Source organism: Methylomonas koyamae, from assembly GCF_001644025.1.
Taxonomy (GTDB): domain Bacteria; phylum Pseudomonadota; class Gammaproteobacteria; order Methylococcales; family Methylomonadaceae; genus Methylomonas; species Methylomonas koyamae_A.
The window spans coordinates 1-54,531 of the sequence record NZ_LUUK01000230.1; the positions used below are offsets into that span (position 1 = coordinate 1).

General features: G+C 53.1%; 49 protein-coding genes and 1 tRNA gene. 24 read left to right on the forward strand and 26 right to left on the reverse strand.

What is annotated here, in order from left to right; translation table 11 throughout:
- Window positions 1–29: 29 nt before the first annotated feature.
- From A1355_RS23415 to A1355_RS23430, 4 genes are all read right to left on the reverse strand, one after another.
- Window positions 30–326, reverse strand: coding sequence for a type II toxin-antitoxin system RelE/ParE family toxin (locus tag A1355_RS23415; RefSeq protein ID WP_064031696.1), 297 nt, complete (start codon window positions 324–326; stop codon window positions 30–32).
- A complete protein-coding gene (locus A1355_RS23420) occupies window positions 326–583 on the reverse strand; it encodes an addiction module protein (protein WP_231883775.1) in 258 nt (85 codons plus the stop codon). The genes A1355_RS23415 and A1355_RS23420 overlap by 1 nt, the downstream gene beginning before the upstream one ends.
- An 11-nt stretch (window positions 584–594) precedes the next feature.
- Window positions 595–1,098: a hypothetical protein gene (locus tag A1355_RS25465; protein WP_157198009.1), complete on the reverse strand. Its 504-nt coding sequence runs from the start codon at window positions 1,096–1,098 to the stop codon at window positions 595–597.
- Window positions 1,099–1,348: 250 nt separating this feature from the next.
- The gene (locus A1355_RS23430; protein ID WP_064031698.1) at window positions 1,349–1,945 is read right to left on the reverse strand and encodes a TetR/AcrR family transcriptional regulator; all 597 of its coding nucleotides are present in this window, start codon (window positions 1,943–1,945) and stop codon (window positions 1,349–1,351) included.
- Between the two features lie 169 nt (window positions 1,946–2,114).
- Between A1355_RS23430 and dcd the strand changes: the two genes are divergently transcribed.
- The 4 genes from dcd to A1355_RS23450 all read left to right on the forward strand — a co-directional run bounded on the left by dcd (window position 2,115) and on the right by A1355_RS23450 (window position 9,637).
- Window positions 2,115–2,681 (forward strand): dCTP deaminase, encoded by a 567-nt coding sequence (gene dcd, locus A1355_RS23435; protein WP_064031738.1) that lies wholly within the window; start codon window positions 2,115–2,117, stop codon window positions 2,679–2,681.
- 36 nt (window positions 2,682–2,717) lie between these two features.
- On the forward strand, window positions 2,718–5,915 hold the full coding sequence (locus tag A1355_RS23440; protein WP_064031699.1) for a glycoside hydrolase family 15 protein: 3,198 nt from the start codon (window positions 2,718–2,720) through the stop codon (window positions 5,913–5,915).
- An 8-nt stretch (window positions 5,916–5,923) separates the two neighbouring features.
- A complete protein-coding gene (gene glk, locus A1355_RS23445) occupies window positions 5,924–6,919 on the forward strand; it encodes a glucokinase (protein WP_064031700.1) in 996 nt (331 codons plus the stop codon).
- Window positions 6,920–7,225: 306 nt separating this feature from the next.
- On the forward strand, window positions 7,226–9,637 hold the full coding sequence (locus A1355_RS23450; RefSeq protein WP_064031701.1) for an EAL and GGDEF domain-containing protein: 2,412 nt from the start codon (window positions 7,226–7,228) through the stop codon (window positions 9,635–9,637).
- A 67-nt stretch (window positions 9,638–9,704) separates the two neighbouring features.
- On the opposite strand, the gene A1355_RS23455 is transcribed toward A1355_RS23450, so the two are convergent.
- Both A1355_RS23455 and A1355_RS23465 read right to left on the reverse strand, forming a co-directional pair.
- Entirely contained in the window at window positions 9,705–10,085 is a 381-nt protein-coding gene (locus A1355_RS23455; protein WP_064031702.1) for a hypothetical protein, read from the reverse strand.
- Window positions 10,086–10,638: 553 nt separating this feature from the next.
- Window positions 10,639–11,460 carry a lytic transglycosylase domain-containing protein gene (locus tag A1355_RS23465; protein ID WP_231883776.1) on the reverse strand — a complete coding sequence of 274 codons (822 nt, stop codon included), beginning with the start codon at window positions 11,458–11,460 and terminating at the stop codon, window positions 10,639–10,641.
- 690 nt (window positions 11,461–12,150) lie between these two features.
- Between A1355_RS23465 and A1355_RS25470 the strand changes: the two genes are divergently transcribed.
- Entirely contained in the window at window positions 12,151–12,369 is a 219-nt protein-coding gene (locus A1355_RS25470; protein WP_139306125.1) for a hypothetical protein, read from the forward strand.
- A gap of 22 nt (window positions 12,370–12,391) precedes the next feature.
- On the opposite strand, the gene A1355_RS23475 is transcribed toward A1355_RS25470, so the two are convergent.
- The 4 genes from A1355_RS23475 to A1355_RS23490 form a co-directional block, all read right to left on the reverse strand.
- Window positions 12,392–12,700 (reverse strand): hypothetical protein, encoded by a 309-nt coding sequence (locus A1355_RS23475; protein ID WP_064031740.1) that lies wholly within the window; start codon window positions 12,698–12,700, stop codon window positions 12,392–12,394.
- A 76-nt stretch (window positions 12,701–12,776) separates the two neighbouring features.
- Window positions 12,777–13,670 carry a CPBP family intramembrane glutamic endopeptidase gene (locus A1355_RS23480; RefSeq protein WP_064031705.1) on the reverse strand — a complete coding sequence of 298 codons (894 nt, stop codon included), beginning with the start codon at window positions 13,668–13,670 and terminating at the stop codon, window positions 12,777–12,779.
- On the reverse strand, window positions 13,670–14,398 hold the full coding sequence (locus tag A1355_RS23485) for a 16S rRNA (uracil(1498)-N(3))-methyltransferase (RefSeq protein ID WP_064031706.1): 729 nt from the start codon (window positions 14,396–14,398) through the stop codon (window positions 13,670–13,672). Before A1355_RS23485 ends, A1355_RS23480 begins: the two co-directional genes overlap by 1 nt.
- On the reverse strand, window positions 14,398–15,702 hold the full coding sequence (locus A1355_RS23490; protein ID WP_396642683.1) for an adenosylmethionine--8-amino-7-oxononanoate transaminase: 1,305 nt from the start codon (window positions 15,700–15,702) through the stop codon (window positions 14,398–14,400). Before A1355_RS23490 ends, A1355_RS23485 begins: the two co-directional genes overlap by 1 nt.
- A gap of 344 nt (window positions 15,703–16,046) precedes the next feature.
- Here A1355_RS23490 and A1355_RS23495 point away from each other — a divergent pair, with 344 nt between their 5' ends.
- Window positions 16,047–18,062: a TonB-dependent receptor plug domain-containing protein gene (locus A1355_RS23495; RefSeq protein ID WP_231883777.1), complete on the forward strand. Its 2,016-nt coding sequence runs from the start codon at window positions 16,047–16,049 to the stop codon at window positions 18,060–18,062.
- An 80-nt stretch (window positions 18,063–18,142) separates the two neighbouring features.
- On the opposite strand, the gene ahcY is transcribed toward A1355_RS23495, so the two are convergent.
- The 7 genes from ahcY to rpsU all read right to left on the reverse strand — a co-directional run bounded on the left by ahcY (window position 18,143) and on the right by rpsU (window position 25,146).
- Window positions 18,143–19,435, reverse strand: a complete 1,293-nt coding sequence (gene ahcY / locus A1355_RS23500; protein ID WP_064031708.1) for an adenosylhomocysteinase — start codon at window positions 19,433–19,435, stop codon at window positions 18,143–18,145.
- Between the two features lie 14 nt (window positions 19,436–19,449).
- Window positions 19,450–20,610, reverse strand: coding sequence for a methionine adenosyltransferase (metK, locus tag A1355_RS23505; RefSeq protein WP_064031742.1), 1,161 nt, complete (start codon window positions 20,608–20,610; stop codon window positions 19,450–19,452).
- Between the two features lie 66 nt (window positions 20,611–20,676).
- Window positions 20,677–20,753, reverse strand: a tRNA-Ile gene (locus tag A1355_RS23510).
- Between the two features lie 5 nt (window positions 20,754–20,758).
- Window positions 20,759–22,570, reverse strand: a complete 1,812-nt coding sequence (gene rpoD / locus A1355_RS23515) for an RNA polymerase sigma factor RpoD (RefSeq protein ID WP_064031709.1) — start codon at window positions 22,568–22,570, stop codon at window positions 20,759–20,761.
- Window positions 22,571–22,718: 148 nt separating this feature from the next.
- Complete coding sequence (dnaG, locus tag A1355_RS23520) at window positions 22,719–24,437, reverse strand: DNA primase (RefSeq protein WP_064031710.1); 1,719 nt, start codon at window positions 24,435–24,437, stop codon at window positions 22,719–22,721.
- Between the two features lie 17 nt (window positions 24,438–24,454).
- Entirely contained in the window at window positions 24,455–24,904 is a 450-nt protein-coding gene (locus tag A1355_RS23525) for a GatB/YqeY domain-containing protein (protein ID WP_064031711.1), read from the reverse strand.
- Between the two features lie 8 nt (window positions 24,905–24,912).
- Window positions 24,913–25,146, reverse strand: a complete 234-nt coding sequence (gene rpsU, locus A1355_RS23530) for a 30S ribosomal protein S21 (protein WP_020483611.1) — start codon at window positions 25,144–25,146, stop codon at window positions 24,913–24,915.
- A 102-nt stretch (window positions 25,147–25,248) separates the two neighbouring features.
- Between rpsU and tsaD the strand changes: the two genes are divergently transcribed.
- Window positions 25,249–26,259: a tRNA (adenosine(37)-N6)-threonylcarbamoyltransferase complex transferase subunit TsaD gene (gene tsaD, locus A1355_RS23535; protein WP_064031712.1), complete on the forward strand. Its 1,011-nt coding sequence runs from the start codon at window positions 25,249–25,251 to the stop codon at window positions 26,257–26,259.
- A gap of 10 nt (window positions 26,260–26,269) precedes the next feature.
- Here tsaD and plsY read toward each other — a convergent pair whose 3' ends face one another.
- Window positions 26,270–26,842 (reverse strand): glycerol-3-phosphate 1-O-acyltransferase PlsY, encoded by a 573-nt coding sequence (gene plsY, locus A1355_RS23540; RefSeq protein WP_064031713.1) that lies wholly within the window; start codon window positions 26,840–26,842, stop codon window positions 26,270–26,272.
- 89 nt (window positions 26,843–26,931) lie between these two features.
- On the opposite strand from plsY, the gene folB reads away from it, so the two are divergent.
- The gene (gene folB, locus A1355_RS23545) at window positions 26,932–27,285 is read left to right on the forward strand and encodes a dihydroneopterin aldolase (protein WP_064031714.1); all 354 of its coding nucleotides are present in this window, start codon (window positions 26,932–26,934) and stop codon (window positions 27,283–27,285) included.
- A gap of 3 nt (window positions 27,286–27,288) precedes the next feature.
- Window positions 27,289–27,780 carry a 2-amino-4-hydroxy-6-hydroxymethyldihydropteridine diphosphokinase gene (gene folK / locus A1355_RS23550; protein ID WP_064031715.1) on the forward strand — a complete coding sequence of 164 codons (492 nt, stop codon included), beginning with the start codon at window positions 27,289–27,291 and terminating at the stop codon, window positions 27,778–27,780.
- A gap of 2 nt (window positions 27,781–27,782) precedes the next feature.
- On the opposite strand, the gene A1355_RS23555 is transcribed toward folK, so the two are convergent.
- Together A1355_RS23555 and A1355_RS23560 are read right to left on the reverse strand one after the other, a co-directional pair.
- Complete coding sequence (locus A1355_RS23555) at window positions 27,783–28,508, reverse strand: pteridine reductase (protein ID WP_064031716.1); 726 nt, start codon at window positions 28,506–28,508, stop codon at window positions 27,783–27,785.
- Between the two features lie 8 nt (window positions 28,509–28,516).
- Window positions 28,517–28,804, reverse strand: coding sequence for a hypothetical protein (locus A1355_RS23560; RefSeq protein ID WP_064031717.1), 288 nt, complete (start codon window positions 28,802–28,804; stop codon window positions 28,517–28,519).
- A gap of 178 nt (window positions 28,805–28,982) precedes the next feature.
- Between A1355_RS23560 and A1355_RS23565 the strand changes: the two genes are divergently transcribed.
- Entirely contained in the window at window positions 28,983–29,399 is a 417-nt protein-coding gene (locus A1355_RS23565) for a hypothetical protein (protein WP_064031718.1), read from the forward strand.
- A gap of 59 nt (window positions 29,400–29,458) precedes the next feature.
- On the opposite strand, the gene A1355_RS23570 is transcribed toward A1355_RS23565, so the two are convergent.
- Window positions 29,459–29,803 carry a DUF2782 domain-containing protein gene (locus tag A1355_RS23570; RefSeq protein WP_064031719.1) on the reverse strand — a complete coding sequence of 115 codons (345 nt, stop codon included), beginning with the start codon at window positions 29,801–29,803 and terminating at the stop codon, window positions 29,459–29,461.
- 484 nt (window positions 29,804–30,287) lie between these two features.
- Between A1355_RS23570 and A1355_RS23575 the strand changes: the two genes are divergently transcribed.
- The 14 genes from A1355_RS23575 to A1355_RS23640 all read left to right on the forward strand — a co-directional run bounded on the left by A1355_RS23575 (window position 30,288) and on the right by A1355_RS23640 (window position 47,938).
- Window positions 30,288–31,406, forward strand: coding sequence for a calcium-binding protein (locus tag A1355_RS23575; RefSeq protein ID WP_064031720.1), 1,119 nt, complete (start codon window positions 30,288–30,290; stop codon window positions 31,404–31,406).
- Window positions 31,407–31,543: 137 nt separating this feature from the next.
- Window positions 31,544–34,213: a glycosyltransferase family 2 protein gene (locus A1355_RS23580; RefSeq protein ID WP_064031721.1), complete on the forward strand. Its 2,670-nt coding sequence runs from the start codon at window positions 31,544–31,546 to the stop codon at window positions 34,211–34,213.
- Window positions 34,214–34,223: 10 nt separating this feature from the next.
- Complete coding sequence (locus tag A1355_RS23585; protein ID WP_064031722.1) at window positions 34,224–36,533, forward strand: glycosyltransferase family 2 protein; 2,310 nt, start codon at window positions 34,224–34,226, stop codon at window positions 36,531–36,533.
- Window positions 36,534–36,551: 18 nt separating this feature from the next.
- Window positions 36,552–37,772, forward strand: a complete 1,221-nt coding sequence (locus tag A1355_RS23590) for a glycosyltransferase (RefSeq protein WP_064031723.1) — start codon at window positions 36,552–36,554, stop codon at window positions 37,770–37,772.
- Window positions 37,773–37,924: 152 nt separating this feature from the next.
- Window positions 37,925–38,734 carry a phytanoyl-CoA dioxygenase family protein gene (locus A1355_RS23595; protein ID WP_197471896.1) on the forward strand — a complete coding sequence of 270 codons (810 nt, stop codon included), beginning with the start codon at window positions 37,925–37,927 and terminating at the stop codon, window positions 38,732–38,734.
- A 37-nt stretch (window positions 38,735–38,771) separates the two neighbouring features.
- Window positions 38,772–40,631, forward strand: coding sequence for a glycosyltransferase family 61 protein (locus tag A1355_RS23600; protein WP_064031725.1), 1,860 nt, complete (start codon window positions 38,772–38,774; stop codon window positions 40,629–40,631).
- 60 nt (window positions 40,632–40,691) lie between these two features.
- Window positions 40,692–41,618 (forward strand): sulfotransferase family protein, encoded by a 927-nt coding sequence (locus A1355_RS23605; protein ID WP_064031726.1) that lies wholly within the window; start codon window positions 40,692–40,694, stop codon window positions 41,616–41,618.
- Between the two features lie 421 nt (window positions 41,619–42,039).
- Complete coding sequence (locus tag A1355_RS23610) at window positions 42,040–43,044, forward strand: glycosyltransferase family 4 protein (protein ID WP_157198011.1); 1,005 nt, start codon at window positions 42,040–42,042, stop codon at window positions 43,042–43,044.
- A gap of 36 nt (window positions 43,045–43,080) precedes the next feature.
- Window positions 43,081–43,830, forward strand: a complete 750-nt coding sequence (locus A1355_RS23615) for a hypothetical protein (protein WP_064031728.1) — start codon at window positions 43,081–43,083, stop codon at window positions 43,828–43,830.
- Between the two features lie 21 nt (window positions 43,831–43,851).
- Window positions 43,852–44,526, forward strand: coding sequence for an acetyltransferase (locus A1355_RS23620; protein ID WP_064031743.1), 675 nt, complete (start codon window positions 43,852–43,854; stop codon window positions 44,524–44,526).
- Window positions 44,523–45,455 carry a hypothetical protein gene (locus A1355_RS23625; RefSeq protein WP_197471897.1) on the forward strand — a complete coding sequence of 311 codons (933 nt, stop codon included), beginning with the start codon at window positions 44,523–44,525 and terminating at the stop codon, window positions 45,453–45,455. Before A1355_RS23620 ends, A1355_RS23625 begins: the two co-directional genes overlap by 4 nt.
- On the forward strand, window positions 45,452–46,429 hold the full coding sequence (locus A1355_RS23630) for a GNAT family N-acetyltransferase (protein WP_064031730.1): 978 nt from the start codon (window positions 45,452–45,454) through the stop codon (window positions 46,427–46,429). Before A1355_RS23625 ends, A1355_RS23630 begins: the two co-directional genes overlap by 4 nt.
- A complete protein-coding gene (locus tag A1355_RS23635; RefSeq protein ID WP_064031731.1) occupies window positions 46,419–46,835 on the forward strand; it encodes a sugar 3,4-ketoisomerase in 417 nt (138 codons plus the stop codon). Before A1355_RS23630 ends, A1355_RS23635 begins: the two co-directional genes overlap by 11 nt.
- Window positions 46,832–47,938: a DegT/DnrJ/EryC1/StrS family aminotransferase gene (locus A1355_RS23640; RefSeq protein WP_064031732.1), complete on the forward strand. Its 1,107-nt coding sequence runs from the start codon at window positions 46,832–46,834 to the stop codon at window positions 47,936–47,938. The genes A1355_RS23635 and A1355_RS23640 overlap by 4 nt, the downstream gene beginning before the upstream one ends.
- A gap of 97 nt (window positions 47,939–48,035) precedes the next feature.
- On the opposite strand, the gene A1355_RS23645 is transcribed toward A1355_RS23640, so the two are convergent.
- The 5 genes from A1355_RS23645 to A1355_RS23665 form a co-directional block, all read right to left on the reverse strand.
- Window positions 48,036–49,373, reverse strand: coding sequence for a TolC family outer membrane protein (locus tag A1355_RS23645; protein WP_064031733.1), 1,338 nt, complete (start codon window positions 49,371–49,373; stop codon window positions 48,036–48,038).
- A gap of 3 nt (window positions 49,374–49,376) precedes the next feature.
- Window positions 49,377–50,666 carry an HlyD family type I secretion periplasmic adaptor subunit gene (locus tag A1355_RS23650; RefSeq protein WP_157198012.1) on the reverse strand — a complete coding sequence of 430 codons (1,290 nt, stop codon included), beginning with the start codon at window positions 50,664–50,666 and terminating at the stop codon, window positions 49,377–49,379.
- Window positions 50,667–50,736: 70 nt separating this feature from the next.
- Window positions 50,737–52,434 (reverse strand): type I secretion system permease/ATPase, encoded by a 1,698-nt coding sequence (locus tag A1355_RS23655; RefSeq protein ID WP_064031734.1) that lies wholly within the window; start codon window positions 52,432–52,434, stop codon window positions 50,737–50,739.
- A 195-nt stretch (window positions 52,435–52,629) separates the two neighbouring features.
- Complete coding sequence (locus A1355_RS23660) at window positions 52,630–53,967, reverse strand: hypothetical protein (RefSeq protein WP_064031735.1); 1,338 nt, start codon at window positions 53,965–53,967, stop codon at window positions 52,630–52,632.
- Between the two features lie 111 nt (window positions 53,968–54,078).
- A complete protein-coding gene (locus A1355_RS23665) occupies window positions 54,079–54,357 on the reverse strand; it encodes a hypothetical protein (protein WP_064031736.1) in 279 nt (92 codons plus the stop codon).
- Between the last annotated feature and the right edge of the window lie 174 nt (window positions 54,358–54,531).

Sequence of the window (54,531 nt, forward strand, 5' to 3'; positions counted from 1 at the left end):
ACCCAGCCTACGCAATTGTCGCGTCAGAATTACGATTTAATCCGGTGCTTCCAATAACCCGGTTCTTGCCGCACATGCATCACGGCGATGATGTATATCGCCTCCTCTCGAACGCTGTAAACAATGCCGAAAGGGAAGTGAGGTAATTTGCATTTGCGAACATCGCCCGCTAATTTGCGATATAGCAATGGTCGGTGAGCGATTTTTGCTGCCGCGTCCTCGATAGCATCGACAAAACGCTGCCCCAACTCCGTTTGTTTCTCCCGATAGTAAAGGGTAGCGGCATTCGCTTCGATCAATGCCTCATCATTCCAAATAACCTGCATTAGGCAAGGCTTGCGCGCAATTTAGCCATCGCTGATTCGTGATCGACGAGTCTAGCCGTTCCGTTATCAATGGCGGCACAACGCCGCTGAATTTCTTCCTGCCATGCAGCTGATACTGGAAAGTCTTCCTCAAAGTCCAGCGATTCCAACAGCGTTTCAGCAATGAAGGCGCGAATAGCGGGTTCTAATTGCATCGCATCGTCGATGATGCGTTTAGGATCAGTGTTCCAAATTCGTTGCTCAGGTGTAATGTCCACAGTTGTTACCTCTATACAGGTTGCGCTTCCAGATCGCCAAACGCCCAATGTTCAGTATCCGTTGCAGGGGAGACAGGATTAAAGTATTCAAAATACATACGATACACCAACCAAAAGATTTTCCGTATTTCAACGCCATCAACTAAGAAGTGAGTAACACCCAATGAATCACCGCACGTCATCAGTCCAGCCCTAGCTCCTTTATAAACTTTGGTTCGTATCGAAAGATCGTTATCGTCAAAGTGCTTTGCGTTATTGCAAATATTTCGAATTACACGGTATTCGGGCATGTAATGTAAAGCTGAATGCAAACTCTCTTCCCGTGTAAACGACCCCGGCGTCTTATCCTTATAAGACTGATGTCCGGAAGGATGTATCCACTCGCGAAGATGATAGAGAGGAAACACCACATCAAAAATGCCGTCCTCACTAGGCGATTTATTGAAAACAGTGAAGCGTTCCGTAAGTCTTTCAAACAAACGATTTGGAGAATTGATTGAATAAAACCCGCTCATGACAAATATGCTCGTCGATACAAAAACTGCATCAAAAATAGTTACAAAACAAATCTAACAGGTTGTTGAAAAATGAAACTCGGTGGAAAAAATCTTCCAAAATCCTCCAATTTGTCACTAAAAGTCATTTGGCTGCAACAAACAATCAATGACTTACAAAATTTTATTTTGTGGGATATGCGTTTTTGGGGACAAAAGTGGAGCAGATTTTTAAATTTCAACAGCCTGCTAAAGCAAAGTAAGCACTCTGTCAGACCTTGAAATAATCATCCAATAAATCCCGACAAACAGCCTGCAAGGGCTCCACCGACTGCTCGACTTTCATTCGCAACAACGCCCCCTGCCAGCCGTTTAACATCAAATCCGCCATACTTTTCGCGGTCTTGTCGGTGCGTACTGTACCGTCTTTCTGGCCGCGCTCCAGCGCGGTTTTCTGCAAATCGGCGTAGCGACCGACCGCGTCCAGCAGGGCGTCGCGGCATAGCGGACTGGTATCGCCGATTTCCCCCATCAAATTGCCCAGCAGACAACCGCCCTTGAAACCGGTTTTGGCCACTTCCGCTATCAATTCCGCGTAATACGCTTTCAATGCGCCCAGTCCGTCCAATTCCGGGTTTTGCAAATGCCCGGCCAAGCGGACGATAAAAGGCTCGATGTAATGATGGATCGCTTCGGCGGCGAAGCGTTCCTTGCTTTCGAAATAGGCGTAAAACGAGCCCTTGGGAATTTGCACGGTGTCCAAGATCTCTTTCAGGCCGGTGGCGTGATAGCCTTTTTCCAGCAGCAAACTGACGCCCTGCTCGAGCAATCGATCTTTTTTGACTTGTTTCGGCTTTAGCGATGACATGGATTAATTATGCGACCGGTCGTCTAATTTGTAAATCAGTTTTTCCTAATATTTTTAAGCGCGACCCACGGGCTGATAAAACCGGCCGAACGCGGCCGGAGTAGCGATTTTTCAGCCTTGATATGCTATGTTGGCAGCCTGTTCCTTTTTTAATGGTAAGCCCTGCAACATGAGCATCAAATCAGACCAGTGGATACGCAAAATGTCCGAGCAACACGGCATGATAGAGCCGTTTCAGGCCGGCCAAGTTCGCGAATCCGCTCAAGGCCGGATCATCTCTTACGGGACGTCGAGCTATGGTTACGACGTGCGCTGTTCCAACGAATTCAAAATTTTCACCAACATCAACTCGACTATCGTCGATCCAAAAGATTTCGACGAGGCCAGCTTTGTCGATGTCAAGTCCGACGTCTGCATCATTCCGCCCAACTCGTTCGCGTTGGCCCGTACCGTTGAGTATTTCCGAATTCCGCGTGACGTGCTGGTGGTCTGCCTGGGCAAATCGACTTACGCCCGCTGCGGCATCATCGTCAACGTCACGCCGCTGGAACCGGAATGGGAAGGCCACGTGACCTTGGAATTCTCGAATACCACGCCGCTGCCGGCCAAAATCTACGCCAACGAAGGCGTTGCCCAAATGCTATTTTTCGGCGGCGACGAAGTCTGCGAAACCTCCTACAGGGACAGAGGCGGCAAATACCAGGGACAAACCGGCGTCACTTTACCCAAGGCCTGAACCCGACCATTCCGTCCCACCCAGCCCGGCACCGATATGACCCAACCCAGTAGCGACGCGTTAGACCAATATTACCGCCAAGTCCACGACATCATTCTCAGCCGGCAAAACTGGATTAGTGGCCTGCTGCCGGCCAGCACCGCCGTCACCGTACACGGCAACTATACCGACGCCTGGGTTAGAGATAACGTTTACAGTATTTTGGCGGCTTGGGGGCTAGCGTTGGCTTACCGGAAGAACGGCGAAAACCCGGAACGCGCTTATTTGCTGGAGCAAAGCGTCGTCAGGCTAATGCGCGGCCTGCTGACCGCAATGATGCGCCAAGCGCCTAAAGTCGAGAAATTCAAGCACAGTCAGGACCCGCTCGACGCGCTGCACGCCAAATACAACACCCAGACCGGCGAAATCGTGGTTGCCGACAACGAATGGGGCCATTTGCAACTGGACGCCACCTCGTTGTTTTTGTTGATGTTGGCGCAAATGATCGCATCGGGTCTCCGCATCGTGTTCAGCGTGGACGAAGTCAATTTCGTGCAGAATCTGGTGCACTATGTCAGCCGCGCCTACCGCACGCCGGATTACGGTATTTGGGAACGCGGCAACAAGATGAACCACGGCATCGCCGAATTGAACGCCAGCTCGATCGGTATGGCTAAGGCGGCGCTGGAAGCGATGTCCGGCTTCAACCTGTTCGGAAAGGGCGGCGGCCAGACCTCGATCATTCATGTCGTAGCCGACGACATCGCCCGCACCCGGATTACGTTGGAATCGCTGCTGCCGCGCGAATCGATTTCCAAGGAAGTCGATTCGGCGGTACTCAGCATCACCGGCTTTCCGGCGTTCGCGGTCGATAATGCCGCGCTCCGCGAAAAAACCGAGGCGCTGATCGTCGAGAAACTGCAAGGCCGATACGGTTGCAAGCGCTTTCTGTTGGACGGCCACCAAACCGTCATCGAAGACCACCAGCGCCTGCATTACGAACCCAGCGAGCTCAAGCAATTCATGGACATCGAGTGCGAATGGCCGCTGTTTTTCTCCTACCTGCTACTCAATCGCTTGTTTACCGGCGACGCCGACGGCGTGCGCGATTACCGGCGCCGTTTGGAACACTTATTGGTGGAGCGCAACGGTCAATGGCTGTTGCCCGAGCTTTATTTGGTACCGGAACCGGCGATCGCGGCCGAGAAGCGCCACCCCCACAGCCAAGAACGGCTACCCAACGAAAACGTACCGTTGGTCTGGGCCCAAAGTCTGTTTATCCTGGGCTGTTTGCTGCAGGACGACTTGATCACGCTGGACGACATCGATCCGCTGGGCCGTTACAAATCCACCCGCCTGTATAACCGAACACCTTTGCAGGTCGCCCTGTTGGCAGACAGCGAAGCGGTGCAAACCGACTTTAGCGCGGCCGGCATTGCCTCGCAAACGCTCGGCGAAATCGCGCCGATACAGGTACGCGAAGCCAGCGAACTCGCGGCGGCCTACACCCAAGTGGGACGCAACGATCGAATCGGCCTGACCGGACGACCGCTGCGCCAAATTCGCAGCTTGGCGACCTCCCGGCTGTATCTGCTGGCCGGCGAACCGCTACTATTCCTACCGCAATTCATGAACCAACAAGGTTTCTATATTGCGATGGACAATCGCTTGTTGATTCAACGCCTGCGCATGGAATTGACGTATCTGGCCCACCACTGGGACAGCCCTAAGCCGCCGATCTTCGTCATCAACGTCAAGGACAACATGCTGCACGGCGCCGATCGCGAAATGCTGCTGGATTTCATCCAGCAAATCGGTTCCGGCAAATTAGCCGACATCGAGGTTAGGCTCGGCCTGTTAACCGAATTCGCGACCGACTCCTGTCGTGAGAAAATCGGTTATCTGCACGATTTTCGCTTTTCGGAGCCGCGGCGTGACGACGCCGAGCGCCCCTGCGCGCACGCCATGCCGCACGAGGCCGTCACCCCACAACCTTTGGACAGCTATACGCTGACCGCCTGGGAAATCGGCGACGATGCGTTGTTACTAGAGCAATTGCGCGGCAACGGCAATCTGTATGCGCAACTGGAAGCCTTAAGTCTGCTCGGCGGCCGCCACGGCTTGGACCATCCTGTGCGCTTGGCCGGCCAGGAGTATTCGGTGCGCGACCTGCTGGAAGAGGTTTACGCCCGCGCCGGCGACCGCCACGTCTGGTACATCGTGCGTCGCGCGGCCGGCATTCTGGGCAAGTACGATATCAATCTGGAACAGGCGGCGACCGACATCCTGGTCCGCCAACACGGCTTGACCGTCGGCCGCGCCTACAGCGGCAAAGCCACGTTACGGCGGCCGACCGACTCCTGGGAAATACTGCAAACCATCCGTAGCTTTAACAATCAGGATAGCAATCAGCACATTGTCATCCAGGAATTGATCATTTATTTGGGCATGCTGATCAAACTCAAGCCCGAGTTGTTTGCCGACATGCATACGATACGGGTCGGCCATATTCTGCAGCTGATCGTGGCCCGGCAAAAACGCGCCAGCCAAGTTTCGCTGGACCAAGCGTTTACCGAGGTATTAGGTCTGCCGCCGCACCGACTGGTGGAACTGCTCAGAGAAACTTTAGAGGATTACGGCAATAGCCAAACCCAACTAGGCTTGGTGGAAACCCTGCATTACGACGGCGCGCAACGCGACTTGAGTTCGGCTCGCTTCCCGGCAACGATGAACCCGAATCGCGGCGACTCCGAGGACTGGTACGACTGGCGCGAACGCCAAGGCAGCGTCGGCCGTGAAAACGACGCTTTTTTCACCGGCGTTTGGACGGTACTGGAGCGTTGCCAGGGCCTGATGATAGGCGAAAAAATCAACGGTATGCGCCGGCTCGACAGCGAGACCACGCTGTCGCAGATGACGCCAGGCGAGCAAACCTTTAAATTGCACGTCAATCACGTACTCAATAAAATTCAGGCGCCGGTCTACCGGCAATTGACCGCCGAGGCATTGCGAGCGCTGGGTTCTATTTTCCGGGACAACCCGGCCTTACGGGTGGACGATACGATAGTCACCGACATTCTGATCGGCCATGCCGTCAGAATCTGCTGGCTGCACGATCACCCTGACCACCGCGACCAATACGAAAATTACGTGTCGCTGGCTTGGCAGGCCTTTTATCAACTGCCACCCCACGCCGTTGCCAACGGCATTCTCGACGCCCTGATGCATTTACTCGACACGCCCAACGCCCAGTGAGGACCGATATGATTTTAGCCGGCGACATCGGCGGTACCAAAACGGTGCTAGCCTTAATTGAACCATTAGCCGACGGCACGCTGCACAGCGTGCGCGAACAAACGTTTGCCAGCCGTGAATTCCTGGACTTCGAGGAGATTTTGGACTTATTCCTCGCCGATCAGCCCCCGCCAACGTCAGCCTGTTTCGGCGTCGCCGGACCGGTGGTCGAACAACGCTGCCAAACCACGAATCTACCCTGGTTGCTGGATGGTCGACGGTTGCAACAGAAGCTGGGTACCGACCAAGTCAAACTGCTTAACGATTTGGAAGCGATGGCTTTGGGCATGCTGCATCTGCCACCGGAAGATTTCGTCGAACTGAATCCCGCCGCCGAACCCCAAACCGGCAATATCGCGGTGATCGCGGCCGGCACCGGACTCGGCGAGGCTGCTTTGTATTGGGACGGCCAACGCTATCATCCCATCGCCACCGAAGGCGGACATAGCGACTTGGCGCCGCAAACCGAACAACAGGATCGGTTGTTGGTCTATTTGCGCCAATTGTTTCCAGACCACGTCAGTTGCGAGCGGGTGCTGTCCGGAAACGGCTTCAGTCATTTATACGATTTTCTGTTAGCCGACCGTTTCGCGCCGGCCTGCCCTGCAATTCCCGCCGCGCACGCCGAATCCGAAGTGGACCGCAACGCACTGATTTCGCGTTTGGGTGTGGGCGGCGAAGACCCGCTCTGTGAAGAAGCAACCCGTTTATTCGCCGAATTGTACGGTGCGGAAGCCGGCAATCTGGCCTTGAAGCTGCTTGCGACGGGCGGCGTGTTTATCGGCGGCGGGATAGGCCCGAAGATTCGTAAGGTTCTGGAGTCGGGTGAGTTTTTACGCTCATTCGCAGCCAAAGGCCGCTTTCAACCGCTGTTAGCGAAAATACCGGTAAAACTCGCGTTGAATCCACGCGCACCGTTGATTGGCGCCATGCATTATTTTGCCGATTTGCTTGGCAAGCACTAACTATTCGGCGAATGCTCAGCGATCTGTCACCCCCCTCTTTCAAAAAAGGGGGAGCGGCGATATCCGCCTCGAGCTCCCTTTTTCGACGGGAAACTTGGATTTAGGCCGGTTGTGAAGCCTATGCTGAACAGCTACCGCACGCCTTAATCGAGCCCGCCTTGCACGATACTTGGTCTGCGAGTCCCCCATGCGATGCGGCTTTGGCAATCGACACTATCAGCCCGCGAGGTTTATTGTTAAGATCGATACGTAGCAGTCTCTCACAGGGCTCGGCTAGCCGAAATCGACCTATACCAAAGCGCTGACATGGCCCACACCAGATCCAAGCTCGAACACTCCCTATCGCTGCTGAAAGCGACGTTGGACGCCACCACCGATGCCATTCTGGTTGTCGACGCGGCCGGTCGAGTCATGCAATACAACACCGAGTTCGCCCGTATGTGGCAGATTGACCGGGAGTTGCTCAACGCGGACACCCAATCCGCGCCGCTCCGCCGGATCCTGAACGGCACGGATTTGCAAGACGATGCGGAAACCCGCTGGTTTGAGGTACGCCGCGATCCGGAACGACACGCTTACGACGAACTATTGTTAAGCGACGGTCGGATCATCGAACGCCACCAGATGACCGAATATCGCGATGGCATCGCGGTTGGGCAAATTTGGCATTTTCGCGACATTACCGAACGCAAGGCCTCGGAAACGCCGTTGGCGCAATTGAGCTTCGGCATGGATCAGATGCGCGACGCTGCTTATTTGATCGACAATGATGCCAGGATTATCTACGCCAACCGCCACGCTTGCTTGGAATTAGGCTACAGTCGCGAACAATTGCGAGGCATGCGGGTTGAAGACATCGACCCCGCGCATACCGACACGATTTGGCGAACTCATTGGCAAGCGCTCAAGGCATCGGGTTCGCTAACTTTAGAGACCCTACATCAAACCAAGGATGGCCGACTGTTTCCGCTCGAAGTCGTGGCCAACTTCTTCGAATACGCCAACACCGGTTACAACCTGGCGATAGCCCGGAATATCAGCGAACGCAAGCGTATCGAAGAAGTCTTGCAGCAAGCCGCGTTAATTTACCAAAACAGTAGCGAAGCCATGCTACTGGCTGACGCAGAGGGACGTATTATCGCGGTCAACCCGGCTTTTACCCAGATTACCGGCCATTGCCGCGAGGAGATCGAGGGCCAATCCATCGATCTTATCAATACCGAAGATCACCGCAAAGCGATGTGGCAGAGCGTTCGCAAATCCGGTTTTTGGCAAGGCGAAGTTTGGGATAGGACCCAATCCGGGGACAGATACGCAAAATGGCTGACCGTGAACGCCATCAAGGATTCGGCGGGGCAGATATTTCGATTAGTAGCACTGTTCGCGGACATCACTGAAAAAAAACAGGCCGAGAACCTGATCTGGCAGCAGGCCAATATCGACCCGCTGACCCAATTGCCAAACCGGCGCATGTTTCACGACCGCTTGGAGCAGGAAATCAAAAAAGCCGGCCGGGATAAAACCCGGCTGGCTTTGTTCTTCATCGATCTGGATCTGTTCAAGGAAGTCAACGACACGCTGGGACACGACATGGGCGACAAACTTCTGCAAACCGCCGCCCAGCGTATACGAATGTGCGTCCGAGACTCCGACACGGTCGCCAGATTGGGTGGCGATGAGTTCACGGTGATCCTAAGAGAAGTCGGCGAACCTTGTAACGTGGAACGGATTGCGGGTGCGATATTGGAAAAAATGGCGGAGCGCTTCGAGTTAGGCGCGGACATTGCCCACATTTCCACCAGCATCGGTATCGCCTTCTACCCGGATGACGCTAGAGATATCAAATCGCTGCTAAAACACGCCGACCAAGCCATGTATGTGGCCAAAAATCGCGGTCGCAATCAATATTGTTTTTTCATCCCTGCCATGCAGGAAGCCGCGCGGCATCGACTTGGCCTGAGCAAGGACTTGCGCTCGGCGCTGTCCACCCGGCAATTGACTGTTTACTACCAACCCATTGTCGAACTGAGCAGCAATCGGGTATGCAAGGCCGAAGCGCTGATTCGCTGGCACCATCCCCAACGCGGCCTGATCGGCCCGGCCGAGTTCATTCCCATAGCCGAAGAAACCGGTCTGATCAACACAATAGGCAACTGGCTCTTCGAACAAGCCGCGCAACAAGCTCGCAAATGGCGACTCTCGATACACGACGACTTTCAAATCAGTATCAACAAATCCTCGGTGCAATTTCGCAACGAACGCGAAAACCACCAAGCGTGGCTCGAAAAGTTGACTCAACTGCAATTGTCCGGCCAACACATCGTCGTCGAAATCACCGAAGGCGTGCTACTGGAAAGTGGCAACCGCTTTCAGGACCAGTTGTCCTCATTTCGCAACGCCGGCATTCAAATCTCGTTGGACGATTTCGGTACCGGGTATTCGTCGTTGTCTTATTTAAAAAAATACGATATTGATTATTTAAAAATCGATCAGGAATGCGTTAACAATCTTTCCGCCGATCCCGCGAACTTGGCACTATGCGAAGCCATCATCCTGATGGCCCACAAGCTTGGCATTCGCGTCATCGCGGAAGGCATAGAATCGGAAGCCCAGCGGCAATTGCTCAAAAACGCAGACTGCGACTTCGGCCAAGGCTTTTTCTTTGCGAAACCGTTACCGGCGGATTTGTTCGAAAGCCGATTTTCCGAACAAACCTAAAAAGGTTGAGAACAAGAACCGGAGCGGCCGACTAGCGCATGGGCCAGCCGGCTAAACCGTGACGAACTTAGTGCGCGGCGTTATAGACTTTCAACATTTCCTTATAGATTTCCAGCGTGGCTTTCAAGCTCGCAGGACCTTCCGCGTCGCCGTTTTCCAATTGCTCGCGAGCGGTTTTCAGACGATCACCGGCTTTTTGGCGCAAGCGTTCGGTCTGCTCGTAGCGGAATTCCTTTTGCAATTGACGCACATCGCTCAGCGCTTTCAGGACTTCGGCTTTATCGGCGCCCTTTTCCACCAAACTAACGGCTTCTTCGACTTTCGCTACCGTGCCTTCAGCGGCGGCACGAACTTTGGCATCGCCCGCGCTGTTTGCAAATGCCGGAACGGAAATTGTCGCAGCCATCAAGCACAAAGCCGCCAAAGTTTTTTTAATCGGATTAATCATTAGGTTTCCTGTCTTAATTGTTTAAATTTCCCTAATAAATCTATGTTATTACCACCCATTTATTAGTGCATATTCAAATGCACCGGCATGCTATCACAGATCAAAGCAACACCGTTAAAACAGAAAAATGACAAGCAATAACCTTATTAATACAGGGTTTAATAATCAGAAAATCCCCCTCGAATAGCCATTCAAATTGCAAGAAATTTCACTTAGAAATTAAATCGGAATGACCAATAGAAAGCGACTCGACATTAATAGGCGAGGTCATCGATATTTGGAGCGGACACCCAAGACATACCTACCTTGGGCGATACCAAGAACAACCTGCAAAATACATCACGGGAATGCAACTGCCCAGCGAAAATCGACGCTGATCTTTTAATGTTCACGATTGCAACGATAGTTCCGACGGTCCGCTCGCGCCGACACTTCAAGAGCGACGCGAGCTCCCCCACCATCCACCAGTCAAACTCACGCTAAAACGGCAAGCGACAAATCGGCTCCGACGAATATTGAGAAATAAGCCGCCAGTTTTCCTGATTGTTAGCTCTTATTCGGCCGCCATGTATTGGCCGGGCAAAGCAGGGCTTTCATATTGAATGCCTTCGGGAAAATAAGCCAACGAATTGTTGGCAATTTCACGAGCGGCCAGAAACTGCGCGTAATAGTTTCTGGACGCAAAACCGAACGCAGGGCCATCGTAAGTTTCCACTATCCGAACGAAGTCGCGACCCGCCTGATTTTGAGCTCGCTTCATACCTCCGATACCATGATTATACGAGGTCACCGCTGACGGCCAATCGCCGAGCTTAGCGTAGGCGTAACTCAAATAGCGCGCGGCACCGGTCGCCGAAGCGAAAGGGTCCAGACGTTGATCGACTCGGTCGCCGCCGGGCATAAAGGTCTTTGCGGCAGCCTTGGTAAACTGCCACATGCCGACCGCGCCGGCGGAGGATTTCGCCGCCGGTTGAAACGACGACTCGACATGTGGCAAGTAAGCCAGATCCTCTGGCAAACCCGCATCGCGAAACACTTTGCGGAATTGCAGATCGTAGCGACCGCTGATTTCCATCCCTCTTTTGAAGCGCTCACGAGTTCCACGCTGCGAGCGCAAACGCTCGGATGAGCCGGCCAATATCGTAGTCAGCGGCTTCCCGGTACTTTCCAAGCGAGCGATCAAATCCCTGTCGTGATTACTTAATGCCGCGTTATAGCGCAGTTTGGTTTCCAGACCTGACAGCTGAGATTTCCAATATTCGCGGCGTTGGCTGATCAAGTCTTTTTGCTCGCTGGTTAAACCTTCACCGACATAGCCGGGCAAAGTCATCACTTCATAGACAATGTCCAGATACCTATCATCATGAAACGCCACCTGCGATCGCGACCATACCGCATAGGTATTTCGCCAAAAGCCGACTGCCGGCTCCAACTCCGCAGGCTTTGGGAAAATCCCAACATAAAATTCTTGTTGAAGCGACGGGCGTTGCGGCAAGTGCCGCTGCGACTGCGGTTGTTGTACACTGTAAGGCTTGAAGCCGGCCAATTTTTCTTTTTTGACCGAAGGACTGCTGCACGCACTTAACAGTGCGAGCATCATCAACATTGAGACTAGATGTGACTGAAATCGGCTCATGGAAATTTCGAAATTGACAATTACGCAACCGAGGCACTCCAGCCAAAAATGGCCGCACCCTGGGATTCTTGGAATTTCAAGGAATAATAGCGCTTATTTCGAAAGTTCGTGAAGATTGGATTAAAAGTGGTCAATTTTTTTATGCAAAATTCGATAAACGTTTTCGCGTCAGCTATACCGAAATTAAAAACCGGTCGATATTCAAGCGCGCCACGGATAGGCATGCGTATCGCACGCCGCGAGCGTAACAAATATCGCGCATGACCAAGACTCGACCCTTTTTCAAATTGCGGAAAATTTGTGCAATACTTTGAGAACTTCTGGATAATTCACAATACCGAAGAAAAGACTACGAGAAAATGTTGAATTAGCAACAGATATTATTCGTTATCCGCAGTATCCTCAAACGCTTGTCGGCAAGGAGGATCTATGAAAAAAACCGCAATGCACCCTATGTTGTGCTCCCGCTGTGGAGACGAGATCAGTATTTCGGATCTACCGTTTTTGGAAAATAGCCGCTTATGCGCACTATGTAACAGCATACATTTTGAGTTTACAGATTTTGGCGCTAAAACCGATCAAAAACTTAAACAATTTTTGAAACCAGTCCCGCCATTCCACTCTCAAAGCAAAGAAGCGACCGGTTGACCAGTGTCGGGGTGCTCGGTTATCACTGCTTCAAATTTTTGTAACCCTCTTCGCTTTCGCGCATGATTTTCTGGCCCTCTTCCATCATGCGACGCGCCTCTTCCAGCTTGCCCTGAGCATCGCGTTGCATGATCTCGGCACGCTCGACCATTTGCTTACCCTCCTGCCAACGGCTACCCAACTGTGCAATTCCTTGACTATCACGTAGCATTTGATCGCCCGATAGAATTTTTTCCCGGGCTGGCTTCGCAGGTTCGCCAGCGCACCCGCTCAACGTAGCGGCCGTCAGGAAAATAGCAGGAGTTACGAATAACGGTGCGAATTTGCGCATCTGAATTTCCTCTTTTTTACCTAAGAACAACTTAATAAAAATTATCGCCACCAGAAAACGACCGCTGCAAAGGCGACTACACCTCTAGTGGGCTCGACTTACCCCAACTAAGCCAAAATCGGATACCAGCCAGCGCCAACAACAACCAAACGCTAACCAAAGGCCCGATGACTCCGTCATAATAGGTATTCACTAAATACAGTAGCTTCGACTGCAAATTAACGTTAAAAAAATCCCTAAAGACTTTTATCTGCCAAACCCAAGCCGCATGGCAACCAACACAAAGCCCCAGCGATTCCGTCCAACGCAACCTGATGGTCGCCAGAAAACAACCGACAACCAATAGAGCGATGAGCGCGGTCAAGATGTCGGGGTTCAACCAACTGCCGAACGCTTCTCCAAGCAGTTTCATACCTGAAAAAGGTGTTAGTTCGGCATACGGAATCAGAGATGTACTTTTTAAGAAATGCAGGGCGGCGTAATACAGCGAACTCAGTACGACCGCAATCGAGAGTGGCAAGACGCGCCGCAACGCCGTCAGTAACAACCCGCGGAATAATAACTCCTCACCGACACCAATCAATAACGAGAAAAACAACCCCAAACCGAGTTTTTCAGCAACTTTGTTGACACTCCAAACCCGACTGTCGTCCCAGACATGCACCCCTAGTCCGTAAAGTACGATTAACACGGGCAATAGGCTCGCCAAACCCAGTAAGAACCCCCAACCCATCTGCCGAAAAAACACTTCGCGCGATGCGAAGCCAAAATTCGACCAATCCAGCCGCAAATAGTGCTTCAACGGCCATACACTTAGCAACAACAGCACCAATGTAATCTTACTAACTAACTTCGCGAGCGGCAGGACATCACCCACCAGCAGCAGAACGCCGTAACCGATAAACCCGGCGACAACGGCCAATAATAGTAACAAAGCTAGCGGCGCCAGCAACGCAATCGCGGTCCGCATTAACGAAAATCCCCCCACAAGGCCTGCACCGCGGCCAATGCCGCTAGGACCGCGGTTTCGGTACGCAAGATCCGCCCTCCCAACTTGACAGGGATAAAGCCAGCCGATTTGGCAGATTCCCGCTCCGCCTCGGAAAACCCACCCTCCGGACCGGATAGCAAGGTCACGGTTTCACCCTCCGGCCTCAAATCGGCCAAACTGAAATCAGCATACGGATCGAGAAATAGGCGCAACCCGGTTTGTTCCGACGCCCACTTAGGCAAGTCGGCTAAGTCCGCCAATTCCGGCAGAATGGTTCGGCCCGACTGTTCGGCCGCATGTTGAATGATGCCCCGCCAGTGAGCTTGACGCTGTTGCTTTTTATCCTCGTCAAATTTAATTACGCAACGCTCGGTGACCAACGGGGTCAGACTTGCAACACCCAGCTCTACCGCCTTCTGCATCGCCCAATCCATGCGATCGCCCCTCGACACCCCAATGCCAAGTATTACCTTTAGCGGCGTTTCGACATTACGCTCGATACGGCTTTCTACTCGTGCACTAACCGTTTTACGACTAACTTCGTCCAAACGACAAAAATATTCATCGCCCAAGCCGTTGAATAATATAACTTCGTGATCCTGCTTTAGTCTCAGCACGCTACGCAAATAGTGAGCGCGCGTCTCGTCAAGTTGGACATTGCCCCCAACCTGTAGCGGCTGGGAAATATAGAGACGAGAAACCCTCATTAGTCCTGCACCGCCAGCTGCACACCCTGCCAGGCCACCTCAACCATCAACTCGATCTCCGCTTCGTTGATCACGTATGGCGGCATGAAATAAATAACGTTTCCAAGCGGTCTCAGCAACACCCCTTGGGCCAGCGCATGCCGGTAAACCCGTAACCCTCGCCTTTGTTGCCAAGGGTACGGCTCTCGCGTCCGCTTATCCTTCACTAATTCTATCGCCGCGATCAGACCTGTTTGACGTACTTCTCCGACCTTGGGATGCTCGCGAAAGCGTTCCAGCGCCCCCGCCAATACCTCCGCCAAGCGCCTATTGCGCGCCAAAACGTCTTGTTGTTGAAAAATACCGATGGTCGCGAGGGCGGCCCTACAACCCAAGGCATTACCGGTATAACTATGCGAATGTAGGAATGCGTTCAGATTTCGATACTCGTCGTAAAATGCCCGATACACATTATCGGTGGTCAATACGGCCGAGAGCGGCAGATAGCCGCCGGTCAATCCTTTAGAAAGACAAAGAAAATCCGGACTAATACCGGCCTGCTCGCAGGCGAAGAGAGTACCGGTACGTCCGAAACCGACCGCAATTTCGTCGGCGATCAAATGCACCTCGTAACGATCACAAGCGTCGCGCAGCAATTTCAAATACACCGGATCGTACATACGCATATTGCCGGCACATTGCACCAAAGGTTCGACGATCACCGCGCTCACAGATTCGGCGTGTTCAGCCAGGGCTTCTTCCATCGCCTTGAAGCGGCGACTTGAGTAATCCCGCCAACTCTCGCCAGGCTCGCGAAAATAGCAATCGGGCCCCGGCACGCTGATTACATCCATCAATAGCGGCGCATAGGTTGACTTGTACAAGGCAACATTGCCTACCGCTAAAGCACCAAGCGTTTCGCCGTGGTAACTGTTCTCCAACGTGATGAAGCGGTTTTTTTCAGTCTTACCCAGATTACGCCAGTAGTGAAAACTCATTTTAAGCGCAATTTCTACAGCTGCCGAACCACTGTCGGCGTAGAAACACTTATTCAAGCCAGCCGGCGTAATTTCCACTAATTTTTCGGCAAGCTCGATCGCGGCTTGATGGCTAAATCCACCAAGTATCACGTGTTCAAGAGTATCGAGCTGGTCTTTAATGGCTTGGTTTATCGTTGGATTAGCGTGACCGAACAGATTGACCCACCAGGAACTGATCGCGTCCAAATAGCGGTTGCCGTTGAAATCCTCCAGCCAGACTCCGCTACCAGACTTGATCGGGATCATCGGCAATGCCTCATCCCCGCTTAATTCATAGTCTTTCATCTGGCTACACGGATGCCAAAGCACAGCCAGATCGCGTTCGATTAAAGCACGGTTGTTCAACAATATCTCGCAATGGAAGAGTGGTGGCTTAACGACAATATTGTGCCATTTTTCTCAGTCCGGAGATCATCTTCGCCACCCGGAAGGAACGCTGGTCGCATCAGCAACTCTGCAAATTGGAAACACTTCAATTCAAAATGGCCAGTTGCACTAAAATTCCATCAGACTCCAGCTGCAAGACGAACATTCGAGCCCATCTTAACAAAACATGATAGATCGCCTGAAAGTGGGAATTTTACACAAGTATCGGTCAGCCGCGCGTTCTGCTACGACCGACGACGCGTTTGTTTTCGCCTTTTGCTGCGGACGCTCAAATGCTTAGAACTTTGGCGGGAATAATACTGATCCTGCCGCGCCTCGCCGTAGCGGCTCCCGATCCTGGATCGGTGGATCTAACCGATCTGTCAGTAGAACAATTGCTGAATGTTCACGTTATCAAGGCATCCAGACTTGGCTCATCCGTCGCCCATGCCCCAACGTCCATTTCGATACTCACCGGAGAAGATATCCGGACGTTCGGGTGGAGAACCTTAGCCGACGCCTTAAATAGCTTACGCGGCATCTTTCTCAGCAACGACCGCAATTACACCTATCTAGGAGTTCGCGGATTTGCCCGAAGCGGAGATTATAATTCCAGGGTCTTGTTGATGATCGACGGCCAACGCATGAACGAAAATGTCTACGATGGCGGTTACATCGCCCAGGAATTCATGCTCGACATGGAGCTGATCGACCGCATCGAATACGTGCCGGGCTCCGGTTCGTCTATCTATGGCGCAAACGCCTTTCTAGGCATGATCAATGTCATTACCAAGACAGGCAAAGGGATAGACGGTGCGCTAGCATCCGGCCAAATAGAAAGTTTCGACACTTACAAGGGCAGAATTAGCTACGGCAAAACCTTGGAGAACGGTGCGGATTTGGTATTTTCCGCTTCGCATTATGATCGCGCCGGGGTCGATAATCTGTATTTTCCGGGATACGATACGCCAGAAACGAATAACGGCATCGCCCAAAACCTCGACACCGAAAAAGCCGACCGGCTATTCGGCAAAATCGCCTACCAAAATTGGACCTTGAGCGGCGGCTATGTGAGCCGCGGCAAGCAAGTGCCGACCGCCTCTTACGACGCCATTTTCAACGATCCCCAGTACTTCACTAACGACAAGCAATTCTTCACGAATCTTAAGTATCTAAAAGCGCTCGATACCAATAGTTCTGTTTCCGCGAAAGGTTTTTTCCAGGGCTACGACTACTACGCGGATCAACCTACCGGAACGGAAAACGCCCGCGTCATCAATTACGACGAAGCCAGCGGTCGTTGGTTTGGCGGCGAAATACAGTTGACAACGACTGCATTTGATATACACAAACTGATTGCCGGTCTTGAATATCAGTACGACCAACGCCAACGACTAATCAACTACGACAAAGATCCTTATTTCAGCTATGTAGCCGGCCATCGTAACGGTCATCGGCTGGAGCTGTTCGTTCAAGATGACATAAAGCTGGATACGAATTGGATATTCAGCGCCGGCCTACGCTTGGACTATCATCACATGTTGAAAAACTTGCAGCTCAATCCCCGGCTCGGTCTGATTTGGACCGCAAGCGACAACCTCTCGGCCAAACTCTTGTATAGCTCGACATTTCGAGCTCCCAACGCCTGGGAGCGCGACTACAATGCCTTTGGCATCATCCCGAATCCCAAGATGCACGAAGAACAAATCAAGAGTTACGAAGCAACTGTTGAATGGCATTCCAATGACAATCTTCGCCTATTGGGCTCGCTTTTTTTCAACGACATCTCCAACCTGCTACAGGCTGCTCCAACTGGCGATATTGACGGAAATTACGCCGTTATGAATGTGGGCAAGTATCATGCCTATGGCGCCGAATTCGAATCCGAAAAGCGTTGGCGGAACGGCCGTTTGTTTAAAGCCTCCTACACCTATAGCTGGTTAGAGGACCACAACGCCGACGAAACCTGGAGCAACGATTCGCCGCAAAATCTGCTCAAACTGCATTTCGCCGAGCCTCTCTTCGATGATCGATTGCGACTGGGGATTGAAAGCATATTCGTCGATCAACGTAAAACTTACTGGGGAACCAGTGCCCGTACTTATGAATTGATCAATCTAAATCTGAGCTCGGATAAGTTGATCCCAAAAACGGATATTTCTTTCGGCGTATACAATGTATTCGACTCCCATTACGAAATGCTCGGCCCCGATCAACGCGCGAACGTGTTGAAAATGAATGGCAGAGAGTTTCGCCTAAAAGCCGAAATTCGGTTTTGAGCTACGCCGCCGGAAATCTACCGAATAATCAGACCACAAAAAAGGGGGCCTACGCCCCCTTTTTTATTACTATCCCGCTATTAATAACGGTAATGGTCCTGCTTGTAGGGTCCATCGACCGTGACGTTAATATAAGCTGCCTGCTCTGCAGTCAACTTGGTCAATTTCACGCCGATTTGCGCCAAATGCAGGCTGGCGACCTTCTCGTCCAACTTTTTAGGCAGCACATAGACTTTGTTTTCATAGGCCGAAGCGTTGTTCCAGAGCTCGATTTGCGCCAAAACCTGGTTGCAGAACGAATTGGACATCACGAAACTGGGGTGGCCGGTTGCGCAACCCAAGTTCACCAGCCGGCCTTCCGCTAACACGATAATCCGCTTACCGTCCGGGAAGATGACGTGATCGACTTGCGGCTTGATGTTTTCCCAGGGATATTGGCGCAACGAGGCAATATCGATCTCGGAATCGAAGTGACCGATATTGCAGACGATGGCCTGATCACGCATCGCCTTCATGTGATCGTGAGTAATCACGTGAACGTTGCCGGTCGCGGTGACAAAAATATTCGCCAGCGAGGCAGCCTCATCCATCGTCACAACCCGGTAACCCTCCATCGCCGCTTGCAACGCGCAAATCGGGTCGATTTCGGTAATCAAGACAGTGGCACCCAAGCCGCGCAACGACTGCGCACAACCTTTACCGACATCACCGTAACCGCAAACCACGGCGATTTTACCGGCCACCATCACGTCGGTCGCACGCTTGATGCCATCCACCAGCGATTCGCGGCAACCATACAGATTATCGAATTTGGATTTGGTCACCGAATCGTTGACGTTGAAAGCCGGAACTTTTAAAGACCCCTTGGCGACGCGTTCGGTCAACCGTAAAACACCGGTCGTGGTTTCTTCCGACAAACCTTTAACATCGGCCATCAGCTCCGGAAACTTGTCGTGCATCATATTGGTGAGGTCACCGCCGTCGTCCAATATCATGTTCGGCCGCCAGCCGTTCGGTCCGAGAATGGTTTGTTCGATACACCATTCGGCTTCGGCTTCGGTCTCACCCTTCCAAGCAAACACCGGAATGCCTGCGGCAGCAATCGCGGCGGCGGCGTGATCCTGGGTCGAAAAGATGTTGCACGATGACCAGCGAATTTCCGCACCCAGCGCGGTCAAGGTTTCGATCAGCACCGCCGTCTGGATAGTCATATGCAAACAGCCGGCGATACGCGCGCCTTTCAGAGGTTGCGAGGCTCCGTATTCGGCGCGCAAAGCCATCAAACCCGGCATTTCGGTTTCGGCGATTTTGATTTCCTTACGGCCCCAATCCGCCAGGGCCATATCGGCGACTTTGTAATCATTTTGCGTCATGTTAATCTCCTTGATTAAACGCCGGCCGCATCTTTCAATGCTTCGGCCTTATCGGTTTTTTCCCAACTGAAGCTGGCTTCATTGCGACCAAAATGGCCGTAAGACGCAGTGGGGCGATAGATCGGTTTCAACAAGCCTAATTGGGCAATCAAACCTTTCGGGCGCAAGTCAAAGTGTTCGCGAACAATTTTAACCAAGCGCTCTTCTTCGATTTTGCCCGTACCGAAGGTTTCAACGGTAATCGAGGTCGGTTCGGCAACGCCGATCGCATAAGAAACCTGAATCTCGCAACGCTCGGCAAGACCGGCCGCGACGATGTTTTTTGCGACGTAACGCGCCATATAGGCCGCGGATCGGTCGACTTTCGACGGGTCCTTTCCGGAAAACGCGCCGCCACCGTGACGAGCCATACCGCCATAGGTATCGACGATAATTTTCCGACCGGTCAAACCGCAGTCGCCGACCGGACCGCCGATGACGAATTGACCTGTCGGGTTAATGAAGTATTTGGTGTCTTTATGCAGCCATTCTTTCGGCAAGGTTGGCAGGATGATTTCATCCATCACCGCTTCTTCCAACAATTTCCCACCGACCTCCGGCGAATGCTGAGTCGACAGCACTACGGCATCAATCGCCACCGGCTTATTGTTTTCGTAGCGGAATGTGACCTGGCTTTTCGCGTCCGGACGCAGCCAAGACAAGGTCTTGTTTTTGCGAACTTGCGCTTGGCGTTCCACCAACCGGTGCGCATAAGTAATTGGCGCGGGCATCAGCACATCGGTTTCGTTACTGGCATAACCAAACATTAAACCTTGGTCGCCGGCACCTTGTTCATGATCTTCGGATTCGTCGACGCCCATGGCAATATCGGCGGACTGCTTGCCAATGGCATTCAATACCGCGCAGCTGTTGCCGTCGAAACCGATATCGCCGTGGTCGTAACCGATTTCGCAAACCACCTTTCTGACCAACTCTTCGGTGTCGACCCAAGCACTGGTAGTCACTTCGCCGGCCAACACAACCATTCCGGTCTTAACGAGTGTTTCGCAGGCCACCCGTGCCCTAGGATCCTGGGCTAGAATCGCGTCGACAATGGCATCGGATATTTGGTCGGCGACTTTGTCGGGATGACCTTCCGATACCGACTCAGAGGTAAAGAGATAGCTTTTGTTCACGGTGATGGACCTCGCAATTAACGTGGCGGACATAGAAAAGGCCGCGAGTACGGCCTAGAGTATCAATGGTGGGCCCTGTAGGACTTGAACCTACGACCTGCCGATTATGAGTCGGAAGCTCTGACCAACTGAGCTAAGGGCCCCGGTATTATTCATCTAGGAAACAGCGAAGCTGCTCCGAACGGGATGGGTGACGCAGTTTTCTCAGCGCTTTAGCTTCGATCTGCCGGATTCGTTCGCGGGTAACGTCGAATTGCTTCCCGACTTCTTCCAATGTATGGTCGGTATTCATGTTGATACCGAAGCGCATACGCAACACTTTCGCTTCCCTTGCCGTCAATCCAGCCAATACGTTTTGAGTGGACTCGCGAAGACCCGCGATTGTAGCAGATTCTATCGGTGATAACATCTTCGAATCCTCGATAAAATCCCCCAAATGCGAATCCTCGTCGTCGCCGATCGGAGTTTCCATCGAAATCGGCTCCTTGGCTATTTTCAGAACCTTGCGAATTTTATCTTCCGGCATCTCCATCCGCTCCGCCAACTCCTCCGGAGTAGCCTCCCTGCCAAGCTCTTGCAGGATTTGTCTCGAAACCCGATTCAGCTTATTGATGGTCTCGATCATATGCACCGGAATTCGAATCGTTCTGGCCTGATCGGCGATAGAACGAGTAATCGCTTGGCGTATCCACCAAGTCGCATACGTTGAAAACTTATACCCGCGGCGATATTCGAATTTGTCGACGGCCTTCATCAGACCAATATTGCCTTCTTGAATCAAATCAAGAAATTGCAAGCCACGATTGGTATATTTTTTAGCTATCGAAATCACCAACCGCAAGTTCGCTTCGATCATTTCCTTTTTGGCGCGCCGAGCTTTAGCCTCGCCGAGCGAGATATTCCGACAAATATTTTTCAACACCGAGATGCTCAAGCCATACCGAGCCTCGATATCGGCCAGTTTTTGTTGCACGGCGACAATATACTCGCGATGCTCGTTTAAAACCCCGGCATAGGCAGGATGTTGCTGGACATAATGATCTAACCAAGCGATATTGGCTTCATTTTCAGCAAATGCATTGATAAAGTCTTTGCGTGGCACCTTCGCCTTTTTAACGAAGACTTCCAGCACCGCTTTCTCTTCCTCCCGAATTTGAGCGATCAGCTCTTCGGAAATAGAAACCATTCTTTTCAAATATTGCGGAGTCCATTTGAACTCGCTAAAAATCTCGTCCAATGCGTCGAACAGTTTCTCGGTTTTGTCATGCCCGTAACCATGCTTCTTAATCGAAGCGGTTACTGATTTAAGCGCTTTTCTGAGCTGATCGACTTTTTCCTTGACTTCATCGTAATCGACGACCTTAGATTCCTCTTCCGCTTCCTCCGTCGGCGCGTCAATATCGACAGCCTCGACTTCGATCTCCGCCTCGATTTCCGACAAATCAACGAAACCGGTTACTAAATCACCCAATCGCACACCAGACTCTTCGTCCTTGACCGAATCGAACGTCTCGATAAACGATTCAACGATAAAGCCGGAGCGGGAGATAGCCCCTACAACTTGCCGCTGACCCTCTTCTATTCGCTTGGCGATTTTTAATTCTTCTTCGCGGGTTAAGAGCTCAACAGACCCCATTTCGCGCATGTACAGGCGTACCGGATCAGTGGTTCTACCAAATTCACTATCCACCGACGCCAATGCCGCAACCTCGGCCACTTCCTCGTCGTCGTCCGCGGTGACAACCGCGTCCGAGGCAATCAACGAATCATCATCGTCTGGCGCAACCTCATAAACTTGAATGCCCATGTCGTTGATCATGCCGATAATATCGTCGATCTGCTCGGGATCGATGATATCGCTCGGCAGGTGGTCATTGACCTCCGCATAGGTCAAATAACCTTGCGCCTTGCCTTTCGCTATCAGCTGTTTAAGTTGAGATTGCTGTTGTTCTTGATTCATTCTTCACTCACAATACGTTTTCAGCACCAAGCGCCGCAGAACCGGTAATTATATCTCGAAAGCCTGCCACGGTCACCCCCTATAAAACCACTCCCCGATCCGTTTTTAAGCGCTACAGCGCATCATACGATTAGGCTTCCAGAGAGAATCAACCTTCCCGCAACAAACCGCGCAGCTGCTCTCTCTCCGCGTCACTCAAGCCCTCTCTGGCCTCCTTTTCGATCAGCCGATTCAACAACAGAGTCCGTCCTTGTTTCACAAGCTGATGCAGCGCCCCCTCGAACTCGGCAACTTCACCGCCCTCCGGCAAACCCAAATCGACAACCCCGAGAGCACCGACGATTTTTTCCTGATCAGTATTCCGGTACCGTTCAATTAAAATGGCGCTGCTTCCGGGTTTTTCAAGCGCAATCGTCGTCAACAGATCACGCAGCAACTCGGCACCAGGAAAATCCAACCCATTCAACGATTCATCCGGAATCTCAGCAGCCTTGGCAACATTTGGATATTGCAACAATAAAGCAATCACCTTGCGCGCCAAGCTCATTTGCTTACCCCCACTCCGCCTTACGGAATTGGGCATCGACGTTTTAAGTGTAGCCGCGTTTTCAACAAGCTCCACCGCGGACAACTGGTACAACCGAGCCAACATCATGTCTTTGAAAAATCCCGGCTGCACCTTGTCGATCAAAGGCTTCGCCTTGCTCGCCAACCCCGAACGACCTTCGACGGTCGCCAAATCGAGCCCATCGGCGACATTCTCGAACAAGTAGTCGGAAAGGACTCGCGCCGTTGCAATTCGTTCCATGAATTTGGATAAATTTTCAGCCCTGATCAACGAATCGGGATCATGTCCTTGAGGCAATAACATAATTTTAATCCGCCTTCCGTCCCGCAAGCACGGTAAGGCCGCCTCAACCCCCTTCCAAGCCGCCTGACGGCCAGCATTGTCGCCGTCGAAACAAAAGACCAATTCGGAGGTATATCGAAATAATAAATCGACATGCGCCTTGGATAGCGCCGTACCCAACGCGGCCACGGAATTCACCACACCGAATTGAGTGAGCGCGATCACATCCATGTAGCCCTCGACCACAAGAATCCGCTCGGGTTTGCCGTTCTCGCTTAACAGTTCGCAGAGCCCGTACAATTCCCTGCCCTTTGAGAACACCGACGTTTCCGGCGAATTCAAATATTTGGGCAGACTGTCGTCCAAAACCCGCCCGCCGAATCCGATCACGCGCTTACGCTTATCGCGGATAGGGAACATCAAGCGCCCCCTGAAACGATCATAAGCCTTGCCATCGTCCTTAACGACCAACATACCCGCTTCGATCAAGGCTTCGCGAGGGAGCCGCCCGAGCAAAGCATCCCAGCGATCCGGCGCATAACCGAGCATGAATGTCCTGGCCACATCGTCGCTAATTCCGCGAGCGCGCAGGTACTCGACAGCCCGACCCGCCTCCGGACTCTTGCACAACTGCTCGACGTAAAACCCGGCGACTTTTTCCAGCACCTCGTAAACGGAAGTAAGATTGCGAGACTGCGTCGCATCGGACAACCGAAACTCCCTCGGCACCTCGACACCGGCAAATGCCGCCAAATCCTCGACTGCCTCGACAAAACCGAGATGACTGAAATCCATCAAAAAACTAATGGCGTTGCCGCTGGCACCACAACCGAAGCAGTGATAAATCTGCCGATTGCGGTTAACTGAAAAACTGGGAGTCTTCTCGGTATGGAATGGACAACGGGCAACGAAATTGGAGCCCGTTTTCTTGAGGGGAACATGGGAGTCTATCAGGTCGACAATATCGACCCTGACCAACAAATCGTCGATAAACTGGCGGGGTATCCTGCCGGACATATTACCGCCGCAAAGGATTACGCAGTCAGCCGAGCCTTGATTCTCGCACTGACTTGAGCCATGTCGGCACGTCCTTGCATTTTGGGCTTGAGCACATTCATAACCGCACCCATGTCCTTTATCGTTGCCGCACCGGTTTCGGCTATCGCACCGGCGACCAACTTATCGATTTCGTCATCGCTTAAAGGCTGCGGCAAGAAATCCTGGATAACCAACACTTCGGCTTCCTCGATTTCCGCCAAGTCGGTGCGCCCGGCATCGCGAAATTGCCGAATCGACTCGCGCCTCTGCTTGAGCATTTTATCGAGTACGATCAACACCCGATCATCGCCCAGCTCAACCCGCTCGTCGACTTCGACTTGCTTGATGGCGGCCATAATCAGACGAATCACGCCCAACCTGGCTTTATCGCCGCCTTTCATCGCGGCTTTCATCTCTTCCTTGATACGCTCCTTTAAAGCATCCATGGCCAGACTTAAATTTGCGGACGACCGCGACGCAGATTTTTCAGCGCATAACGCTCGCGAGCTAGCTTTTTCAAATGACGTTTTACAGCGGCGGCGCCTTTGCGTTTACGCTCGGTGGTCGGCTTTTCGTAGAACTCGCGACGACGAACCTCGGCCAATACACCGGCTTTTTCACAAGCGCGTTTGAAGCGACGAATCGCGATATCGAAGTGTTCGTTCTCTTTAACTTTTACTGAAGGCATTAGCAATAATCCGAATTGTGTTAGTATCTGGTTGAAGCCTAGGGCACGCTACCCATGTGAAACGTTCGATTATACCGACAATTTCCATTTCTTCAAAAACTAATGTATGTCCTAGGGATAGAAACCTCGTGCGACGAAACAGCTGTCGCCGTTTACCACTCGAATCGAGGCTTGATTGCCCACACTTTGCACAGCCAGATTCCCACGCACCGCGAATACGGCGGCGTGGTTCCGGAACTGGCGTCCAGAGATCACATCCGCAAGCTGGTACCGCTGATCAAGTGCGTATTGGCAGAAGCCAATTTATCAGCGGATTCGATTAACGGGATTGCCTATACAGCCGGCCCCGGCCTGATGGGCGCTTTGCTGGTGGGTGCCGCCGCAGCCCGCGGCCTGGCCTGGAGCTGGCAAATCCCTGCAATCGCCGTTCATCACATGGAAGGCCACCTGCTGGCGCCAATGCTGGAGGCGGAACCGCCGGAGTTTCCGTTCGTCGCTCTGTTGATTTCCGGCGGCCACACGCTGTTAATCGAGGTGGAAGGGATAGGCCGCTACCGGCTGCTGGGCGAGTCACTGGACGATGCCGCCGGCGAAGCCTTCGACAAAACCGCTAAAATGCTGGGCCTAGCTTATCCGGGTGGACCCAAGTTGGCCGAACTGGCGACTTTTGGCCGGGAGCGCTTCAAGTTTCCAAGACCGATGACGGACCGCCCCGGACTGGACTTCAGTTTTAGCGGCCTAAAAACTTTCACGCTGAACGCGTTGGCCGCTACCGAGCAAACCCAGCAAGATAAAGCCGACATCGCCTACGCCTTTCAACAAGCGGTCGCCGACACCTTGCAGATCAAATGCCGGCGTGCATTGCAGCAAACCGGACTAAAAACCCTGGTCGTCGCCGGTGGCGTCAGCGCGAACCAAGCGATTCGGGCGCAATTGCAAACGCTAACCGACCGAACCGGCTGCCGCATTTATTTTCCAAGGCCGGAGTTTTGCACCGATAACGGCGCCATGATTGCTTACGCGGGTTGCCAGCGCCTATTGGCTGGCCAGCACCAAAACCTGGAGATTTTCGCCAGGCCGCGCTGGCCAATGGAAGAATTGCTAACGATCTAAGCGTTTGCGATCAGAATTCCCGACCCGCCAGCAAACGCTGAATATTGCTGCGATGCCGCCAAAGCAACACAGAGGAAATCAGCGCGAAAGTGGCGATCAAGTATACGTCGCCAACGATCAACCAGACGTAGAATGGTGTCAATATGGCGGCGACCAGCGCCGACAACGACGAAATCTTACCGATTTTATAAACCAACAACCAAGTACCTGAAACCGCCAACCCCAATAACCACGCAACACCCAAGGTCACGCCCAGCGACGTGGCCACCCCTTTTCCACCCTTGAATCCGAAAAAGACCGGATACAAGTGACCGAGAAACGCCGCGAACACCACCGCCGACAGCACCATCGTATCCACGCCGAGCACCTTGGCGATCAGCACCGGAATCAAGCCTTTTAAGGCGTCGCCGGCCAACGTAATCGCCGCGGCCTTCTTACCACCTATCCGCATCACATTGGTCGCGCCGGGATTGCCTGATCCGTTCTCCCTCGGGTCCGCCAGCCCCATCAATTTGCAAACTATAATCGCGCTGGACACCGAACCGGTTAGATAAGCAAAAGGCACCAGCAACCATTCCATCATTCAAACAACCTCATCTCGATACTTGTGTAGGCCGGCCGGATACTCGATACTGGCCGCTTTGAAGAAAATATCATAACCGGAAAGCAACGATGGACATCATCTTTTTAGGCGGTCTTGAGATCGATACATTGATCGGCATTTACGAATGGGAGCGAAAAATCAAGCAAAAAGTGGTGCTCGATATCGAGATGGGCTTCGACATCCGCCCCGCCGCCGCCAGCGACGATATCGCCCATGCCCTGGACTATAAAACCGTTTCCGACCGGGTTGTCGCCTTCGTCGAAGACAGCGAGTTCTTTCTGGTGGAAACTCTGATCGAAGAAATCGCCAAACTACTGCGCAGCGAATTCCCCATTCCCTGGGTACGCATTACTCTTAACAAAAAAGGCGCGATCAGCCGAGCCCGCGACGTCGGCATCGTAATAGAACGAGGCCAGAGATAGACCATGCCGACCGGATACATTAGCATCGGCAGCAACATCGACAAGGAAGTCCACATCCCGTCCAGCTTAAGGGCGCTTCAAGCCCAGTTTGGCGATCTGACGGTCTCGAGCATTTACGAATCGGAACCGGTCGGCTTCAGCGGCGATAGCTTTTACAATCTGGTCGCCAGCTTTGACTCCGACCTTCCGGCTAAAGCGGTGGCAAAACTGCTCCGCCAAATCGAACTGGATCACGGCCGCAGCCGCGACAGCCAAAAGTTCTCGGCCCGAACCTTGGATCTGGATTTGATTTTGTACGGCAGCGACATAATTAGCGACGGCCGCCTGCGAATTCCCCGAGACGAAATCGAACGCTACGCCTTCGTGCTGGAGCCACTGGCCGAAATCGCGCCTAACGAAACCCACCCGGTCTGCGGCCGCCGTTTCGGCGAACTGTGGGACGCTTTCGACAAGACGCTAGCCAGCCAAACCAAACTAGGCCCGGCGGAATACTAAACTCAACGATTCAAACCGCGACCGCCGTCCACGGCCAGAACCTGACCGGTCACGTAGTCCGCGGTCAGCAAATACCGGACCGCCCCGGCAATATCGTCCGGGTCGCCACGCCGACCTAACGCCACCCGCTGAAGAATTTCGGCTTGGGCCGCTTCGGATCCGGCTTGTTCCGGCCACAAAATCGCCCCTGGCGCGACCGCGTTCACCCTGACCTCCGGTGCCAACTCCTTGGCCAGACAGCGCGTCATCGCTACCAGACCTGCTTTGGCGATACTGTAAACCGAATAGCCCGGCAAACCCGTTTCGGCATGTATATCGGCAATATTGACGATGCTGCCGCGCCGGCGCCTCAAACCCGCCGCCAGCGACTGGCACAAAAAATACGGCGCTTTCAGGTTAGCCGCCATCAAATCGTCCCAATCGCTTTCCGCGACCCTTCCGAACGGCGTCGGTAAAAACGCCGAAGCATTGTTCACCAACGCATCGACACCGCCCAAATCGGCGACAAACTCGATCAGTTTGCCGCGCTGATCCGCCTCCGCCAAATCGGCCTTTACGGTGAAGGCCGAATCGGGTCGAACGTCGTTTAACGCCCCGGCGAGCTCCAACGCGGCGGCTTCCGACCGGTAATAATGCAGCACGACATTCCAACCGGCTTCGTGCAAGGAACTGGCGCAAGCAGCACCGATGCGGCGGGCCGCGCCGGTGATTAAAACGGTTTTCGGCACCGAAACAGTTATTTATCGACCGCGGACAAACTGGCGATCAGCTTGCCGCGAATCAAATAGCAGACTGCCAACGAACACAGCACCGGCAATTGGGTGAGCAGGAATTCGACCACCGAATGCTTAGGCACCATGCCGGCCAAAGGCACGACAATCAGCATTTTGGATAGCCACCACGTCAGCCAATAACCGATCAAACCGATAACCGGCCAGTTCAACAAAGGACCGCCGTGATTTTTCGCGGTCATGTAAAACCAAATCAACGTCAAAATGCCGCACAACTTCGCCAAAAACAACATACCCCCTCCCCTTACTATTGTTATAAATTCGCAAATCAACCGACTCGCGCCCAATGTAATCAAAAGCACCCGGGACTTCAATGCCAAGCCCACCGGCGCTATAGGCCCGAATTTCAATCTTCCGGGCTTCGGACTTATAATCTGGACACTTTGACAATAAGAACATGAGGAAACACCCATGCGCATCCCCAAGCTACTCACCATTCTTGCGCTGACCGGCATCACTCAGCAGGCTTGGTCGCAATCCACTGAAAGCCACGGCGGGCACGGCGGCGGCTCGGCCGGCGGCGGTGGCGGAGACAACTGCATCAAGGCAAAAATCACTCGTTACCACCCCGAACATTTGGCAACGGTCGCGCCTGGCGCGGAATTTTCGTTCGCGGTATCGGGCAGCAACGGCCCTGGCCACATCCATGTCAGCATCCGGCAACAACCGGTCGACGTCGAAATCGAGGACAAAGACACCTTTTATTGGGTCAAAGGTCATCTTCCCGTAGATCTGAAAAATGCAGCGGTCCGGATTTCGGTCACCGCCAAGGCTAAGGCCGGCAAATGCGATGCGGAAGGCGGCTGGCTGCTAAAAGTGAGCGAATAACACCGCGTTCAGCGATTGTCGATGGCGGCCACCCTACTCGCCATCGACCACCTCGGCCGTCAATCCCATTCGAATAAGATCCACTGGTTGACATTGGTGTTCTTATCCAAATCGTTTTTCTTCACGTCCATTTCCCCGTCGCCGTTAGTGTCCAGCATGTAGTAGGGCGGCCCAACATCGGGTTGCACCTTAACCATGACCAATTTGCCGTTACGGCGATACTCGTGAATGATGTCCCGGCCCTTGCGGGTGATCGTAATATCCGGCGCCATTTCTTCACCCGACTGAATCGGCATCGGCAAATCGGGTGGCTCCGGCACAGGCGCCAATTCATCCGGCGCTGGTTCGGCCAGAACGAGTCCGGACGCGAACAAAATAAGGATCAAGCGAAATAGCTGGCGCATTGGAGCCTCTGAAATTTTCGGTGAGTTATCATGATAAACCATTTCGCCGTGCCTTATCGCGGAGCACTTTGATCAAAAAAATCATCAACGGACCGGCGTAGCCCGGCGCGCCAATCACCTCGGCGCGCCTAAACGGACGCAAAGCAATATAATCTGCGAAACCACCCAAGCCGGGGTGCCTAACCAAACCACCGCTTCGTGTGCGAACTAAACGATTCATCCCCTTGACACCGGCTTTCGCGCTAACGCCAGCCTAAATTCGGCTAACCAGATTCGACACCGAATTTGCGATGGCCGTTAAAAAAATTTGGCATCGCCTTGCAAAAAAAAAAAGCGAATCTATACTGCCTGCACAGTTGTTTCGCTAGGAATGTTAGACAGCGCACTCCCGGAACCACGGCCCAGCCAAGCCGTTAACGGTAGTAGCGATTTAATGCACGCCATGCGACAGCCTAATTATTAAGAAAATACAAGGGGCTAACGAATGTCTTCAAATTACGATAACGACCAGAGCACCAGTGCATTGACCGAATTGCAAGATTCCGGTCTTGTCGACGGAGCGTTTTTATCCGCACTGGACAGAGAGCGTGGCGACACCTTGAGTGTCATTGTCGATCCGGAAACCAGTCTGGTAGACCAAATTCCATCCGGCTCGGACGTGGTCTGGATTCAAGGCGGCGGCGACTTCAGCTTGGACGGCTTAAGCCGCTCGGTGATTCGAGACATGAACGCGCTGATTTTCTCGACCCAAACCAACGTCACCCTTGACCTGTCCAGCCTGTTCAGAGGCTCGGTGATATTCGGCGCGGGCGACGACTTCCTGACGTATTCCGGCCGCATTGCTCAAAACGTTCAAGGCGGCGACGGTAACGACTCCGTCATTGGCGGCACCGGCAGCGACACCGTTAAAGGCGGCGCCGGCGAGGACAGCGTCGTCAGCGGCAACGGCAAGGACATCATCGACGCCGGCGACGGCGACGATACCGTCGATAGCGGCACCGGTAACGACAGCATCCTCTGCGGCGCCGGAAACGACAGTATCACCGCCGGCACCGGCAACGATACCATCGTCACGGGCCTTGGCGACGACACGATCGTCTCCGGCACCGGTAAAGACAGCATAATCGGCAGCTCAGGCAACAATTATCTGGATGGCGGCAGCGGCAACGACAAAATTACCGGCGGCGGCGGCAACGACGTATTGATCGGCGGCGACGGCAACGACAGCATCATCAGCGGCACCGGCAACGATACGATCTTTGGCGGCGCCGGCACAGACACGATCACGGTCGGAGACGGCAGCGATATCGTCGACGCAGGTACCGGCAACGATAAAATCGTCGTCCAATCCAGCGAAATCAACGACGACTCGACCACGATTACCATCGACGGCGGCGCCGGTAGAGACGTACTCGATTTGTTCGGCGTACACATCACCAGCGGCTCGGTCGACACCGCGGCCAATACCGCTACCGTGGTTCTGGCCGATGGCACGACCTTGGACATCAGCAATGTCGAGCGCTTTATTGGTAATTTCGATAGCGATGCGCACGCGGAAAATATCAGTCTGACCGGCCTGGGAAATTTCTTGGATAGCCTGTAATGACGCTTCCGACTAATTAAAACTCCATTGAAAGGTGCCGAACATTCGGCACCTTTTTTTTGCCTGACGAATTTTTTGCCGATATTGGCGCAGGTCGGGTTGCGTCGGCCTTGCCCCCAACAAAGTCCCGGCCTGTTTTGACGAGATTAACCCCACTGCCCCTGCTTTCCGCCGAAGCGATAGGCCTCGATGACCGCGACCGAACCGTCGGCGGCGAACCGTCGCACACCCTCGATTTTATCGATACCGCCGCCCGATTGTTGCGCAGCGGCCACCCCTATCACGCATGGCGACTGATCGACAGAGTAACGCGCGTCTACCAACTTAAGTCGGTCGATTTGACGCTTTTGCAAGCCAAGGCGCTCGAGCACTGCCGACAACCCAATGCCGCGGTGGAATTATTGTTCAACGCGAGAAGACGGTTTCCGGACAACGACACGTTGGCCGCATATTTACTGGAACTGCTGGAAGCGCATCCCCAGCCGCCCAACCCCGCTTCGCGGCAGCTGGCCTGGGCGGCCTTGGCCAGACACGATCAACCGGTGGATGTATTACGGGCGGCGCGGATTCTGACCCGATTCGGGGATGCACCGATCGGCGCTTGCCGCTTCGACGGCGAAACCCTCAGCGGTTGGCTGTTGAACGCCGAGCGGCAACCGCCGCTCAGCGTGGTTCTCGACGGCATCGATTACACGCTGAAACCGTTTCTGGCGACCCCACTGTTAAACCGGAACGGCTTGGGCGGCGAGCGCGACGGATTTTCCTTTAAACTCCCCTATCGCCCCCGGCACATCCGGGTCCATTTGGCGAATAAAGATCTGGCCGGGTCGCCGCTGGTTTTCAGCGGCGCGTCCGATGTCGCGTCCAGCGGCGATGCCGCTTTGACAATAGCGGAGCAAGACGGCGCCGTTGACGTGATCGTGCCGGTCTATAAAGGTTACGCGGAAACCAAGGCTTGTCTGAAGTCGGTTTTAACCGCCGCCAATCGCACCGCCTACCGCTTGATTGTCGTCGACGACGCAAGCCCCGATCCTTTGTTGGCAACTTATTTGCGCAAACTGGCGGACCAAGGCCATATCACACTAGTAAAACAAGCCGTCAACGCCGGCTTCGTCCAATCCGTCGATCGCGGCCTACGGCTCGGCCCGCATCGCGATGCGATACTGCTCAACGCCGACACCGTGGTACACGGCGATTGGCTGGACCGCTTGCGCGACGCCGCATATCTGGCCAACGATATCGGCACCGTCACGCCATTCAGCAACAACGGCGAACTGGTCAGCTACCCGACGCCGATGCGCGCTTGGGCCTTGCCCAAGCCGGCGGTGTTGCAACGTTTGGATCGTCTCTGCGCCGAACTGCCCGCCGACAGCATTGTGGATATTCCGGTTGGCGTCGGTTTTTGTTTATACATCAAACGCCAATGTCTAACCGAAGCCGGCGGATTCGATAGCCGCATGATCGAACGCGGTTACGGGGAAGACACCGAGTTTTGCCTACGCGCCGAACGGCGGGGTTGGCGTAACGTTTGCACGCCGCGAGTGTTCGTCGGTCACGCCGGTAGCGTGTCTTTCGGGACTGAAAAAGCCGATCTGGCGGCCAAGAATGTCGCCAAGATCTACGCTAGATACCCGGACCATTCGGATCAATACGACCGCTTCCTATCGGAAGATCCGTTGCGGCCGATACGGCTAGCCTTGCAGCGGCAATTTTTACCAATGCGGTCCGGCAAACGCGCGGAGTTGGCCCTACTGCCCACCGCCCAGCCCGACGATTTGCGAGGAGAATGGTTGGCGCAAGGCCTAAGCCAAACCGCCACGTTTACCCTGCAGGCGTCGCGCGCGGCGGACGGCGCACTGTCCCTCTCCTTGCAAAGCACTCGAACCGAAACGCCGCTGTCGTTGCACTACCGCTGGCCGGATGATGAGCAGCCACTGTGGCAAGACCTGTCCCGGCTGAACCTCGCCCGCATCGATATTTACAATTTGGCCGATTGGCCTTTTCAAATAGGGCCGGGGCTGATCGAACTCGCTATTCCCTACCGGATCTTTTTAAGCGATTATGCCGCGTATTGTCCCCGCATCACGCTGACTCGACCGAACGCGGCGTTTTGCGGCGATCCTCCGAACATCACCGCTTGCGTCGAATGTATCGATCGTTACGGCAGCCGACTGCCCGACCTGAATAGTCCAGCGGATTTGCGCCAGGGTTCGCGGCAATTGCTGGCAAACGCCAGCGGCGTTTATTTGGCGTCGAGGGACGGGTTAAACCGTTTTCGGCGGCGTTTTCCGGAAGTGCGGTTTCGCTACCGAGCCCCAAACAGGGCAAGCGATCGCGACACCGCCGAAAACATCCCTCCATTGCCTCGGGACCGACACCTGCGCATCGCCGTCATACAGGCCGCGCCCGGTGGCGACGATTTCGAAGCGCTTTTGAACATGTCCCGATGGCTGGCGGCTCGGCGGCTGAATGCGGAATTGATCGTATTCGGCGAAAGCGTGGATGACGGCGCGCTACTGGCAACCGGCCGGGCGTGGGTGGTCGGCGCGCTCGCCTACCGGGAAATTCCGAGGATGCTCGCGCTGCATCGGTGCTCGTTAATACTCGACGCCAGCCGCTGGCCGCAAATCGAACCCATAGCGTGGCGGCTGGCAAAAACCTGCGGTCTGCCAATCGCCGCGCCCGCCATCGGGACTTATGCCGATTTACTGGACCCAACGGCTGGCGACATACCGTTGGCTCCCGACGCGACGGCCGAAAATTGGCTGAACGCCGTACTCTCCGCCCATCCAGCTATTTCTCCATGAACGACCCGACATGAGTTTCCAAGGCGAATTAACCGATTTCAGCGACGGCTATTTGTCGGGCTGGGTCTGCGACGCCACGCGGTTACAGGAACGCGTCGTCGTCGAAATCCATGGCGACGACTATCCGTTGGCGCTAATCCACGCTCATTTTTGGCTGCCGCAATCGCAGACCATCGGGGATGGTTGCTACGGCTTTCGCGTCGCATTACCGGTCTCGAAATTGCGCGGCATTAGTCGCTTACGCGCCAAAGTCGCCAATAGCGAATTCTGGCTGAACGGCACTATTTATCTGAACCGAACCCAAACTCGACCGACCTCGACACTGCTCGGCAGCGTCGCTAATACACGAGGATTGAAACTCACCGGCTGGGCCTGGAATTCCGCCAGACCGGATCAAGCGGTACGCCTGAGTGTTTTCGTGGACGATAAATTGATCGGGGAAATCCACGCCGACCGGCGGCGCACGGATTTGATCGAGATGGGTTTAGGCAACGGCCGGCACGGTTTTAGTTACACCTTGCCGTTTGCCTATGCCGACGGCGACAGCCACGAAGTCCGGGTATTGAACGAACAAGGCCAAAACCTGCCTGGCAGCCCACTCACGGTGGCCACGGCCCCGCTATTGTTGGAGCAACTCGTCGAGGCGGACCGCATGTTGTTGCCTGATCAACGGCGCCTGCTCGCGAAACAGTTCTTAAAATACCGAGATTATTTGCCGATGTCGGTGGATTTTTCGGCGTATCCGGATTGGGCCGCATGCTATCAGCCTGAAGCGATCCGGACGCCGATCGACTGCCAACAAGACTTATTGATCGTGGTGTTTGGCGACGGTGATTTGCAAAAAACCTTGGATAGCTTGGCTTCGCAAAGCTGGCGGGGTTTCGAGGTATTGGCACAGGGCCAAGGCAACTTCGCCGATTCCCGCCTGACCGTGGTCGATAGCCGAACGTGGCCCGAAGCCATCAGACATAAATTAAGCCAACACGACGGCTTGTTGAGCTTTATCGAGGCGGGCGACACTTTGCCGGAATCGGCGCTAGCCCGAATTGGCAGCGTGTTCGCCGATCCGGCGGTTCGGATAGCCTACAGCGATTGCCTGCTGCATCGCCAGCCATCGACCATCGAACCCTGGTTCAAGCCGAACTGGGACCTGAATTTGTTCCTGAGCCAAGACCTGCTTCAGCATCTATTCGCGGTGCGAAGCGGGCTACTGCCGCTGGATTCGGTGTGGCTGGATCACCCAGAGTGCTGGCCATGGCTGGCGGTCCGCGCGCTTCCCGACCGGGAGCGAACCGCGTCGGCGATCAAACACCTGCCGGAAGTGTTATACCACCGTCATCAAGCCAGTCTCTCCCCAGCATTGGACGAGGCGGTCGCCGAGTGCCTGCCCGCAATCGCGCCAGGCAGCCGCATCGAAACCCGGATCGCCGAGAACGCGTTCAGAGTAATGCGCTGGCGGCAACCGGAAATCTGGCCGACGGTCAGCCTAATCATTCCGACGCGAGATCATCGAATCCTGCTGGAAAAATGTATCGAGAGCTTAAAGAAAACCGACTACCCCTATCTGGAAATCATCGTCGTCGACAACGACTCGCAAGACAAAGCAACCCTCAAGTATTTATCCCAACTTAAAAAAGCCGGCATTCGCATCATTCCCTACCCGCATCGCTTCAATTACTCAGCGATTAATAACCATGCGGTTACCCTAGCAACAGGCGAAATAATCGGCTTAATCAACGACGATATCGAGGCGATCCATGCTGACTGGTTAAAAAACATGGTTACCCAGTTGCTAAGGCCGGACATCGGCGCGGTCGGCGCAAAGTTGTTATGGCCCAACGGCATGGTCCAACATGGCGGCGTTTTGCTGGGATTACACGGTTTAGCCGGCCATATCGGCAACTTGTGGGACGAATCCGATTTGGGATATTTCGGCTATAATCAGTTAATCCGCGAAGTTAGCGCGGTTACCGCCGCCTGTTTAATCTGCCGAAAATCGGATTATTTGGCATTGGGCGGCCTGGATGCCCAGGCGTTTCCGGTAGCGTTCAATGACGTGGATTTTTGTTTGCGGCTTGGAGACTCGGGCAAAAAAATCGTCTGGACGCCTGAAGCCAAATTATGGCATGCGGAATCGGCCAGTCGAGGACGGGACGATACGCCGGAAAAACGCGCCCGACTGGAGAAGGAAAAATCGGCATTGCGCGGACGCTGGGCGAACCGACTGTTTTTCGACCCCTACTATAATAACAATCTTAACTTGGACCGCTATTCGCACGATGGCTTGGCATTTCCGCCTCGAACTCGCCGGCATCGCTAGCCCCAACTGTCCTTTCCTATGAAAATCCTATTTATTCATCAAAATTTTCCAGCCCAATTCCTGCAAATCGCCACGCATTTAGCCAAGGACACAAAAAATCAAGTCATGGCGATTCGCCAAGCGCCGAATGTCGAAATCGCGAACATCAGTACTATCGCATACACTCCGTCTCGCAGTAGCAACCCGGATATTCATCCATTGATGAGCGAATGGGAAGCCAAAATTCTGCGAGCGGAAGCCACCGCCAAGGCCGCCGACCTGCTAAAAAGCCAAGGTTTCCAGCCCGATGTCGTGATGGTGCATCCCGGCTGGGGCGAGGCGCTGTTGTTGCGCGATATCTGGCCCCATGCAAAATACTTGGGATATTTAGAATATTTTTACGCGGCGACCGGCCAGGACTTTAATTTCGATCCTGAATTCAAAACCGACGATGTCGAAAAGCTCGCTAAGTTGCGCTTGAAAAATACCGTCAATCTGCACGCGCTGCACGACATCGATGCCGGGATTTCTCCGACCCATTGGCAGCGGAGCACCTACCCCGCTTGGGCTCAATCCAAAATCGACGTGATTCATGAGGGTATCGACACGAACTACTTTAGCCCAGATGCCACTCGAACCCTGACGATTCCAAACAAGGGCATAACGCTTGGCGGACAAGACGAGATCATCACGTTTGTCGCCCGCTATCTTGAGCCCACGCGCGGATTTCATGTCTTTATGCGTGCCCTCCCGGAACTATTGAAGCGTCGACCCGACGCGCACGTCATCATCATAGGTAGTGAAACCGGCGGCTACGGTCCCGGTCCCCACGGCCACGACTCCTGGCTGGCCATGCTGATGCGGGAAGTCGGTTCCCAGTTGGACCCGAACCGGGTTCACATCCTCGGCCGCCTCGCCAAGGCGGATTACCGTAACGTTTTACAACTCTCGAAAGTACATGTGTACTTAACCTATCCGTTTTTATTGTCGTGGTCGCTGCTGGAAGTCATGGCGACGGGCCCCATCATCGTTGCCTCAGATACCGCACCGGTAAGAGAACTAATTCAGGATGGCAAAAACGGCTTGTTGTTCGATTTCTTTGATCAAGAGGGCTTGGTCAACCGAGTGGTCGAAGCGTTAAGCCTACCCAAACGAAAAGCCAACTCGCTTTCCAAGGCCGCCAGAAAAACTATAGTGACTCAGTATGATCTTGAGCAATGTTTGCACAAGTGGACCACCAAAATCATGGCGTCAATTTAAAAGCGCTTGAATCTATCGTGGATTATCGCACCACCAACTCAACTCTAGAGCGGACTTAAACTTGGAAGCAAGCACAACCGTTTGTTTCCGAAGAACTTGAATCCCCATTAATCGAGGACAATATAATGAGAGCCGAAGCAGAAAAACTCAATTTGGCCGTTCACGGCGTATACGAACGCCATAAAAACGAGACCGATATCGAAATGCACTTGGAAGAAGTCTCTAGAAACGGCTTCTCGGTAATAAAATCCGCTCTAACGGTAGAAGAAGTCGATTATACCCGGCAAAAGCTGGACGAAATCTATCAGCAGCAAGTCGACGAATTCGGGCTAGACAATCTGATTGCTCTAAAAGATCGGTATATCGTGCGCTCCATGCTGGCCTACGACGATTTTTTTCTGCATAAAATTGCCTGTAATGAAAAAATCTTACCGGTGATTAAAAAGGCGCTAGGCAACAATATTAGCCTTTCCTCCCAAGTCGGTATATTAAACCCACCCGACGATACTCTTTATCAAACTGCTTGGCATCGCGAACTGCAATATCAACACTTTACGATTTCTCGTCCGATTGCGTTGCAATCGCTATTCTGTATCGATCCATTTAACGCGACGACCGGCGGCACGTTTTTCCTGCCCGGCTCCCATCTCCATGAGCCTTTTCCTTCGGACGAGTACGCTAAAAAGCATGAAATTCAAATCATAGCGGACCCAGGCGATGCCGTAATATTCGACGCGCTCGCTTACCACCGCGCCGGGGTTAACGTATCGCCTAATGTTAGAAGAGCCATTAACAATCTCTACACCCTGCCCATTATTCAACAGCAAATTAATTTCTCGCGCATGATGAACGGCCGCTTCAAAGACGACCCTTTTCTCGCGGGCTTATTAGGCTACCGCTGGGAAACCGCCGACTCGGTTCTTGCTTGGCGACAAAGTCATTTAAACAATAAAAAAGCCTAACTCAAGAATTAGTATTCGATAAACCCCATCCAATACCATGTATAAAAATTTTTTTGACATAAGCGCATACACCGATGAAGAGTTAGCGGTCATTGAGAAATTATTGGTATTCGATAAAAAAGCTTATTTAGAGAAGTTCCCCGATGTCGCCAATACGAAAACCGATCCTCTGATCCACTTTCTTACCCAAGGCATGTACGAAGGCCGTTTCCCTTGGTCGATAAATACTCAAACAGCTCAAGAACAGCAAGCGCGATTACTGTCGTCGCAAACGAGCCTTCGGGACATTTTGGGCTTTGACGAGGAATTCTACAAAAAGCAATACCCCGATGTAACGCAAAACCATTTCCGACACTTCATATTGAACGGCATCCGCGAAAATCGTTTGCCGTTCAATTTCAACGACAACGTGGATAGCGAAACCCTCACTTGGAATATCTTGTCGAGGTTCAATATTGCATGCGACAACTCGCTCGACCGGCAACTGCGTTTCGAGGTTAAAAACGGCCCCGCGCTATTGCAAGCCCTGTTCGACGAAGCCAGTAAAAAAGGCCTTGTACCGAAAACCTATCGCAATAATTATTGGTTGGCTCTAGCAATTGCCTTCTCCGCCTGCGGATATTTTGGAGCATCCGCGCTTTGCTATAACTATTTTTTCAACTATTTCTTACCCATGCCGCACCTGAATAACTGGCGCGAAGGTGTATACGTCGTTGGAAAAATACACAAAATAGTTCAATTTGCTCAAAATCGCCGCTGGTTTGTTAAAAAGCTTTCCGCGGCATCCAGCATTTCGGTCCCAGACCCGCATTTTCTGAATCGGCCTAACACCATTGGCGAAGTTGAAATTCACCCGCTACCGACACCGTATTACTGTATATTGGAAAACGTGGTGCTAATTGGCGGTAGCGCCATGATCATCGCGAATAGCCACGATTTACTTTACGACCATCTTGACGATACTACCGACAACACTTCCGAAATCAAATGTCATTACATACTTCATGCCGTCAATAATGTTTGCGCGGTAAAATATACTTACACGGACTTGTATGTACCAGAAGCGTTTTCGCTCATGCACGATCATGGTCACAATTACTTCCATTGGATAATTGAGGTTCTACCTCGATACTTATTAGCCAGAAAGAATGGACTCGCTTGTAATGCTACTTTTTTAATCGATGAAAAAATTGGCAAACTTCAGGAAGCCGTCATCCGTCTAATTTTAGGAAACGACGCCATAGTCATCAAGGTTGCGCGAAATGCCTCGGTGAAGGTTGGAAAACTCCATTGGGTATCCGACCTATCGATCAATACGGTTCGCACCCTGCAGCTACCTAAAAAAAGTGACATTTTAATTTCGCCCACAGCCGTCGAATTATTAAAGGAACTCGCTGCCGATCATGCCATGCAAGGCATTGCTAAATATGAGCGGATATTAATTACTCGCACTAACGTCGAATTTCGCCGTTTAGTGAACCGCGAACTCTGCCGTGAAATGCTTATCCGCGAGGGTTTTTGGGATTTCGACCCTGGCCGCGCTTCGTTCGAAGAACAAATCCGCGTATTTTCTAATGCTAAAATTATTGTCTCGGAAGCAGGGGCCGCTCAAGCGAATCTGGTATTTTGCCGCCCTGGAACGATAGTCGTGGTCTTGGTGAATGGTTACAAGAACAGCAACTATTTCTATCTTGCCGAAATGGCCCAAATAGCGAAATTAAAACTGGTCTTCTTTGAATGCTTTAGACTGGACGGCTCCCACGAATTAGGCGTGCATGACGACATGATCGTGAATATCAGCGATCTAAGAAACCATATAAATAATTTAACCAACTCCGCAAACTCGTCTGGAAAACGTGAAAAACGTCTGCCCAAGCAGCCGACTATCCTTAATTGATAGAATTCAGTCTGATCTATCAATTACTGGCTTTACAATCAATTCCATTTAAACTACCAAATGAAACGTGTTTTTATTGGCGGCATGGGTCGCTCGGGCACTACTATTACACTAAATGCACTGTATCGACATGGCGCCCTCTATGCCGTACCGATTGAAACCAAATTTCTGGTTGAAAACGACGGTTTTTACGACCTAATACAGGCGATTACCGATGATTTTTCGACCGCGGGCACGCCCGTGGCTGTTAAACGCTTTGAACATTTGATGCGTAATCTAGTAACTGGCGTCGAACCCTCGGAGAGCTTCACAGCTCAAGCGAGGTTTTCATCGGATATTTTCGAGCACTACGAAGGAGCCGTCGATTGTTTGCTGGAAATGGTGTTATGCCGAAACTTTTATCCGCAAAGAGAGCCGGTACTCAACGCGATGCGGCATTTTATTGCCTATACTTTCGACCATGCCACCACCATTTCCGATAAGGCTGGCTGGGTGGAAAAAACGCCGGCAAACTTTTGGCGATTGGAGTTTCTGCGAGAGCTTTATCCGGATTGTTATTTTGTCCACCTGATTCGAGACCCGCGCATGATTATGTGGAGCCTGATGGAAAAGGGCTGGATATCCACCGAAGTTTCCAGAGCTGCGATACGCTTCGAGAACATGATTGCCGCGCTAGTGCTTAAACGGAGAGAGTTGCTTAAATCCCCCCGATTTATCGAGGTCAGACTGGAAGATTTAGCGAACCCGGAAACGCTCGGCGGCACGCTGAATCAATTGGCGAATCAGCTGGATCTTGAACCGTTTCCCTCTCCGGCAATCGCATCGGTCGCCGAAACCATTTCAACCTACGAAAAATCTCGGGATGCGCGCGGTCATAGCATTAGCTACTCGAAAGACGAGGCACTGACGATTAATCAACTACTCATGCCGTGGATTTTAGAATTGGGATACTCTCCGGTATTCCCGGCGAGTTTGATTTCCGGATAATGTAACCGCCAATCCAAGAAAATAACTTTCCAATTCAATAAAATAGCAGGAATGATCAATGGTTGAGGGCATTCAACAGTTTATCAGGTCACAGCAGGCGGCAATAATAAAAAACGATCTCGAACAGTTTCTGCAATCGATGACCCAGTTTTTCATCGAACTAGGAAGCTCTCAACCAATGCAAGGCCTACACTTGGTCTCTTCGAAATTCGACCAAATGTGTCAAGATGTCGGCCGCTTGTCAGCTTTCGAGCTGCTAGCCAAAGCCGAGGAACTACCCAACGAGCCTCATCATATAATATTGGTTACCGAACTGTACTGCCTAGGCGGGCATCTGGAAATAGTTCGCGATATTATACGGACAAGCCAACTGCCAATATTACTAGTTGCCAGTAATATTAATAACCGCAAGAAGCCCGTGATGGCGACTATCTTGGACGAGTCCAATCTAATTGGGTTCATTAATGCCGACAACCAAAGTTTTCTGGATAAATTGCGCACGGTGCAGACCGCGTTAGCCAACCCTCACACCAATTCCGTTTACATGCTGTCGCACGGTTACGACGCGGTAGCCACGGCGGCAATCGCTTCGGATACCGATAAAACAGTGCTTTTTATGCACCACTGCGACCATTATCCAGCCTTAGGTTGTTACTTGGAGGGTGCGCACCATATCGATTTGCATAATGTCGGCTTTTTACGCTGCAGAAATGAATTCGACATCCAGCAAAACCGTTATTTATGCCTGAGTTCCGCGGGCTTTGCCTATCATCTAAACGCTCAAAGAAATTTTGCATCCCCCCGACTGAAAACCGCTTCTTGCGGCGGCTTGCATAAACTCAAAAGCCTACCTTATCATCTCGATTACCTGGAAGTCATTCTGCATGTATTGTTACACCACGACGCCATTCATTTTCATATCGGCCATTTGAGCGACGAGTATTTACAGAGTATTTACAATACACTGAGTCGGAATGGGTTAGCCGATTCAAGATTTATTTACTTAGGCCCCGCGCCGAATCTACCGGAGATATTGACTCAACTGGAAGTCGATATTTATCTCCCAACATTACCGTTGTCGGGCGGCAAGGCGATTATCGACGCGATGGCGGCGGGAATTCCGATAGTGGCTCACCAAAATGCGCGCGACCGGCTATGGGGCAGCACCGACTTAATTTATCCGGGGGCACCCACCTGGGATTCTCTGGACAAATTGGACGACATCATTCAACGCACGGACGAATCTTTCTGGCGGGATCAGTCTCGGCAGAGCCAAGCGTATTTCGAACGCTACCATAGCGAAAGCCTATTCGTTTCGCAATTGGCGCAAGGCGGCGCACCGATGGGCAGCCCGGATATTCCATCATTAAATCCCTACCGTCCCGAAATAGCCTATAGCTTGCTTTATTCGGGATTCCGGCAATGATTTTCCCGGTGGTTTGTTTTATTTTTCAGGATAGCCATGTCGGACAATAATCTGTTTGAAAACTTGAATTTCGATAAATTCCGCGAATTGGCGAAATCCGACCAATTAAGCCGACACGAGAAAGTCGGCTTTCCGGACAGTTACCGCGAAGGCAAGGAACCGCTGATTTTTTCCGACGTATGCAACAAGCTGCTCAATCTGCGGCAGCGCGGCAAAACAGTATTGGAGATCGGTCCGGGCTGCAGTCAACTGCCAGTGCTTCTGGAAAAACTGTGCGCGGACCAAGACCATCGGCTATTGCTGGCCGATAGCCAGGAAATGCTGGATTTGCTGCCGGATGCTCCAAATACGGTTAAATACCCCGGCTGCTATCCGAATTTACCGGCTTTATTTACGCAATATACCGGGCGCATCGATGTCATCATCTGTTATAGCGTCATCCAATATATTTTCCTCGAAGGCAATTTGTGGAATTTTGTTGACCTATCCTTATCGCTATTATCGGAAGGCGGAGAAATACTGTTAGGCGATATTCCCAATTCAACCATGCGCAAGCGTTTTTTCTCGAGCAGTGCCGGTATCGCTTGCCATAAAGCCTATGTCGGAAAGGACGAAACGCCCACGGTGACGTTCAATACTTTGGATCCCGGCGCGATGGACGATTCGGTGGTTCTGGCAATACTAGCGCGAGTTCGAGCCCAAGGTTTTCACGGCTGGGTGGTGCCTCAGGCGGCGGATTTGCCAATGGCCAATCGCCGCGAAGACATTTTGATCAAAAGACCTTAATTTGCCGAGATGAATACCGCCATGAAACAACGAAAACTGATTATTGTCGGCGCATCCGGATTCGCCGACATCGCCCAAGAATATTTCGAAGCCGATAGCCCATATAGCGTGGTCGGCTTTGCGGTGGAAAGCGCCTTTTTAACGGGCGACACCAAGAACGGTTTGCCGCTGGTGCCGTTCGAATCCATGACGGAGCATTTTTCGCCAGCCGATCACGATGTATTCGTGGCGGTCACCTATACCCAGCTAAACCGTCTGCGCGCTCGTCTGACGCAGCAAGCAAAAGCCAACGGATATCGATTGGCGTCTTACATCAGTACTCGCGCGTTCGTTTGGCCCAATGCCCGGATCGGCGAGCATTGTTTTATTTTCGAAGACAATACCGTGCAACCTTTTGTCAGCATCGGTAACGACGTTATTTTATGGAGCGGCAACCATATCGGCCATCATTCCTCGCTCGGCGATCATTGTTTTATATCCTCTCACGTCGTCATCTCCGGTTTCTGCCACATTGGTGAAAACAGCTTTTTAGGCGTGAACTCCACGCTCGCGAACAATTTGACGATAGGCAAGGACAACTGGATCGGGCCGGGTATCGTGCTAACGCAAAACACCGAAGACGGCGCTTTGTACGGAGCGGAGATGCCTTCTCCGTCACGCGTCAGCTCGCTACGTTTTTTCAAGGTTAAAGCATGACGATGCACTGGCGGAAACTCGGCATCGTGTATGCGCCTCCCGGCGACCGGGATTGGGCCAGCAGCCATGCGATGGTACCGACTCCATTGCAAATATCGCCCGAGGTGATCCGGGTTTTCGTGACTTTTTGCGACGCCAACGGGTTGGGTAGACCGGGTTTCGTCGATGTGGATGCCAACGATCCCACCCGAGTATTGCGAGTCTCCGAACGTCCGCTACTAGACCTCGGCGCCCCAGGAAGCTTCGATGAGAACGGTTTGCTAACGTGCTCGGTGCTACCGATGGGCGGCCAACGCCTGTTTCTGTATTACGCCGGTTTCGAATTGGGTACCAAAATCCGCTACCGCCTGCTAACCGGGCTGGCTATCAGCGACGACGGCGGCGAAACTTTCCACCGCCATTCCAGCGTTCCGGTGTTGGAGCGCTCCGACCAAGAGCGGCATATTCGTGGCGGCCCCTGGGCCTTGCTCGATCAAGGCGTCGTCCGGTTGTGGTACGTGGCGGGTAGCGACTGGATCGATTTGAACGGCAAAAGCATGCCGGTTTACGATTTGCGCTATGTCGAATCCAAGGACGGCGTGCATTTCCCCAGCCACGGCCAGATACAGCTTCGCGTCGAGGAAGCCGACGAGCACGGCTTCGGCCGCCCCTGCGTGATCAGAAAGCCGGACGGCGGATTTCGGCTATTTTACTCGGTGCGCCGGCGGTCTTTCGCCGCCTACCGATTAGGTTATGCGGAGTCGGCGGACGGGATACATTGGCGGCGCATGGATGCGCATCTGAACCTGGACGTCTCGCCCGGCGAATTCGATTCGGATGCGATTATGTACGCGGCGCCGATCCAGATTGGCGAGCAGCTCTACGTGTTTTATAACGGCAACCACTTTGGACGCGATGGCTTTGCCTGCGCGCGGCTGGAGCGGGAATGACGTTACAAGTGCGTGCTTACGGCGAAGCGGACGCCGAGGATTGGGATCGCTTTTGCGACGATTCGCTGCAATCCACGCTACTGCATACCCGGCGGTTTTTATCCTATCACGGTAGTCGTTTCGTCGACCAATCGCTGATCATCTACGACGAACACGGCTGGCTGGGCCTGTTACCGGCCGCGTTGCAACCGGACGACGAAGCTTGCGTGGTCAGCCATCCCGGCGCGACTTACGGGGGCATCGTGCAGCAGGGCCAACTACGTGGGGAGCGGATGATAGAAGCCCTGCGGACCTGTTGCCGGTATTATCGAAGCCAAGGCAGACAACGCCTATTGTACAAGGCGGTACCGGCCTTTTATCACCGCCAACCGGCGCAAGACGATCTATACGCGCTGTTCCGACTCAACGCGCACCGCTACCGCTGCGATCTCTCGAGCTCGATTGACCTGACGACGCCGCGCGGGCGAATCAGCGAACGGCGGCGGCGCAGTTTGAATAAAGCGCGGAAAAATCAGATAGGCCTATCCGGAGACATGGCCTTACTGGGCGAATTTTGGCAGGTATTAACCGAGAATTTGGCGCGAAAACATGGCACCGGGCCGGTTCATAGCTTGAGCGAAATCACGATGCTCGCCGAGCGTTTTCCCGATCAAATTCAAGTCGTTTGCGGCACCCACCAAGACCAAGTCGTCGCCGGCGTTTTATTGTTCATCACCGCGACCTGTATTCATACTCAATATATCGCCGCGAATGACATCGGCTATCAATTTTCCGCACTGGACGCGGTGTTCGACTTCTGCATTACCAAGGCCGTCAGCGACGGAAAGCGTTGGCTCGATTTCGGTATCTGCAACGAACAGGCCGGCAAAGTGCTGAATGAGGGACTTTATAAATTCAAAACGGAATTTGGCGGAGGAGGAACCGTACATGAGTTCTTCGAGATCCCATTAACCGGAGAAGAAAATGTCGATTAACGATTGCAAAATCATCGAATTACCCCGCATCCCGGATGCCCGCGGCAACTTGACCTTTATCGAGGCGGGGCGCCATGTTCCGTTCGAGATCAAGCGTACTTATTACTTGTATGATGTTCCCGGCGGCGCCACGCGCGCCGCGCATGGTCATAAGACATTACAGCAACTGATGATCGCGATGTCGGGCAGCTTTGACGTAACCTTGGACGACGGCTTCGAAAAGAAACTATTTCATTTAAACCGCTCCTATTACGGCTTATATATCGCCCCCGGCATGTGGCGCGACTTGGACAATTTTTCATCCGGCGCGGTCTGCTTGGTCCTGGCTTCGGAATTTTACACCGAAGAAGATTATTACCGCGACTACGACGTCTTCCTGAAGGCCGCTAGAGAAAAGCGCCGATGATTCCGTTTCTGGACTTAAAAACGCCCAATCTGGCATTGCAAAACGAGTTGGAGCAAAGCTTTAAACGCGTCTTGGCCTCCGGTTGGTTCATTCTTGGCGAAGAAGTCGAGCGGTTCGAAGCGGAATTCGCCAGCTATTGCGAAGCCGAACATTGCGTGGGCGTCGGTAACGGACTCGATGCATTAGCGTTGGCACTTTCCGCCCAAGGAATAGGCGTCGGCGATGAGGTTATCGTGCCGTCCAACACGTTTATTGCAACCTGGTTAGCGGTTACCCGCACCGGAGCAACCATCGTCCCGGTCGAGCCCGATGCTCGCACTTACAATTTGGACCCGTCCCGTATCGAAGCGGCGGTGACCTCGCGCACTCGAGCCATCATTCCAGTCCATCTGTACGGCCAGGTCGCCGATATGGATGCCGTTATGCGCATCGCCGATAAGCACCAGCTGTTCGTTCTGGAAGATGCCGCGCAAGCGCAAGGCGCGTTATATCGCGGCAAAAAAGCCGGTAGCATGGGCCATGCGGCCGCCACCAGCTTCTATCCCGGCAAGAATTTGGGCGCGCTCGGCGATGCCGGCGCCGTGGTCACCAGCGATAGAGAATTGGCCGAAAAAATTCGGCGACTTCGCAATTACGGTTCCTCGATCAAATACCAACACGACACACTGGGTCAAAACAGCCGCCTGGATGAATTACAAGCCGCTTTCTTACGTGTCAAACTCAAGGTATTGGATGAAAACAATCGGCAACGGCAAGAAATCGCACGCCGCTACCACGTCGGATTCGACAGCCTGATTCAGCGAGATTCAAATCTAATCCGGCCGTTTGTCCCGGACTGGGCGGATCCGGTTTGGCACTTGTACGTCGTATTAAGTCCCCAACGCGACGCCGTACAGCAGCATTTGCAGGCCGCCGGAATTGGCACGATGATTCACTACCCTATTCCTCCGCATCGCCAGGCTTGTTATCCTGAGTTTGCCGAATTTTCATTGCCGATTGCCGAGAAACTTGCTCAAGAGTGCCTGAGCCTACCCATGTGGCCAGGCATGCTCGACACCGAAGTGGACACGGTTATCGATGCCATCGCCGGCTTTCACCACTAACACACGTCCGGTTCGAAGCTCTCGGTGCGGCTAAGCCAGCCGAGAGTTCGCCGGAATTACCGGGATATACCCAAGCGTGATAACCAAAATCGCGCGGCTATTTTTCAAGGTTCGGGACTGAAGAAGCTTGCACCGGCTTCTCCAACCAAGTATTGACTTCCTGCAAATTTTCCTCGCTGATAGCGCCGATGGCCTGTAAAAATCTGAAGCGATTTTTAATATACGCGTATTTACTCTGCAACAAATCGCGCCTGGCTCGAAACTCGGTTTGCTGGGCGACTAAAACGTCACCGATGGTGGCAACACCGTATTTATAGGCGCTTTGCATCGCATCGTGGGACTTTTGAGCGGATTCCAACGCCTTGATCGAAGCCTTAATCCGCCTGACGTTGGCGTTCGACGTCAAAAACGCATCGCTGGTTTCCTTGACCACGGTTCGGAGTTTCTCTTCCTCGGCGTGGCGATTCAGTGCCAAGCGGCTTTCCGCTTCGCGAACCTGATGCATGGTCGTACCGCCGCTAAAGATCGGCACGTTGACGTTAATCGCCGCGACTTGAGTTTGGGTTTGATTGGACAGCAGGGTACTTTGATAACCGGTGTTGGTATCGTAGTAGTTAAGCTGCAGGTCGACCACCGGTAGGTGGCGGGATTTCTGGGCGACGAGGTCGTTGTCGGCCGCCTCGATCGCTTTCTGCTGCGCGGCCAGGGCCGGATTATCGTTTGTTGCCACGGCGATCCAGTCGTCCAACTTACCTTCCAATTCCTTGTATTCAATGTTTTCGCGCAAGGTTAGTAGACTGTCCGGCTCCTGGTTGGTCAACTCCCTCAAGTTTTGCTTAGCCGAGGAAACCAAGCTTTCGGCTTCGATTTGGTCCGCCTCGATTTTATCCAGTTGCGCTTCGACCTCGTAAACATCGGTGATTTTGACTAACTGCTTGGCAAACCGCTTTTGCACCTGCTGCAATTGTTGTTGAATCGCAAGCTTCTCGGTTTGAATGAAGCGAAGTTGATCCTCCGCTTCCAAAACGCCAAAGTAGCGTTCAACGACACTGAACATTAAAAGATTGCTCACATCGGTGCGCTCGAGTTCGTATTGCGATTCGGCTACCCGCGCCCGCCGCCAGGTCCAGAATTTGGCAAAATCGATCAGTGTCTGATTCAGCGACAGATAATAACGAGTGCCCGAATAACTCAAATCGCTATTTCGCACGTTCAACCGATTTTCCGACCAATTCGCGGTTCCGGTAACTTGCGGCAGCATTTGGCCCAAGGCTTGGCCGGTTTGCGCAGCGCCGATATCGACTTTGACGTCGGCCGACTTAAGCGACGGTGCCGCCTGCAATGCTTGCTGATACACCGTCAGCAAGTCGTCGGCGCATGCCCGACCCGCCAACGTAACAGCCAAGCCCAATAAGATCAACTTAGTCGAGCGCATCGATCAATCCTCTCGGAAAGCCCGCGCGAACGCGTCGGTGATGGGTTGCATCAGATACTCCACGACGGTGCGCTCGCCGGTCCGGATCATCACCTCCACCGGCATGCCGGGTACCAATTCCAGGTTTTTCAGCTTTTGCAAGCTCTCCGGCGTCAATTCCACCTCGGCCTGATAATAGGCTGCGTCGGCCTTTTCATCGACGAAACGATCGGCCGAAATATGAATAACCTTACCTTCGGTAGTCGGCGTCAACGCTTGTTTAAAGGCACTGAACCTGACCTCGGCGACCAAGCCCAACCGTATCCGATCGATGTCCAACGGCGATACCCGCGCATCGATGATCAAATCTTCTTGCTGAGGCACAATATCGAGTATCGGATTTCCGGCCATCACCACGCCGCCCTGGGTATGTATCGTCAACCCCATCACCCGCCCGCTAACCGGCGCCTTGATCTCTATCCGACTCACCTTGTCGGCGGTCGCTGCCAAGCGTTGGTTGACGTCGTATAGCTGGGATTGAATTTCGCTCAATTTCTCGGACACCTCTTCTTGAAACTTCTTTTCGAGCTGCAGTATTTCCAGCTTGGTTTCGCCGATCTGAATTTCGGCGGCCGCGATCTGCGACGTTAACGAAGCGATGTCCCCCGCGTTACTGGCATGATTGCGCTCGGTGTCACGCAAGCGTTGTTTATCGGCGAACCCCTCGGCCAACAATTCTTTTAAATCCTTCGCCTCTTCCCCGTAGGACTCGGACAACGCTTGCTTGCTCTGGCGCTGACCTTTAATCCCGACGATTTGCGTACTGAGCTGGTTGATTTTTTGTTTTAGAACCGAAATTTGCCCTTCGAAGGCCACGCGCCTAGCCGAGAATAGCTCAGTTTCGCTGGTTCTGGCTTCCGCGACACGGGTGTCGTCCAAGCGGCTCAAATTGTCGGGGAATTCAATGCGGGCTTTGCGATCCCGCTCGGCTTCCAATCGGGCTAATTGCGCGGATAGCGCGATCGATTGGCCTCGCAGTACCTCCAATTGCGAGTGGGCTTCGGTACCGTCCAGTATCAACAAGGTATCGCCTTCACGAACGATGTCGCCGTCCTTGACGAAGATCTGATTCACGATGCCGCCGTCCAGGTGCTGCACGGTTTTACGGTGGGATTTGACGGTGATAACCCCGGAAGCCAACGCCGCCCCGTCGATCGGCGCCCAATAACTCCACAGCGCGAATAAACCAAACGCCACTAACAAAATGATGACGCCGATCAGGCGTATCGGCCCATCGTCGACGACGGGCGTCATTGCGGCTCTCGGTTTGACGGACGGGGACAAATTTTTCACATCCATGGGCGGGCAAAGCGATCGATACCGGTCACGACGCTTGCGACAGGGCTTGCTGTTGCAAATGAGCGAGCACTTGGTCTCGCGGCCCGTAAACCGCCAACTTGCCTTCATTCAAGATCATTAACTTATCCACGTTGGACAAAACGCTGTTTCGATGGGTAATCAGAATCACGGTAGCCCCCTTTTGTTTCAGCAAAATCAGCGCTTGAGCCAGCGCCTGCTCGCCTTGTTCGTCCAAATTCGAATTGGGTTCGTCGAGCACGACGACGACGGGCTCGCCGTAAAGAGCCCGCGCCAGCCCGATACGTTGACGCTGACCGCCCGACAAAGCGCCGCCGTTTGCGCCGATGACGGTGTCGTAGCCGTTGGGCAAATGCAATATCAGGTCATGCACGCCGGCCATTTTCGCCGCCTCGACGACTTTAACCGCGTCGACTTCGCCAAACCGGGCGATATTTTCGCCGATCGTGCCTTCGAACAATTCTATATCCTGCGGCAAATAACCTAGGTAAGGCCCCAATTCATTGCGATTCCAGGCATGGACATCGGCCTGATCCAGGCGGATCTTCCCGCCGGAGGTGGGCCAGATGCCGAGCAAGGCGCGAGCCAACGTCGATTTACCGGCGCCGCTAGCGCCGAGAACGCCGACAATGTCGCCGGCATTGATCGCTAAGCTTATCCCTTTGATCACCGGCGCGTTAGCGCCGGGCGGCGTTACGACGGCGCCCTCCAACTGAAAACTGCCGCGCGGTGTAGGTAAGGTCATTCGCGTGGGTTCGGCGGGAATCCGCTGCAAGATTTCATTCAACCGCCGATATTGACCGCGCGCATTGACAAATCCCTTCCAGTTGGCGATCAACATGTCGATAGGCGCGATCGAGCGCCCCAACAATATCGAACCGGCGATCATCAATCCGGGGGTGATTTCTTTTTGTATCACCAGATAAGCTCCCAAGCCCAAAATGAGCGACTGCGACGCCAGCCTGATTACCTTCGAAAACGCCCCGACCAAGCCGGCGCGCGAACTCGCAAGTCCTTGCAAAATCAAGACGTGGTTAGCGGCCGCCAGCCAGCGCTGTTTGATATTCTCAGCCATGCCCATCGATTCGATTACTTCGGCATTGCGGAGGTTTTTATTCACCAAGGCCCGTCCGGCTATCGCCACCTTGTTGGCCTCGTCCAAAGTCGCGGCGGTGACTTTTTCGTTGACGACGGCAATCAAGACCATCAAAACTGCCGTCGCGACTGCAAACCAACCATATAGCGGGTGAAAAATGAACATCACGCCGAGATAGATCGGCATCCACGGCGCATCGAAAAATGCGAACAAGCCATTGCCGGTCAAAAATTGACGCAACGCGGTCAGATCGTCTAGCGGCTGCGATGTCGCCCTCTGTCCGCCGGAATACAGCGCTTGTTTGTAAGCGACCTGAAACAATCGTTCGTTTAACAGCAGCTCCAAACGGCTACTGACACGCACCAGTATTTGGGAACGAACCCATTCCAAACCGCTCATCGTCGCGAACAAAATCAACATGATCAAGCTCAACATCAGCAAGGTCGACAGATTTCCGGTCGCCACCACTCGGTCATATACTTGCAGCATATACAACGGCGAGGTCAACATCAACATATTGATAATCAAGCTAAAACCGGCGGCGGATAAAAAAGCCCCTTTACAGAGTTTAAGAGCAATTTGAATGTCGGTGGGTTGGGAAATGCTCACGACGCGTTGAAAGAATACTGGCCAAAGTTAGCCCTCCAAGAGTAGCATGATTTTGGCTGTTACCTAGGGAATGTTGTTTTTTACCTACGCAACGGGACGTCTCCGCCACTTGACGATAAAAAGCCGCCGAATTTCGGCGAAAAAAAACCGGCGTCCCGAAAAGAGTACGCCGGCTTTGGGTGCCGTCAAGCGGGATTAGCCTTGCTTGCGCAAGTACTTCTCGACACCGGTCGTTCTGGTATAGCTAACTTCGTCGGATTGTAACGCCTGTCTGGCTACGTATTTTGACACGCCTGACACGCTAGGCACCTCTCTATCCGCCACTTCCTGCTTGGCCATGTATTTGGCGACCCCAGTCACTTCGCCGGCGGCCTTTTCTTCGACGGCGTGTTTCGCAAGATATTTGGAAACCGAACTCACCACCACCTCGGGCTTGACTTCCAGCCGCTGCTTGGCGACGTACTTGGCAACACCGGTCAATGTCGGCAATTGTTTAGCTAAGACGGATTGCTTGGCTAAATAACGCGCCACGCCGGTAACCGGCGCGGCCTGGCTTTGCAGTTGCAATTGTCTGGCCAAATATTTAGCGACACCGGTTGGCTTCGGCGCCAGTTCGGCCGCCGCGGATTGACGGGCCAGATAGCGATCCACCGCCGAACCTTCGACAATGACTTCGGCGGCAAATGCGATTTCCTCGGCTTGTTCCTGCTTCATCAATGCCTCCGCTTTTTCAGCTTGCAATTTGGCTTCCGCTTCGGCGTAGCGAGCCACCAAAGCCGACGCCGCGGCTTTACGCGCAGCCAACTCCTGTTCGGCAACGAATTTGGCGACCCCGGTTAACGGCGCCTGCTCTTTCAATAACTTGTCTTGCCGAGCCAGATATTTTTCGACGCCGCTCAAAACAGGTACATCCTTGGAAACCAGCGCCTGCTTAGCCAAGTACTTGCTAACGGAGGTTGCCGCCGGCACATCCTTAGCCGCCAAGTCTTTTTTTAGCACGTATTTAGCGACGCCAGTCACCGCTGGAGATTCGGCCATATTTTGCCGAATAACATATTTGGCAACCCCGGTTACCGAATGGTCTTCCCTATCGTGCATGGTGACGTATTTGGATACGCCGGTCATCGGCGCGGCCTTGGACTGGATTGATTCCTTGATCAGATACTTAGCGACTCGGGTAACCGGATGTTCAGCTTGCAGACTCAAATACTTTTCGACACCGGTCGGTACCGGCTCGGGCTCGACAACCTCGACGGCTTCGACGACCTCCTCCTCAATCACTTCTGCTTCGGCCTCCGCTTCCGGCTCGACCGCCGCCGGCTCAAGAGCCGCCAGATAGCGAGCCACGCCGGTCAATGCCGGTTCGTCGTCGGCCGTTTGCGGCTCCAGCCGTTGTAGGTAACGCGCCACGCCGGTCAATTGCGTGCCTCCGTCTTCGCTATTACCCTCGGAGGTACCGCCACCGCCGGGCTTATCGAAGAAAAAGCTCGGCAACAAGCCGAATAAGCTATTCATCAAACTATTATTTGCCATTTGAGAATACTCCTGAATGTTATCGTTGTTATTTTAATCGACCGGTCAACCTGAACTGGCCGGTTGGATTAACCCGAACCGCGCCGCAAGCCTGGCCCGCCGAACTGAGTATTACGACCCGGTGCCGCTAAACACGACTTTGGGTTGAAAGCTGGAGGCCGGATATTTGGGATCGGCTTCCGATTGCGTCTGCGCCTGCTGATTGACGCACGGCACCGCTGCGGCGCTTGTCGGAGCCGAGCTCGCGGTCGGCGCGGCTTCGGCAAGCGCCGGATCGCGGTAAACCACCTTGGGCTGAAAATCGGCCGCCGGATAGTCCTGGGCCTGCGCGGCCGCGGCGGTCAACAGTAACGCAACGAAAAATCCTCGTTTCAATTCCACGCTTTTCATAGTGCTCACCTTCCTCTTCCGTATGAATCGCCCCTGCCCGGCGGACAGGGACGTTTGACAAGTTACCGGCTATTAAAGCACGGCTTCCACATTAGCGACGACATTATCCACGGTAAAGCCGAACTCTTTGAAGAGTTGGCCGGCCGGGGCCGATTCGCCGAAGCGGTCCAGGCC

Coding starts and splice junctions, on each gene's coding strand:
- tsaD (WP_064031712.1), top strand. CDS start 25,249: ATGTATGTCCTAGGGATAGAAACCTCGTGCGACGAAACAGCTGTCGCC.
- A1355_RS23525 (WP_064031711.1), bottom strand. CDS start 24,904: ATGGATGCTTTAAAGGAGCGTATCAAGGAAGAGATGAAAGCCGCGATG.
- ahcY (WP_064031708.1), bottom strand. CDS start 19,435: ATGACGCAAAATGATTACAAAGTCGCCGATATGGCCCTGGCGGATTGG.
- A1355_RS23575 (WP_064031720.1), top strand. CDS start 30,288: ATGTCTTCAAATTACGATAACGACCAGAGCACCAGTGCATTGACCGAA.
- A1355_RS23415 (WP_064031696.1), bottom strand. CDS start 326: ATGCAGGTTATTTGGAATGATGAGGCATTGATCGAAGCGAATGCCGCT.
- rpoD (WP_064031709.1), bottom strand. CDS start 22,570: ATGAATCAAGAACAACAGCAATCTCAACTTAAACAGCTGATAGCGAAA.
- A1355_RS23480 (WP_064031705.1), bottom strand. CDS start 13,670: ATGCGGACCGCGATTGCGTTGCTGGCGCCGCTAGCTTTGTTACTATTA.
- A1355_RS23640 (WP_064031732.1), top strand. CDS start 46,832: ATGATTCCGTTTCTGGACTTAAAAACGCCCAATCTGGCATTGCAAAAC.
- dcd (WP_064031738.1), top strand. CDS start 2,115: ATGAGCATCAAATCAGACCAGTGGATACGCAAAATGTCCGAGCAACAC.
- A1355_RS23490 (WP_396642683.1), bottom strand. CDS start 15,702: ATGAAAGACTATGAATTAAGCGGGGATGAGGCATTGCCGATGATCCCG.
- plsY (WP_064031713.1), bottom strand. CDS start 26,842: ATGATGGAATGGTTGCTGGTGCCTTTTGCTTATCTAACCGGTTCGGTG.
- A1355_RS23565 (WP_064031718.1), top strand. CDS start 28,983: ATGCGCATCCCCAAGCTACTCACCATTCTTGCGCTGACCGGCATCACT.
- A1355_RS23475 (WP_064031740.1), bottom strand. CDS start 12,700: ATGCGCAAATTCGCACCGTTATTCGTAACTCCTGCTATTTTCCTGACG.
- rpsU (WP_020483611.1), bottom strand. CDS start 25,146: ATGCCTTCAGTAAAAGTTAAAGAGAACGAACACTTCGATATCGCGATT.
- A1355_RS23585 (WP_064031722.1), top strand. CDS start 34,224: ATGAGTTTCCAAGGCGAATTAACCGATTTCAGCGACGGCTATTTGTCG.
- A1355_RS25465 (WP_157198009.1), bottom strand. CDS start 1,098: ATGAGCGGGTTTTATTCAATCAATTCTCCAAATCGTTTGTTTGAAAGA.
- A1355_RS23650 (WP_157198012.1), bottom strand. CDS start 50,666: ATGACGCCCGTCGTCGACGATGGGCCGATACGCCTGATCGGCGTCATC.
- A1355_RS23665 (WP_064031736.1), bottom strand. CDS start 54,357: ATGAAAAGCGTGGAATTGAAACGAGGATTTTTCGTTGCGTTACTGTTG.
- A1355_RS23440 (WP_064031699.1), top strand. CDS start 2,718: ATGACCCAACCCAGTAGCGACGCGTTAGACCAATATTACCGCCAAGTC.
- A1355_RS23625 (WP_197471897.1), top strand. CDS start 44,523: ATGACGATGCACTGGCGGAAACTCGGCATCGTGTATGCGCCTCCCGGC.
- A1355_RS23430 (WP_064031698.1), bottom strand. CDS start 1,945: ATGTCATCGCTAAAGCCGAAACAAGTCAAAAAAGATCGATTGCTCGAG.
- A1355_RS23485 (WP_064031706.1), bottom strand. CDS start 14,398: ATGAGGGTTTCTCGTCTCTATATTTCCCAGCCGCTACAGGTTGGGGGC.
- A1355_RS23615 (WP_064031728.1), top strand. CDS start 43,081: ATGTCGGACAATAATCTGTTTGAAAACTTGAATTTCGATAAATTCCGC.
- A1355_RS23620 (WP_064031743.1), top strand. CDS start 43,852: ATGAAACAACGAAAACTGATTATTGTCGGCGCATCCGGATTCGCCGAC.
- A1355_RS23455 (WP_064031702.1), bottom strand. CDS start 10,085: ATGATTAATCCGATTAAAAAAACTTTGGCGGCTTTGTGCTTGATGGCT.
- A1355_RS23605 (WP_064031726.1), top strand. CDS start 40,692: ATGAAACGTGTTTTTATTGGCGGCATGGGTCGCTCGGGCACTACTATT.
- A1355_RS23645 (WP_064031733.1), bottom strand. CDS start 49,373: ATGCGCTCGACTAAGTTGATCTTATTGGGCTTGGCTGTTACGTTGGCG.
- folK (WP_064031715.1), top strand. CDS start 27,289: ATGCCGACCGGATACATTAGCATCGGCAGCAACATCGACAAGGAAGTC.
- folB (WP_064031714.1), top strand. CDS start 26,932: ATGGACATCATCTTTTTAGGCGGTCTTGAGATCGATACATTGATCGGC.
- A1355_RS23660 (WP_064031735.1), bottom strand. CDS start 53,967: ATGGCAAATAATAGTTTGATGAATAGCTTATTCGGCTTGTTGCCGAGC.
- A1355_RS25470 (WP_139306125.1), top strand. CDS start 12,151: ATGAAAAAAACCGCAATGCACCCTATGTTGTGCTCCCGCTGTGGAGAC.
- A1355_RS23600 (WP_064031725.1), top strand. CDS start 38,772: ATGTATAAAAATTTTTTTGACATAAGCGCATACACCGATGAAGAGTTA.
- A1355_RS23560 (WP_064031717.1), bottom strand. CDS start 28,804: ATGTTGTTTTTGGCGAAGTTGTGCGGCATTTTGACGTTGATTTGGTTT.
- A1355_RS23590 (WP_064031723.1), top strand. CDS start 36,552: ATGAAAATCCTATTTATTCATCAAAATTTTCCAGCCCAATTCCTGCAA.
- A1355_RS23630 (WP_064031730.1), top strand. CDS start 45,452: ATGACGTTACAAGTGCGTGCTTACGGCGAAGCGGACGCCGAGGATTGG.
- A1355_RS23635 (WP_064031731.1), top strand. CDS start 46,419: ATGTCGATTAACGATTGCAAAATCATCGAATTACCCCGCATCCCGGAT.
- A1355_RS23450 (WP_064031701.1), top strand. CDS start 7,226: ATGGCCCACACCAGATCCAAGCTCGAACACTCCCTATCGCTGCTGAAA.
- A1355_RS23610 (WP_157198011.1), top strand. CDS start 42,040: ATGGCGACTATCTTGGACGAGTCCAATCTAATTGGGTTCATTAATGCC.
- A1355_RS23570 (WP_064031719.1), bottom strand. CDS start 29,803: ATGCGCCAGCTATTTCGCTTGATCCTTATTTTGTTCGCGTCCGGACTC.
- dnaG (WP_064031710.1), bottom strand. CDS start 24,437: ATGTCCGGCAGGATACCCCGCCAGTTTATCGACGATTTGTTGGTCAGG.
- glk (WP_064031700.1), top strand. CDS start 5,924: ATGATTTTAGCCGGCGACATCGGCGGTACCAAAACGGTGCTAGCCTTA.